The organism is Mesobacillus harenae, from assembly GCF_013343715.1.
GTDB lineage: Bacteria > Bacillota > Bacilli > Bacillales > Cytobacillaceae > Mesobacillus_A > Mesobacillus_A harenae.
Map to the genome: position 1 here is coordinate 1 of NZ_JABUNR010000010.1, position 57,273 is coordinate 57,273.

Consider the following 57,273-nt stretch of genomic DNA (forward strand, 5'->3'; position numbering starts at 1 on the left):
GCAAAGGGAGTTACTTTGTCACAGGGCTTCAACCTTAGGATTTCTCCACCAGCTGCCTGCCAGCTACTGAGCGTCTTGGCACTTACTCAGATTGGACTTCCACCAACTAGCAATTAACGGCTTGCCTGGGCACGCAAAATTAAAAGAACATCGGCTTTGTCCGATGTTCTTTTTTTGTGTCGTGGTGATTCTAAACAATTGCCACTCAAAAACTAAGCTCACATTACCTCATACTAAACAAGCATAAATCTTTCAAAAGAAGAAAAACTATCTGGGAGGTGATTGGCAGATGAAGCACTTTATTTCGTTATTCAGTTTGATTATTTTATTATTCACTGGCACTTCAGGTCATGTGATGGCTGCCCAGCCGAAGCTGTCACAGGATTGCCTGGAAAAAATGGCTCAGGCTTCAAAGGCATTCTCAGAAAAGGTATTCTTAGACGTCACAAAAAGCTACCCTGAGATTAACGATGAAAACGCTGAACACGTATTTTTCACAGCACGAAACTTATGGGATATCCGGCTGCTTGTGGGCAAGGAGGATACCCATATTGACAGCCTCGAAGTGTACTTGAGCGGAGAAAGTCAAGGGGGAAGACGCATTTACTTTAATGGCAATCCAAATTTGGCTTATGTATTATATAAAGAAATTGAAAGCGATCAGAATGTGATGATTATTCTTGAACGTAAGAAGGAAAAATGGGAAGAACAGGATCGCCAGGTGAAAAAAGGAAAACATATTGCCTTTAAAAACCCAAAATGTGTCGATGAATATCTCCTGCAAAAATGGTTCTTTGAATACTTTAAGGATTTCAATTGATGAAAAGTGATGAAAAGGTGACAGGCACCATCCAGAAAACTGGATGGTGCCTGTCACCTTTTTTATGTGCTTTTTTGATGTCTAAGCTTGTAGAATTTCCATGTGTCTTTTATGACGACCTTTAGGACGGAGTATAGAGGGACTGCTATTAGAATACCGATAAATCCATAAAGGGAGCCAGCGACCAACAGTAATAGGATAACGGTGGCCGGATGAATATGAAGTCGTTTTCCGAATACAACTGGTTCAACCAAATTTCCTTCTAGCTGCTGAACGACAATCATAACTAGAATGACTTTCAAGACCATGAAAGGACTGTCCAGCAATCCAACAAAAATTGCTGGAATAATACCTATGATGGGTCCGAGCAACGGAACAATCGTTAACACCATTGCAAATAGGGCAAGGACTAATCCATAATTTAAACCGATGATTAAATACCCAATATACATCAAGACACCTACAGCAACTGCTACTAGAGCTTGTCCTGTTACATAGGTAAAAAGAGTGTTGTCAATATCCCTCAATATTTTATTTCCTTCGCCTTCATGTTCTGGAGGGATAAACTTGAGTATTTGCGGCCTTATTTTATCCTCATCCCTTAGAAGAAAGAAGAGCAGAAACGGTACGACCACTAGAACAGTAGCCACGCTGGTGATGGTCGAGAAAATGCTGTATATGTTTTCGCCTAGGTCTTCAGTTATTGACCGGGAATAAGAAAGTAATTTTTCCTCCACTTCCTGAGGACTCACTAAACCAAAGTTATTTTCTTGAATCACTTCTTTAGACTGGTTTGTTATTTCATCCACTTTTTCCGGAAACTGCTGTGTTAACTGTTGAACCTGTTCTGAAACTTTTGATCCCGCAAAATACACTGCACCCGCGGCTATACCTGCAACAGTTGTAAAAACGATCAGTATAGCGACCATTCTTGGCATATGCTTTGATAGCCAGCGAACGAGTGGGCGAAACAAATAATAAAATATGCCGGCAATAGCCAGTGGAAAGAAAATCGTGGCTATAAAACCTTGAAGCGCTGTATTGATATAATCAATCTTCCCAAATAAATAAATGACTGCTAATGTAAGTAATGCACCGAATGCATATTTAAAAAACGGATGATTTATCCACAAAATAGCGACCTCCAATAATATGATATTATATACCTTTCCTCTTTACTGGCTGTCTAAACAACATCCAACTCCAGCGCCTAGCCCCTTGAGGTCGTTTCGGTCCAGCTGATGAGGTCAAAGAATGACTTCACCTTCTGGTCCTCCAGCGCTTGTCGAGGCTGTTCAAGACGCTTCCGCTTTTGATCATCATTGCAGCCAACATGCCCTAATACTTGTGAAGCTGAAAGTTCAGAAAAAAATGCCTTAATAGAAGTTAATCCTGTACAATAAAGTAAAAAGGATGGGGAGGAAAAGCCATGTACATTTCCAGTAAAAAGGAGACTGTTGCCTCGACCGTAACAATTTACAATGGGGGATTTGGGCTAGTCAAAGAAAGGCGCAAGGTCCAGCTGTCAGATAATGATAACCAGATTCAGTACCTTGATGTCGCTGAACGGATTGAAACTGATTCCATCATAGTTAATGGAATCCAAGTAACAGAGCTAAACTATGATTATGACTTGGTTAGCAAGGAAAAGCTTCTAGCAAAATACATAGACAGACAGGTTTTTCTAAAAGATAAACAAACGGGGGAAAGAGAGGAGTACCGGCTATTAAGCGCGGAAAATGGGCTTGTTCTTGAAAGTAGCGCTACTAAGGAGATTGCTGTTAATCCTGAAGGAGAATTAATCCTACCCGAGCTGCCCGGCGGTTTGATTGTTAAACCAGCATTAGTTTGGAAAGTAAATCCTGAGCCAGCAGAGGAAATCTCTGTTTCATACTTAACCCAGGGTATGAATTGGGAGGCCAACTATGTCATGGAGCTGAAGGAGGAAACTTTTGACCTAGCAGGTTGGGTTAACATTTCCAACCATTCAGGCAGATCCTTTGAAGAGGCAAATGTTAAGGTTATCGCTGGAGAAGTCAACCGGATAGAAGATATCTATGCTGACCATCTTGAAGATCCTCATCCGGTCCTATATGAGCAAAGCGCCTCCGACTTTGTTGAAAAGAGCTTTGCTGATTATCATATTTATACGTTGCAGAGAGCCACCACTTTGAAAAATAACCAATCCAAACAAATCAGCTTTCTAAATATCCTTAATGCACCTGTAAAAAGATATTACGAGACCGGACGCTGGTCTGATGGCCTCAAGATTATGCTCGAGTTTGATAACCGTAAAGAGAACGGGATGGGACTGCCGCTTCCTCAGGGTAAAATAAAGGTCTATCAGGAAGATACCGACGATCAATCACTCGAATTCATTGGGGAAGACCAAATTTCGCATACTCCTAAAAATGAAAAAGTGAAGCTCTGTCTTGGAGAAGCGTTTGATTTAACCACAACATTCAGGCATGTTAATACCGAAAAAGAGGATGATTATGAATACGAGCAATTTCGATATCTAATCTCCAACCATAAAGCTGAACCTGCCCTTATTAAAATCAATCATTATATATCTGACCGGCACTGGGAAATGGTCAGTGAAACGGACAAGCATATAAGAGAAGATTCCCAAAACATCATATTTTGGGTTGAAATTCAGCCTGATGAAATTAAAAAAGTAGAGTTCACCTATAGAGTAGACAAAAATATTACTCTTCGATTGAAAAAATAAAAAATAGACCGGGGCGCTAAAAATAGCGCTCTGGTCTATTTTACAAAGTTCCGAGACTTTTCAGAAACATAATCGGCAATAAATACGAGAACGATGTAACAAATAAGCAGCAGCGTAATATCTGTATAATGGAAAAAGCTCATGCTCATTTTAAACTGCTGGCCTAGCCCGCCTGCTCCAACAAATCCAACAACGATGGTAGTCCGCATAATTACTTCCCATCTATAAAGAATGTACGTAAGGTATTGCGGCATAACGGCGGGCAGTACAGCATACATCAAGATCTGCCATTTACTCGCTCCTGAAGAAGCAAGATTTCGAGCCGGCCGCTTATCAAGATCCTCAATGACCTCTGCACACAGTTTTCCAAGAATACCAAAGTTATGCAAAGCCAGGGCAATAGCACCTGGGAGAATTCCTGGCTTAAAAATAAAGATGATTACCATCGCCCAGACTAGTTCTGGAATAGCCCGGCTAAATACATAAGAAACCCTTATCAAGCCATAAGAAATCCAACTGTACCTTTTTTTCGACAATGTCAGGGAGCCATTGGCAACCGTCCGAGTGGCGGGGATAACCGTTAAAAACATCGTTACAGTCGCAAAACCAATCGCCATAATACTCATCTGCAGCGTATCCAAGGTTAAAGAGAGGGCAGATGACCAGCTGTCTCTGTTAGTAAAAGCAGGATCTTCCACACCAACACCAAACAGTCCTTTAAAGAACTTGGCTGCGTATTCGAGATTCTTACCTGTGAAAAGGGCTGTCAGACTTGCATTTTGGCCAACAATAATATAAAACCAGGATCCTGCAATGATAAGCAAAGATAGAATGACTGAAAAATTAATAAAGTCCAGTTTGGGCTTTCTCATAGGGCAAGCCTCCTTCTCAGCTGGCTGCTCCACAGGTCAATTAACACAACAACACCGATTAAAAAGAATAGGAATGTCCAGACTTCATTGTATTGAAGATCGTCAAGGGAAAGCTGAATTTGGTAGCCTAATCCGCCGAGCCCGACAAAACTCATAATTGCAGAAGAGCGGACTGCACACTCAAAGCGGTACATTACATAGCTAAGAATATTTGCCCGAACATTAGGCAAGTATCCATAAATCAAGCACTGTATTCGGCTTGCACCAGCTGATTCTAAAGCTTGGATCGGCTCCTTTGGAACATCATTGAGCATATCGGCAAAGATCCGGCCTAGTATCCCACCGTAAGGAATAGCAAGCGCAAAAACAGCTGCATAAGGGGAGAGCCCAAACGATGCGACAAAAAGCCAGGCCCAAACAAGCTCATGAATCGCTCTCATAAACCCTAGCACACTACGAAAGGTACCCTTCATAAAATAACGGGACTTTGCCCCAGAGGCAAGAACTCCCGAGGCCCAAATCCCAAGAAAAAAGGCAAGTATAATAGCTAAACTCATTCCCGCAGCAGCATAGGCAAGTGTGATCCAGGAGGATTCCAAGGCAATAATAAGAATGTCAGCTGAAACATCAGGCTGAAACATGGCACCAAATATTTGGCCTGCTGTTGCAAGTCCGCTTCCGTGGATTAACCCTGTACTCCATTGGACAGCAAACAGGCTCCAAATAAAAACTCCTGTCAAAAGCAGGGTTAATAATTTTCGTTTATGAAGCTCATAAGCTAAAGAAAGCTTGTTCATCGAACTAACTCCTTTAACTGGTAAAGCTCTTTTAGCTGCTCATCGGTCACTTTATCGGCTTCAAGGTCAAAAAACAGAACTCCGTCTTTAAGAGCAATCAGTCTGTCGAAATATTTTCTGGCATAATCAATCGAATGAAGGCTAGCGATTAGCGTTTGGTTTTCTTCGGCTGCTAATTTTGTAAGCATAAATAAAACATCCTCGGCGCGGGCGGGGTCAAGGGACGCGACCGGTTCGTCAGCCAGGACAATCTGAGGACTTTGAACAAGGAGCCTCGCAAGCGCAACACGCTGCTGCTCGCCTCCAGATAAGTTTGCTGTTCGTTCATACACCTTATCAGGTAAGCCGACTCGTTCCAGAGAGCGGATCGCTGCCTCTTTTTCCTGTGGAATAAGGAGAGAGAGGATCGATTTTGCAAATCCCCAATCAGCAAGTTTTCCGGCAAGAACATTGTGAATAACTGGCAATTGTCCGACCAGGTCAAACTGCTGGCGGATAATCCCGATTTTTTTAGCGAATTTTTTTCGGTCTGCATATTCCTGCATCGGCTCGCCATCAAGGAATACTTGCCCTTCATCAGGCTCGATGACGGAAGCAAGGATATTCAATAGCGTCGTTTTCCCAGCACCGCTTGGACCGATAAGTGCAACACGTTCTCCTTTTTTCACGCTAAAAGAAAGGGAAGATAAAGCTACCTTCCGCTCAAAATGTTTTGATATTTGATTGATATCCAAAATTTCAGGATTGGACACTTTCTGTCACCTACTTAATAATCTCTAGTTCCTTAGCAACATCTTCAATCGCCTGATAATTTTCATTTTTGGTCTCAATGAATTTATCAGCCTGGAAGAGATCCATAATTTTATTTTGTTCGCCAGTCATAGAAAGAAGGGCTTCTTTCACTTTAGTCTTTGTTTCTTCGTCTACATTATTTATCGTCCAGTTGTAATCATAATAGGATGGAGTTGTATAGAAAGCCTTTACTTTATCCGTATCCACTTTGCCCTCAGCAACAGCTGCTTCCCAAACAGAAACATTTAAAGCACCCGTTTGAAATGCACCTGACTCTACTAGCTTATATGTTTTGTCATGAGACCCAGAATAATTCGGCAGTCCGTCAAGATCTTCATTAGGATTTAAACCAGCTTCCATCATAAAATAACGCGGCATCAAATGCCCAGACGTCGAACTTTCACTTCCAAATGTAAGGCTTTTCCCTTTTAAATCCTCAAGCTTATCAATTTCAAGATCACTTTGCGCGATGAAAACAGAGTGGAAGTTTTCATCTATCGGCCTTTGGGCAATGGCTTCTGCCTCTGGTACAAGGTTTCTTGCCTGAACACCTGTAAGCCCTCCAAACCATGCAAGCTGAATCTCACCGCGTTCAAAGGCAGTAACTAATGCAGCATAGTCTACTGATGGTACATACTCTACGTTTAAATCTGTTTCTTCAGAAAGGTAATCCGCTAATTCATCCATGCTTCGAGCTAAGTCGGCCGCATTTTGGTCTGGAATAGCACCAATTTTGAACGTTTCTTCTGAATTTGGTTCTGAAGAATTATTTTCAGGTTCTGCAGTATCGGAACCCGAGCAGGCTGCTAATGCAAAAATCATAATGGATGCCAAAAGAAGTGTTAGAAATTTTTTCATAATAATCTCCCTTGAGTTAAAATTTAAGTATCTATTAAATGATACAATACTCATCGATTTTTTCAATCATTTTAACCTAAATTATAGATCTAAATCGAAAAACTGCACAAAAGAGAGGGCCTGCAGGAGAAATACTCACTGCAGGCCTAACATTAATTCACTTCAGATGTGTTTCCAGCCCATTCTTCAACATTCCAAACCTTTGTCACCCAATCTTCATAGAATTCGGGTTCGTGGCACACGAGGACCACTGTTCCTTTATAAGCCTTTAACGCTTTTTTCAATTCAGCTTTCGCACTAATATCCAGGTGGTTGGTCGGCTCATCAAACAAAAGCCAGTTACTTTCGTTCATCTGCAGCTTGCACAACCGCACTTTTGCCTGTTCGCCACCACTCAGCTGGTTAATCGGACGGGAAATATGTTCATTTTTCAAGCCACAGCGAGCCAGAGCTGCTCTGACTTGATGCTGATCCATCGATGGGAAGCTGTTCCAAATATCATCAATTGGAGTAATATTGTCAGCCTTAACTTCCTGTTCAAAATAGGATGGGTAAATAAAATCACCGCGCTCTATTTTACCGCTGATCGGGTCGATTTTACCAAGCATCGTCTTTAGTAAAGTCGATTTTCCGACACCATTACAGCCGACAATTGCAATTTTTTCACCGCGCTCGATCGTCACTGACATTTTAGGAAGAAGAGGTTCATTGTAGCCAATTTCAAAATCCATTCCTTCGAACACATAACGGCTGCTACTGCGGGATTCTTTAAATTCAAAGCTTGGTTTAACAGCTGTCTCTGGACGGTCGATCCGCTCGATCCGGTCGAGTTGCTTTTGACGGCTTTTCGCTCGGCCAGTTGTAGAATAACGCGCTTTATTTTTAGCAATAAAGTCCTCTTGCTTTTTGATGAATTCTTTCTGTTTTTCATAAGCATTAATATGCTGGTTTTTATTGATCTCTGCCAGTTCAAGGAACTTTTCATAAGATGCCGTGTAACGTGTCAGCTTGGAAAATTCAAGCTGGAAGATCACATTAGACACAGAGTTCATAAATTCTGTATCATGAGAAATCAACAGAAAGGCATATGGGTAATCTTTTAAGTAGCTGGACAGCCAGCGAATATGCTCCACGTCCAGATAGTTTGTCGGCTCATCCAGAAGAAGAACCTTGGGCTGCTCTAACAGGAGCTTTGCAAGCAACACTTTTGTCCGCTGTCCACCACTTAGTGCGGCAACATCACGGTCAAGGCCAATTGCATCCAAGCCTAGGCCGCGTGCGGCTTCTTCCACTTTTATATCAAGTGAATAGAATCCGCCAGCATCCAGTTCATCTTGAATTTCGCCCATTCGCTCTAATAGAGCTTCGAGCTCTTCGGGACTGGCATCTGCCATTTGGCCTGTAATCTCATTTAATTCTTCTTCTTTTTTAAAAAGAGGCAGAAAGGCTTCTCTTAACACGTCACGCATCGTTTTACCTTTAGTCAAAACAGTATGCTGATCTAAGTATCCATAATGCACACCCGGAGTCCATTCCACTTTTCCGGAATCATGGATTAACTGGTTGGTAATAATATTCATTAAAGTTGATTTTCCAACTCCATTAGCCCCAACTAGCCCGATATGGTCTTCGGCAAGCAGGCGGAAGGAAACATCCTTAAATAATGTACGGTCCCCGAAAGTATGGCTTAAATTCTCTACGGTTAATAAACTCATTAATAGTAGCCTCGCTTTATTTTAAAATTCACTTTCAATTAGAATGTCATTTTTTCTCCATTACTAGATCATACTAAAAATAAGACCGTAAGACTAGTCTTTTTGACTGGGAGATAGAGGGGCCCTGCATGATTCTTCTCGTTTAGGGAAAATAAGAGAGAACAAAAACAAAAACAAAAATAAAGGCCCATGAACGAACTGGCTGCCTAAACTAGATTGATGCTGCAGTGGACACTGTTGAAGTATCATTATCCGCCCAACACAGCAAATGTTAGGAGATCCTATGAATATACATACTATTACTATGCCGGACAGCCGAATAGTGTCTGTTAAAGTTCTTGGAGATACCAGCAAGCAGCCGCTGATTTTCTTTCATGGCCTTGGCAGTTCTTCCGCTGCTATCAGTGTTAATGTCAATCTGCTAAAGGAGGAAGGGGCCTTTATCATTGGGATTGACCGTCCCGGATATGGCCTGTCTGATTTAAAGGGCTCTTATTCTTTAGAACAAGCTATTTCTGATACTAAGTTTATTTTGGATTCCTTCCAAATAAAAAAAGCAGCGCTAATTGGCTGGTCCGGCGGCGGGGTATATGCTCAGGCTTTTGCGGAGACATACCCTGACAGCACGGTGTCGCTTAATCTGATTGGCAGTATGATTCCATTGAACGGAAAAAGCTCGAAAAAATCGCTTACCCCAGGCTGGAAGATATTATATTATTTAAATAACCATACCCAATTCCTATCGAAATTGATATTTAAACTGGCTAGCCAAAAGCTCGCTAAACATCCTGAACAGACTGTTTCCATGGCTGTTAACGTGCTGGCCAGACACGACCGCTTAATAGCCAAGAAGTATCTCGACGTCCTTACGAAAGGAGCTTTGGAAGGATTTCAGCATAAAGGAACTGCAATTTATGCAGATAGCCAGGTCCTTACTCATCCTCATAAAATGCCGGTTAAGGATAGGGCTTTCCCCGTTCATATCTGGCAGGGGGACAATGACAGGCTATGGCCAGTGAAAGCTTCTGTTTACCTAAAGAAGCAATATACTCACTCACAGTTTCATCTTGTACCTGGCAAAGGACACACGATTTACTTTGAAAAATGGGGAGAAATCATCAGAACAGCTGTGGCGTCATTTAAATGAAAAAAATGGGCACTACGAACAAGGACATGGCATTGTCTGTGTTCTTTTTAAAATAAGATAAATTAACTATAGTGAAATTATTAAAACAGGCCCATTGACATAGCTTTTAAAAACAAGAGCAGGCTAAATTAACTGAATTCAACGAATTAACAGAATACATATTGCTATTAAACTCTTTACTCTGATATAGTATTGAAAAATTCAAAGCAATCTATCAGGAGGGTTTATAGTGAAAAAGTCCAGTAAACAATTTTTAATGAGTACAGCCTTAACAGGGGCACTTGTCTTAGGAACCATTCCATTTAATGTTTTGGCTCATGATGAGCTTGGCGGCGTTGATATTGAGAAGGGTGAGAGAGATGGTTACAGCAATGTGAGTGTCCAAGAACTTGAGGGCAGCAAAAATTTAAAATACATATACGAAGCAGCAGCCCCTGAAATGAACGTCGTCAGGGAGGATGGGCAGCAAAATAGCTTTGCAGACGTCTATGCACATAAAGGATATGCATATCTTGGGACTCATACAAAGAATGGCGGGAACGGCGGTGTACGGGTATTTGATTTAAAAGATCCTGCCAACCCGAAAGAGATTTCTGTATTTGCCAATAATGACATTCCAGGCACATGGCAGGAGAAGGTAATTGTCAAAACTGTTGACACACCTGACTTCAAAGGTGACCTTGCTGTTGTTAGTGTTCAGCAGTTGGACCGCCACAATTCTGAATCGCAAGGCGGATTCCTCTTGTATGATGTAACAAACCCGAAAGAACCTAAAAAGCTAGGATTTTGGGAAGTAACCAAGAAAACGAGAGGAACTCATGAACTCTATCTGACCGTTCAGGATGGCCGTGCCTTAGTGCTGACGGCTAATCCTTATGCTGATTATTACAGCCATGGTGAAGAAAAAGACTTCCAAATTGTTGATGTAACCAACCCTGCCGAGCCTAAAACGGTTTGGCAATTTGATCCGAGGACTTTGCCTGAAATCCCGGAAGATTTTAACGGGTACCACTGGAATGCACCTGATGGTAAAACTCGCCCTGTATTTAACCACAGCACTATGGTAAATGGGCAGTATGCATATGTTTCTATGTGGGATCTTGGAACAGTGATTTTTGATATTAGTAATCCGGAAAATCCAGAGTATCTTGGCCGTACGGATTACGCTTCTGACGAGCAGGGAGCAGCACACTCCGCAGCTCTTGCACGTGGAGGAAATATTTTAATAGAAACAAAAGAAGTTTCTACGCCGGTTAAAGAGGGTTATGAACAATCCTATGGCTATACACGTATCTTTGATATTAAAGACAAATCGAATCCAAAGTTATTGAGCGAATTTAAGACCGAGCTTGTTGACGATGTCGAGGATGGCAGCACCTTTGCAAATACGGTCCATGATCCTAAAGTACAAGGAAACACGCTGTATCTTTCCCATTATGCAGGCGGTGTACGGGCAGTTGACATTACCGATCCTACCAACCCAACAGAAATCGGTAAATATGTTCCTGAGCAATCTGACGTGTGGGGAGTTTTTGTCGATCGAAACTATATCCTTGCATCTGATATCGGATCAGGATTAAAGGTGTTGTTAAAGAACAACGGCAACCAGGGCGCTGAATAAAACAAAATGTTCAAGAAGCTGTACGGTAATCGTACAGCTTTCCGTTTTTTCGATTTATAATAAAATGTTAACTTGCAATAAGTTCCAATAAATGTAAAAATAAACGAAAAATTATGAGCTTAAACATAATTTATGCCTCGATCTATATATTTGCTGCTTGGAAGTGGGGGGACTGGAAAAATTGGCAGAGGTACTACCCAACCATTCTCTTTTTGATAATAGGGGATTTGCTGTATCAGTACCTGCTTCATGATTATTCAATGTGGAAGTTTAATCCGGTTGGAGCCGATAAGGAAGCAAACTTAACCCATACACATATTACCCTTATGATAATGGCGATAAAATATCCGGCCACTGTTTTAATTTTCTTTGGACAATTCCCGTCTGGGGGACTTAAGCAGGCTCTTTATATTGGCGGTTGGGCGGCACTTTATACGATCAACGAAATAGCTACATATACTATGGGCGGAATCTCCCACTATAATGGCTGGAACTTTTTTTGGTCTGCTCAATTTAATCTTGCATTGTTTATCATTACAGCAATTCATCATAAAAAGCCTTTAGCCGCATGGGGCTTATCCTTAGCTTATATCTTGGCTCTTTGGTTTTTGCAGGATGTTCCCGGTAAAGTCCTAAAGTGAGCTGAAATTGGTGCTCTTTTAATCCTAGGTGAAGGCGAATTAACTTACAAATAGCCACTGATTTTTTCAAATATAATTGTATGGGATCATAGAAGGCTTACTGCTGGTTTGCAAAGGAGTCTCTGTCTAAACTTCACCCTTAATATCCTAAGGTTCTAATTTCGGCTTCCAAATAGACTAAATCCTATAATTTTGATCCATTAATCTAAAGCTGGCGTTAGTTTGTCGAACAATTTGGGATTTGGCCTGCTTGTTATTTTGCATCCATTTTACTGGTACGTCCTTTATAGTAAGTTTTTGTTGTATCTAATTTGTTTTCCTTTGCTGTCAGGTTTACTGGTGTTAATGCAAACACAAGCGTTTTACTTCCAAGAGATGATCGATACCTTTCAACATGTGCTCCTGATAAAGCCGTATGGTAATAGCCAGGTACGTATTTATCCAGCATCACTTGCATGGCCCCAGTCGCTTCTGAAAGCTCCGTTACAGGGTGGGCCTTTCCAAAGATAATCACACTCATAAAAGCGGTATCTGTCATGGCTGGTATGGGATCTGCCATCGTTCCAAATTCCTCACTGACCGTAAAACAAGCCTGCGGATTTTTACTCAATATATCAATCTTTCTTCCTTCTGCAGCACCATGAAAATAGATGACTCCGTTCCACCAGACATAATTTAACGGAATAACATAGGGAGCGCCATTGTCCGACATCCCCAGGTAACCTGTTTTGCTGCTTGTTAAAAACCGATTGATTTTTTCTTCATCCTTACACTCTAAAGCGTATTGTCTCATAATTTATCTTTCTCCTTTAAATAATTGATGATACTATCATTTTATAAATAGATTGACCCTTTCAAAAGTTACAGTTTTCATTTTTTTTATGGGGTCAGATGAAGAGGGATAAAAATGGAATTGACTTTTTTTATCGATAAAACGCTGCCAGAGCCGATGTACATTCAGCTCTATTCCAGCTTTAAGAGGACGATCGAGACTGGAGATATTCCTTCAGGTTCTAAGCTCCCATCAATTCGCCAGCTTTCGGCCCAGCTTAACATTAGTCGTAACACAGTCGAAGCTGCTTATCAGCAGCTTTTGGCGGAAGGCTATCTGATCAGCAAGCCAAAAAGCGGGTTATTTACAGCGGATATGGCAGATATGGACCTTTTACCTTACCAAAAACCTGTTCATCAAGAACAGGAGCTTAGCCAGACAGGTCCAGAAATCCGTTATGACTTTCAATACGGCGACATTTCCAGCGAGCGTTTTCCTTTTCAAGCCTGGAAAAGGAGTATCAACCATGCATTGCTCGAGAAGGGAGAAGAGCTGCTATTATACGGGGACAAACAGGGGGAAGCGAGATTGCGTTGTCAACTTGCCGACTATTTGTATAGGGCAAGGGGGCTTGAATGCAATGCTGATAACGTAATTCTCACCACAGGCACCCAGCAGTCAATCAGTTTGATCTGTCAGCTGTTTTCCCTGGCCGGTGAAAAGATTGGATTTGAAAATCCGGGTTACGACGGAGTCAGGGCAGTATTTGAAAATCACGGCTGCAAAATTGATCCCATATCTGTTAAAGATGAAGGACTTTGTGTCGATGAATTGGAGAAATCAAATGCAAAAATTGTTTATGTAACGCCATCCCATCAGTTTCCGCTTGGAATGGTAATGTCTATTCAGAACCGTTTAAAGCTTTTGCAGTGGGCCAGCAAAGAGGAGGGCTATGTCATTGAAGATGATTATGATAGCGAATTTAGATACAGCGGCCAGCCGATTCCTTCATTAAAAGGAATGGACCGGCTAGGGCGGGTTATCTATTTAGGCACTTTTTCAAAAGCGTTTTTGCCGGGCATCCGTCTATCATACATAGTTCTTCCAAAAAGCTTGCTCGGATTGTACCGCAGGAAGTTTTCCGCCTATAACCAGCCAGTTTCCCAGCTAATCCAGCATGCCATGTCACAGTTTATTGAAAGCGGGGACTTTGACCGTCATATCAAAAGAATCCGAAAGATCTACCAGGATAAACACAAAACCTTGATCACCTCGATTAGCAGTAGTTTTGGAGAAAACGCGAAGATAATAGGAGAGAAAGCAGGCTTGCACCTACTATTAGACATTCCCAGCCAGGGTCGTGAATCACTGATTGACTCCGCTGTTAAAAAGAGTGTCTTAGTTTATGATCCAGCAAAATATTGGACCGACCCTGAATCCTGCCCATCAAATCTTGTATTGCTTGGATTTGGAGGCCTGTCCAGAAGTGAAATTGAAGCAGGTGTTGAACTGCTCAAACAGGCTTGGTTTCCGGGATCCGATTAATTACTATTTATAAAAAAGGACCTATGCATTCCGCAATGGAAACATAGGTCCTATTTTTAATTTTATAAATCCTTACGAACGATGGGCATGCTCATACAGCGAGGGCCGCCCCTGCCTCTGGACAGCTCCGAGCTTGGAATCTCGATGACTTTAATGCCGTGGTCACGTAATAGTTGATTGGAAACATAATTCCTGTCATAGGTGACCACAACCCCAGGTGCGACGGCAAGCGTATTTGATCCGTCGTTCCATTGTTCGCGGGGAGCTGCAATTTCATGGCCGCCTCCACATGGAATCAGCACAATTTCCGTCAGGTGCAAGACCTCTTTTAAAGTTTCAGTGAGGCTAGTTCGTTTCGAAATCGTTATGTTATCATCCGGGTCCTGCTCTAGGATATGAATATTCATTTCGTCATCTGGCCCTTGTATATCCGGATGGATCGTAAACTTATCGTAATCAACCATAGTAAATACCGTATCCAAATGCATATATGCTCTAGTTTTCGGTATTTCCACTGCAATAACCTTTTTCAGACTATTATTCTGAGAAAGGATCCGCTGCGCCAGGTTTTCAATTGCCTGAGCAGAGGTTCGCAGACTAACACCAATTGCTGCCACTTCTGAACTCAAAACAAGTTCATCTCCGCCTTCAAGCGAAAACGAATCATCTCGGTCATACCAGCGCGGAATGTCCTCGGCTGCAAACCGCGGGTGATGCTTCATAATGTACTCCATAAATAAAGATTCACGCTGCCTTGCACCCTCAAACATTTGGTTAATCGAAATCCCGTTTCCAATTACTGCCGCGGGATCTCTTGTAAAATAAAGGTTAGGCATTGGATCCAGTAAAAAAGGATAGTCACCCTCCAACATATCATTCAAATGATTGCTGTCTATCTGTTTAATTTCTGATTTTAGAACACCCGCCATTACCTTTTTAATCAAATCCTTGGTCGAAAAAGATAACAGATATTCTTTCAAAAGAGAGAACATTTCCGTTGTGTTCAATTTGCTTTCCTGTAAAACCTGCTTAACAAATTCATGTTTAATTTTTTCAGTATGGAGGGCTTCACTAACCAAATCCTCCAAATACAGGACTTCGGTGCCACAGCTTCGCAATGCATCCGCGAAACGATCATGTTCCTTCTGCATGACAGGCAAATAGGGAATGTCATCAAATAAGAGCCGTTCCATTAAATTTGGGGTCAAATTCTCAACCTCCTTGCCAGGGCGGTGCAAGACCACAGTTTTAAGTTCTCCTATTTCAGATGTTATGTTTAGTTGTTTCTTCATCCTTCATCCTCCGGTTTCTCAGTCTACTATTTTACCAGCCAAAGCAATGTTGGCATGTATCTTAAAAAGTCTCTATGCTGGTCAGAATGCCAATTTGCACGAATAATGCTTTCTTTACCCCAATTTAATGATTGAAAAAACATGCCAACCTAATTTTATAGTTTTTACGTAAAATGCTCTTTATCAAAAGGAAAAGTTAAAAGATTCCTATAATTCAACAAACTAATATGAAAAAAATGCTGTCCTTCTAAGATGTACATCATAAAGAAATATGATAAAGTAATAGTGAGATACCCATAGAGGACACTGGTTAACAGAATATAACCTGTCCTCTTGAAACGGACAGTTGTTTCCACAACATTGACAATAACTGAATAACATAATGGAAGGGGATTTTTATGAGCAGCAAAGTATTAGATCATTTTTTACACGAAAACCTTAACGATTTAAAAGGGAAGGGACTTTACAATGTCATTGATCCGCTCGAAAGTGCAAACGGGCCAATGATCAAAATTGACGGCAAAGAGCTGATTAACCTTTCCTCGAACAACTATTTAGGACTTGCAACCGATGAGCGCCTGAAAAAAGCGGCTAAAGATGCCCTTCAGGAATATGGAGTAGGTGCAGGAGCGGTTCGTACAATTAATGGTACCTTGAAGATCCACCTTGAATTGGAAGAAAAGCTGGCGGCCTTCAAAAAGACTGAAGCAGCCATCGCTTATCAATCAGGATTCAATTGCAACATGGCAGCTATTTCAGCCGTCATGGATAAAAATGATGCAATTTTATCAGATGAATTAAACCACGCCTCCATTATTGACGGATGCCGTTTGTCCCGGGCAAAAGTGATTCGTTTTAATCATTCCGACATGGACGATTTGCGAGCAAAAGCTAAGGAAGCAAAAGAATCCGGCCAATACAACAAAGTGATGGTCATTACCGACGGAGTATTTTCAATGGATGGAGATATTGCGAAACTGCCTGAAATCGTTAAAATTGCAGAAGAATTTGATTTGATCACCTATTGTGATGATGCACATGGGTCAGGGGTACTGGGAGACGGAGCAGGTACTGTTAAACATTTTGGGTTATCTGACAAGGTTGATTTCCAAATTGGCACGCTTTCAAAAGCGATCGGCGTTGTCGGGGGATATGTTGCCGGAACACAATCATTAATAGACTGGCTAAAAGTTCGCAGCCGACCATTTTTATTTTCTACAGCATTAACTCCTGCCGATGTTGCAGCTTCTATAAAAGCAGTAGAAATATTATCCGAGAGCACCGAGCTGAACGAACGGCTATGGGATAACGCTAACTATTTAAAAGAAGGCCTTCAAAAACTAGGCTTTAATATTGGCAGCAGCGAAACACCGATTACTCCTTGTATCATCGGTGACGAAGTGCAGACCCAAAGATTCAGCAGCCGCCTGAATGAAGAGGGGGTCTATGCAAAATCAATCGTTTTTCCGACCGTGCCACAAGGAACTGGCCGCGTTAGAAATATGCCTTCTGCGGCTCATACAAAAGACATGCTTGACCGTGCTTTAGCTATTTACGAAAAAGTCGGCAAAGAAATGGCTATTATTTAAGCCTCTCTGTAATGTGAGGCTCCACCAGGGATTTGGAGGAAGACAACCATGAAAAAGATAATGATCACCGGTGCACTAGGGCAAATTGGCTCTGAGCTTACGGTAAAACTTAGAGAGATTTACGGTACAGCGAATGTTATCGCGACAGATATCCGTTCAAATGACAGTGAAGCTGCACAAGCAGGGCCGTTTGAAATACTTGATGTTACGAATGCACCGGCGCTCGCCACAACCGCAAACAAACACGGTGTTGATACAATTATTCATATGGCAGCACTCTTGTCGGCAACAGCAGAGGCCAATCCGGTCTTTGCCTGGAATTTAAATATGGGCGGACTTATGAATGCACTGGAAACCGCCCGTGAGCTGGACTGCCAATTTTTCACGCCTAGCTCGATTGGGGCGTTCGGCCCTTCGACGCCAAAGGTTGCCACCCCGCAGGATACTATACAACGGCCAACTACCATGTACGGTGTCAATAAAGTAGCCGGCGAACTGCTCGCTGATTATTACTTTAACCGGTTTGGGGTTGACACACGAGGTCTTCGCTTCCCAGGACTGATCTCCTATGCGGCACCTCCAGGCGGGGGAACAACTGACTATGCAGTCGAAATTTTTTATGAAGCAATAAAAAATGGCCATTACAGCTCTTATATTGGCAGGGGAACGTATATGGATATGATGTATATGCCTGACGCGCTAACGGCAATCATCCAGCTGATGGAAGCAGATCCGGCCAAACTTAAGCATCGGAATTCCTTCAATGTAACGGCAATGAGCGTAGATCCGGAAGAAATCGCCCAGGAAATCCGCAAGCATCAGCCTGATTTTCAGCTCAGTTATAATGTCGACCCAGTCCGCCAGCGTATCGCCGAGAGCTGGCCGAACTCTATTGATGCTAGTGCAGCTGAAGAGGAATGGGGCTTTAAAGCTCAATATTCACTTAGCAGCATGACTCCAGATATGCTTCAAAAATTGAAACAAAAACTTGCCCAGCCGAACTAAAAGACAGCTATGCTGTCTTTTTTTAATTCTTTGCTGACGCAGAAGGAGTGAGGTAGTCGAGCGAAGAGCGAAAAATTATTATGTAAGGCGACTTGCAGATTAGAATCATTCTCGTCTTGGAATATATTCGTTTTTTTGGGAATATATCAAATTTTTTTGGAATATATTCGTTTTTTTTGGAATATATCTGATTATTTTGGAATAAAACATAGCGTTGCTATAAAAATTCGTTCTAAATAGGACCCAACCCCCAAAAAACCAACCGATTTGGATAAAAACCAGCTATTTGCATATTTTGATCTCTCTCCAAATGGAAAATTGAATTCAAAAAGGTGAATCCGTAATCCATGGATTCACCTTTTTGATTATTTAGGAAACTATTAAAGTTCCAGGTGGTTGATTATCGTATGTGTTGTTCTCATCCAGTTCCAGTGCCCAGCGACTCGTGTACTTCGCTTAACGGGCGCTTGGCTTTTGTTCTTATTTACTTACATATATAAGTTTTTCGCGTTTTTCTGTAACTTTACCGATAATTACTGCTTCTGTGAGTCCGTTTTCATGAAGAGAAGCCACATATTGTTCCGCTTCCTCCTGGCTAAGTGCTACTAGCAGACCGCCAGACGTTATTGCATCACATAATACAAGTTCTTCTTCAACTGAGAGGCCGTCATAAGCTACATCATTCTTAAGCCAATCATGATTGGCTTTAGAGCCGCCAGGAACCACGCCTTGTTTTGCAAGTTCGTATGTACCTTCTAGAACAGGTACTTCGGATAACTTAAATTCTAAGCTTACATCGCTGCCTCTAGCGATTTCGCTGCCATGGCCAAGCAAGCCAAAACCGGTAACATCCGTTACAGCATGGGGTTCAAATGGTTTTAAAGCATGGGCTGCGACATTATTTAGCGTAGCCATTGATTCTGTTACCATTTGTTCCTGTTCAGGTGTAACAGCGTCCCGCTTAATTCCGGTGGTTAAAATGCCCACGCCAATAGGCTTTGTGATAACTAGTACATCACCTGGTTTAGCTCCAACATTTTTCCAAATTTTATCCGGATGGGCAATACCAGTGACAGACAATCCAAACTTAGGCTCCTGGTCGTCGATGGAATGACCTCCGACCGTAACAGCACCAGATTCTTTCACTTTGTCAGCCGCTCCGCGCAAAATTTCTGCGAGAATATCCGGGCCAAGCTGTTTAACTGGATAACCAACGATGTTCATAACCGTTTTGGGTTCACCGCCCATTGCATAGACATCGCTCAATGCATTTGCTGCAGCTATTTGTCCAAACATATATGGGTCATCGACAATAGGTGTGAAATAATCGATCGTCTGAATCAGAGCAATCGAATCAGTTAATTTGTATACACCTGCATCATCAGATGTTTCATGTCCGACAAGCAGTTCAGGAACAGGTTCCTGTTTTGGTAATAGACGCAGTACCTGCGTCAAGTCCTCAGGACTAATTTTGCAGCCTCAACCGGCTTTTGTTGACAAGGATGTCAGGCGAATTTTTTCTTGCTCGCTCATCGTATCCACCTCCAAACCATAGTATACCTTTTCCATTTCAAAAAAACATCTAATTGAAACAGGATATTTGCGGAATAATATAGTTTGCCATACAATGACGGTATTAATCAGCTAATTTCGAAAAAATTGCATTTGGGAGGTATAAAAAAACAATGAAATATCATATAAAAATTGAATTCTGCATGCAATGAAATTACGCTCCTAAAGCCGCGAGTTTCGCGGAAGAAATGTTTACCCACTTTAGATCAGACATTCAGTTAATGGAACTCATGCCAAGTTCTGGCGGGGCATTTGAAGTAATCGTTAATGAAGAAAAGCTCTATTCCAAGCTTGAAACCGGTGTGTTTCCAAAAGCTGCTGAAATTATCAGGCAAATGTAAATAAAATGTCGTAAACCCAGGCCGTTCCTGGGTTTTTTATTTGTCCTTTTTTATGAAATAACTTTATTCTCCATATAAAGACAAGCGTCGTTCATGCTTTTAAACCTTGTCTTTTTCGTAATGATAGATTTACAGATTGATGTTATTTTTTTGTTATTCTTCCAGATTTTTAATAGTGAAAAGAGGTTTAATAGAATGTTAGGGTAAGAGAGGATATTTTATAGGAGGTTTGAACTATGAAACTAACTAGAGCAATATACCCTATCATTTTGTTTGCCATTATCTTAATGTTTGTTTTTGTATCGCCTGCTGCAGCGGCAGGAACTTATACAGTAAAAAGCGGAGATTCTCTTTGGAAAATTGCTATTAAACACAGCGTATCTGTTGAGAAACTTACAGATGTTAACAAAAAGAAGTCTCACTATCTTAAAGTGGGAGAAAAGCTTCAACTCCCAGATCCAGAGTTAACTTCATATGAAAAAGATTTGCTGGCACGACTTGTTGAAGCAGAGGCAAAAGGGGAGCCTTTCGCAGGAAAAGTGGCGGTTGCTGCTGTTGTATTAAACAGAGTCGAAAGCGAGCAATTCCCAGATACTATTCACAATGTCGTACACCAGAAGAGACAGTTTACTCCTGTTGCGACTGGCAGCATTAAACAACCAGCAAGCTCTCAGTCCAAAAAAGCGGTTGAAGACGCACTGGCTGGTAAAGGAAACGGCAAAGGCTCCTTGTTCTTTTTCAACCCTAAAAAGACAAATGATCAATGGATCCGCACTAAAACAGTGACAACAAAAATTGGTGAACATGTCTTTGCAAAATAACCAAATGATAAGGTAAAACGTCCGGCTCAATCCAGCCGGACGTTTTTTTATTTATGTTTTATTCATTCAATGGATACATATTATTTGGACAGGCGAATAAATTTTAAGGTAAAGCTTATCCCATTTCCTTGCCAGTTCTAAGCCACCAGGCTCTTTATTACCTACTTACAAACGCACATGTCCAGACTTGAAATCCGATGGGTGATTATAATGATGAAACGTTTTCTTAGAAAGAATAGCCTCGTACTAGCAGGAGGCACCATACAAGGCTTGGGTATGGGTTTATTTTTATTCCCCCACGCCATACCTTCAGGCGGCGCAGGAGGATTAGCCGTTCTGTTAAACTATTGGCTACACATAAACATGGGGCTGGCTCTTTGGATCGTGAATTTTTCCATGCTTGTTCTGGCCATCAAATTTCTTGGTAATCGTGTAGCGATTTGGACAATGCTTTCAATCACAGTTACATCGTTTTCTGTTTACTTTTTTCAAAACATGATGCAAATCCCCGTTCGAAACGTTTGGATTGATTTGGTGCTTGGCTCGATTTTTCTTGGGATCGGTGTTGGACTGCTCCTTAGAGAAAATGTCTCCAATGGCGGGGTCGGGGTAATTGCCCTGATCATTGCTACCTCGAGAAATACTCTTCCAGGCAGACCCTTATTTTGGATAAATGGATTGATTTTTCTACTGACTGCCTCCATTATCAGCTGGGATATTATTATCCTAGCGCTTATAAGCCAGTGGATCTCAACCAAAATGATTGATATAATATGCAGCCTTAACTATTATCAGGCCTATACCCTCAGTTGGCGTAAAAAGTAAAATTAGACGTAGTTATAGCGGTATGATTCATTGATATGGTCTTTGTCTCCTTTTGGCTTAGCAATATGAATCATCAAAAATGCGAGCAGGCCGACGACAAGTGTCAAGGCAGCAAGGGAAATGAACATACCCGGACGGGACCAGGCCATGAGCCTCGTAAAAACAGGCGGTCCAAGGGCGACACCAAGAAACCGGACAGAGCCATACAGAGAGGTAACGAACCCACGCCGTTCTTTTCCGACTGACCCAGTTATTAACGTGTTAAGACAAGGGAGCACAAGTCCTGTTCCAACACTGCTAAGGACCAGAACCATTAGAAAAGGAACCAGTTTCTCAACAAACACAAGGGACCCGTAGGAGATCGTCATGAACAAAAATCCTAATACAATTAACCTCTTCATTAGGTACATATTTTTCCCGATTTTTGCTCCGGTAAAATAGGCTGTAATCACCATTACCAAGAGAGGGATTGCTAAGATAAACCCTTTTTTAACTCCGTCAATTGTATATTGTTTTTCCAAAATATCTGATAGGTAAAATAATATTCCAAACAAGGTAAACAAACATGTTGCCCCTGCTAAATAGGTTGTAAACAGCCAGCGTCCTTCATGCTTAAAAACACTGAACAGTCCTCTTACATAAGTAGCAAATGGGGGGGGAGCCTGACGGTGACTTTTTTCCTTTACGTATAGCCACGTCAAAAAGATCGATACGATACAAAATACCGGAAAAGCAAAAAATGCTGCATACCAGAACAGAAGACCTAGAAGCGATCCAAGGATTGGTGATATTACCTTGCCAAGACCATTAGAAGCCTCGACAATTCCAAGGACCCGGCTTTGTTCTCCCCCCTTAAACAAGTCCCCAGTGAGCGCCATTGCAATAGGGGCAGTACCTGCTGCACCAATTCCCTGTAAGGTTCGCCCGATTAGTATCCATATATAGGCTGCGGGCCATCCAGCTGAAGCAAGACCAGCCAGCAATCCCCCAACCGCATATAATATCAGGGCTGGAATAATGACAATCTTTCTTGAAAATCTGTCAGAAAGGTAGCCTAGCACGGGTATAAAAATAGCCGCTGCTATTGAGAAAACTGTAATGGTCAAGCTAACCTGCAGCTGCGACAGTTTAAGTGCCGATTTCATTTGCGGTAAAATCGGGATTAACATTGAATTCCCGAGGGTCATGATTAATGGGATTGACCCTATAGCAGCAACTGTCATTCCTTTATTTTTAGAAGCCAACTGTCATTACACTCCTTTAGTTTCATAAAAGGCGGAACTTTCTTTACCTTTTATTTTAGATTTAACGGCGGAGGAGTGAGCCATCCTTTTTCCTTCGTCAGCTTTAAAAGCTTATCCTCATATTCCGCTCTTTGTGTATTAAAATCGTTAAACATTTGGGCAACATCCTCACGAATCGCAATTCCCGTAATATAAGTGCCCATCAGCTTGCCTAGCTTAAGTTCCCTGCCAATTGCAAGTGCTATTTCAGGGTCATTGAATCTTGCTCCTGCCGGAATGTCCTCGATTTGTACCTTTGGGCGGTCAGGCGGAGCTGGCGGAAGACGGATTCCGTTTTCCTTTAAAATGGCTTCTGATTGCTGGCCTTCCTGTGTTATACAATTCTCCGTCAAATCCCCAATAAAGGTCTTTAAATCGTGATCTCCCGTGTGATTTAACATAATCTGCAGCGTTACGAGAAAGCTTTTTGTCTCAAATAAATGTGTCCAGAGATGAAACACCTCACCTGCGTGTAACGGCTCATCCTGTGGATTACCACTTAAAATTCCCATCTGATTACCCTCCTATTGTTTACATCTTTAGTAGTTTTTCTTTTTTCGGAAAAAATATGTCTTTTTTCGTTTTAGGACAGGAAACTAACTCGGCGGTATAACATAGTCTAAAACAGATTGAAATAGTTATACGCCTAAAATCAAACTGCACGAAATAGAACATAAGAAAAGGGGACGTAAACTATGAAAAGTAGAAATTTCCTTTACGCCTTGATTAGCTCGTTTCTGCTTGCTGCTTTATTTCTCTCTGGATGCGGGAATACGAAAATGGCTGATGATAATGGAGAAAATGAAGAAGCCACCTCTGAGCAAGCTGTCGTGCGGATTGGATACCAAAAGAATTGCCCTTTGCTAATTTTAAAATCGCTTGGAACCTTGGAAAAACGGCTTGAAAAAGTGGGCTTTACTGTTGAATGGAAGGAATTTCAGGCTGGACCGGCACTTGTAGAAGCCTTGAATGCAGGAAGTATTGATATAGGACGCACAGGCAATACACCGCCAATATTCTCACAAGCAGCAGGAGCACCATTTGTTTATGTTGCTGCGGGAGCACCGAAATTTGAGGGAAGCGGCATTTTAGTTGCAAAGGATTCAGAGATCACCTCTCTTGAGGACCTGAAAGGAAAGAAAATCGGCTTCGCAAAAGGCTCAAGCTCCCACTACTTAATTGTAAAAGCTCTTGAGAAAGCAGGACTGTCTTATGATGACATCACCCCAGCTTTTCTCCAGCCGGGAGACGCACGAGTGGCCTTTGAACAGGGAAATATTGACGCATGGACTGTGTGGGATCCATTTGCAGCCTCTGCTCAGGTCGGTTCAGATGCAAGGCTGCTGGTTAACGGGGAAGGACTTACAACAGATCGGGACTTCTTTTTAGCTCACGAAGCCTTTGCCAGTCAGCATCAGGATGTATTGGACGTGATTATTGAAGAAGTTGGAGCTTCATCTGTTTGGTCTAACACCCATCATGACGAACTTGTCGACCTGCTGGTTCCTGCTTTGAAATTAGATGAAGAAACGATTCGCATGGCGATAACCAGGCGTACTTACGGAGTCGACCCGATTACTGAGGATATTATAGAAGAGCAGCAGGGAATTGCAGATTTATTTTATAGCCTTGATATCATTCCAACTAAGGTTAATGTCAGGGATGTTATGAAAGAATCCAATCAATAAAAGTGGGAGGAGGAGAAGCTGTTGACACCAACCTTAAAAGGATTTGGAAGACAATTCACCCCTTGGGCCATACCATCACTGATTCTTCTTAGCTGGCAGATCCTATCCTGGCAAGGAGTTATCCCATCTAGAATCCTTCCTGCTCCAACTGCTGTGTTTCAAGCTGGCGTAACCCTCTTATCAACAGGAGAACTTTATGACCATATCTCGATTAGCCTGTGGAGAGCTTTAGCAGGGTTTCTCATTGGCGGATTGATCGGCTTCTTACTTGGGCTATTTAACGGAATATCGAGAATTTCCGAATTGCTTTTTGACACATCCATTCAAATGCTAAGAAATATTCCCCATTTAGCGTTGATTCCACTCGTGATTTTATGGTTTGGAATAGATGAAATGTCAAAAATATTTCTCGTTGCTCTTGGGGTTCTCTTTCCGATCTACATTAATACTTATCATGGAATTAAATCGGTTGATAAAGGACTGATTGAAATGGGGAGGGCTTACGGATTAAGAGGGGCCAAACTTTTTTTCGTGATTATATTCCCAGGTGCACTTTCTTCTATTTTAGTTGGAGTCCGCTTTTCGCTGGGAGTCATGTGGCTCACTTTAATCGTAGCTGAAACCATATCGGCCCATTCTGGAATAGGATATATGGCCATGAATGCCAGGGAATTTATGCAGATGGATGTCATCGTATTAGCAATTGTGCTGTATGCTTTGTTTGGAAAACTTTCAGATGTCATTGCAAGATATTTCGAAAATAAATGGCTTCGCTGGAATAACTAAGCTGAATGGGAGGGGATTAACTTGGAGCAAATTACAATTAAGATTGAAGATCTTCAGAAATCCTACAATCAGCTAACTGTCCTGGATGGCATTAATCTTGATATTCGGGAAGGTGAGTTTGTAGCGATTGTCGGCAAAAGCGGATGCGGCAAAAGTACATTACTCAGGCTCCTGGCTGGTTTAGAGACATATGATCATGGAAACATTACCATCCAAGGCAAGAAGCTAACAAGCTTGAATAGACAGGCAAGAATCATGTTTCAGGATGGACGTCTTTTGCCTTGGAAACGAGTAATCGACAATATCGGGATCGGGCTTTCAGGTAATTGGAGGCCCCGGGCTCTGGAAGCATTAAAAAACGTTGGTCTCGAAGACAGGTGTGATGACTGGCCTTCGAAACTGTCCGGAGGCCAGAAGCAGAGAGTGGCTCTCGCGAGGGCCCTCGTCCATGAACCAGATTTCTTGCTCCTAGATGAACCGCTTGGCGCATTAGATGCATTAACAAGGATTGAAATGCAAAGCTTGATTGAATCACTTTGGAGCAGAAAAGAGATCACCTCTGTACTAGTGACACATGACGTAGAAGAAGCTGTTGCTGTTGCAGACCGGGTGATTTTAATAGAGGAAGGGAAGATCGTCTTAAATAAAGTGATCGCACTTTCCAGGCCCCGTGTAAGAACGCACCAGGCATTCTCCGTTTATGTAGAAGAGATTTTGGACCGGATTATGGGCCGCAGCAATGATAGTGATCTTAGACTGGTTAGTAAACGATAGACCGGCTCTTTGTAGGTTAACTTAGTTGCTTTTAACCCCATAAAGGATAATGCCGACACCAAGAAGAATCCAAAACATTTTTATAAAGGAAATTTTATCAGCCAGTCCCCAAAGTCCGATCGTGGTTGTGATTATCAGGATTACGGGTCCGACAAAGGCAAGAGAGCTGTTTAACATTAATGCTTTTTCAACATCATTTAGCTTTAACATCAAGAAAGCCACAAAGATTTCAATGCTTCCTGAGAGAATTCGCAACAAAGCCATTCCGAGAACTGCCTTTTCTAGAATTGTAAACATAAGATCCTCCTACGAATCACATTTTCTAGAACAGTATATGCAAAGAAATGGAAGGCAAGGACAAGGTTTTTAATTTTTTGCTAAATTTGTATAGACAACATGATTTTATAAGAACATAAAACTTGCTTGGGGTTCCTCCTATAAGGACAAGGAACTTATCTTTATCTGAAAGAAGCATCTCTTCAAATAGAAGAAATGCTTCTTTTAGGTACATAATGCAAGCGGACAATAGGTTTTGATTATCTGCCATAAGGATTTTTTTACGCCTAATCGCTTTCTTTTATAGGTATGTCACGATTTAAGCCAGAGCCTAGCTTTTGCTTTGAAATGTATATCTCCAGTATCGCATCTTTAAAAAAGGCGGTTACATCCTTTTTAACTACAATGAATGGCAGCTCTACTGTTCGGCTTCTTTCTTTGCCAGCTTTTGTTTGCCCAAAAATCTTTACCGAAGACTGTTCAATCGTAATTTTTATGTCAGATGCAGAGGAAGCTGGTAAAAGTGCTTCTAGAATGAAATGTGACTCTGTATCAAAAATGTCAATTCTGAACTGGGTTTGATCAAGATAAGCTGTAAACGGATCACGGAAGAAATACTCAAGCCACTTTTCCATTTCATCAAGGCTGTATGAGGGCTTTTTATTATCATCTCGCATATAACTAACCTCCCTGATTACAATAGTGTATTCCGCGTTTTCCTTAAAGTGAAAAGTGATATAATAAATTTGATCCGAATCATGGAGGGATATGAGTGAAACATTTATTACGGTACCTGCCACCTGTGCACGAGCTTCAGAAAACAGATGAGTTTCACCTTTTAATGGAGGAGAATGAAATCGACTTTGAGCATCTGACGATCGTCCTGCAGCAAACACTTGATGATGCAAGAGAGAGGATCCTGCAAGGTAGCTGGAATGGATCCGAGCCAGGGCAGCTAGCTTTTATTGACGAGCTATTTAAAAAAACAAATACAATGGTGAAACAACAATACAGCTATACATTAAAAAAAGTTATCAACGCAACAGGAACTATTTTGCACACAAACTTAGGACGAGCCAGATTAAGTGACCGAGCTGTCCAGCATGTAGCCGACATAGCCCAAAACTACTCCAACCTAGAATATAAGATTGAGGAAGGAGAGCGCGGGTCACGGCACACCCATATTGAAAACCTTTTAAAAAAGATCACTGGGGCAGAAGCAGCTATGGTTGTAAATAATAACGCTGCCGCTGTGTTTTTAGTGCTAAAAGCCCTTGCCCAAAATAAAGAAGTTATTGTTTCCAGGGGACAGCTCGTAGAAATAGGCGGATCTTTCAGGATATCTTCAATAATGGAAGAGAGCGGCGCTAAGCTGGTGGATATTGGTACGACCAATAAGACTCATTTATATGATTATGAAAAAGCAATTACTGATGAAACCGCGATGATCTTAAAAGTACATACTAGTAATTTTAAAGTGATTGGCTTTACGAAATCAGTTGAGACAGAAGAGCTTTCAGAACTGGCAAGCCGCCATGATAACGTAATTTTCTATGAGGACCTTGGCAGCGGTGTTCTATACGATTACCGAAAGCACGGTATCGGCGATGAACCGGTCGTCGGGGAAGTATTAAAAATGGGGGCCGATGTGGTATCCTTTAGCGGCGACAAGCTTCTTGGCGGGCCTCAGGCCGGGATTATTGCCGGTAAAAAGAAATATATCGATCTTTTAAAAAAACATCAGCTTGCAAGAATCGTCCGGGTAGACAAAATGACGCTAGCAGCCTTAGAAGGAACCTTGCTTGATTATCTCAAAGGGGAAAAGGGTCTTCACAACATTCCCGCTGTCCGCGATTTGTTAACCTCCAAAGCAGAAATAAAAGAGCGGACTGAGCGGTTTATCAATGAACTTGAATCCAGAACACAGGGATTTTCGGTCAGTTTAAAAGAGACATACAGCCAAGTAGGCGGGGGAACAATGCCAGACGTTGAGCTTCCAACATGGGTAGCGGCCGTTAAGCATCATTCGCTGACAGCAGAGCAGCTATCTTCCAAACTGCGAAACAATAGTTCAACAGCGATAATTGCTCGTATTCATAAGGAAGAAATCCATTTTGATCTTAGGACCGTGGGAAAAAATGAGCAGACTACTATTATCAGCGCATTGAAAGCTCTCCAATCCCATTAATCAAATGTTTAGTTAACTTGTAAAACGGCCGCCTTGGGGAAAAGATAAAACTATCTTTATTCCAAAGGGGAGACGGGAATGGCCTACATAGATGTTTTAACTCGGTCAGCTGTTACGTTTTTTTGTTTGTTATTCCTTACAAGGCTTATGGGGAGAAAGCAGGTGTCACAGTTTACATTCTTTAATTATGTGGCAGGTATAACGATCGGATCCCTTGCTGCAACAATTTCTTTAAATACAAAAATGAATGCTCTGCTAGGACTTTCTGCTATTCTTGCTTGGACTATACTCACGATTTTAGTTGATTATATAAACTTTAAATTCAAAACCGCTCGAAAAATTATTGATGGGCAGCCTGAAATTGTCATCAGGGAAGGTAAAGTAATGGAGAAAGCACTCAGCCGGTTGAGGCTTGATATGGATGAGCTCAATCTTATGCTGCGAAACCGGAAAGTTTTTTCCATTAAGGAAGTAAACTATGCCATTATGGAGACAAATGGGAGGCTATCTGTTCTTTGCAAAGAAGAATTTCAGCCAGTAACCAAACAAGATATGCACATTAAAAAACAGGTGAAAAAATTTGTTACGATTCCTACAGAGATTATTTTAAAGGGCCAGGTCATGACCCGGAACCTTCAAAACTTAAGATTGGATAAAAGCTGGCTGGACAATCAATTAAAACAGGTAAATGCTGACCTGGCAGATGTGTACTATGCGGAAATTCAGCCTGATGGCTCTTTATATATCGACAGGCGGACAGATAGGGATCTTACTTAGTGGTGGCGTTCAGAACACACAAGGTAAGCTAATCAAAAAAAGTACCTCGACAATCCAAAAGCTGCCTTTTTATGGGCAGCTTTTTGTTTTACAACTATTTTACAAGTCATGCCCAGCGTTATGCTTTTGGCGGGAGTGATTCCGGTTTTTCACTTTCTTCGACCCACTCAGCGGCGCCGGCTGTCCAGGCATGTCTCCTTTAGGAGCATTTTTACGCATATCTTTGCCGTCATTTTTATTCATTTTTAGATCATCCCTCCTGTTCTATATGATGAGATTTTCTGCTATTTTTATACCGAATATTTTGCCTGTGATTTGAGCAATTTAACGGTACACATCTAGTAAAGGAGGGGAAACAACAATAATGCCTTACCATAAAAATAAACAGCAGGCATTCCAGGCAGCACAACAAGGATATGAAGAAGCCCAAGGCTTTTATTATGATATAGTCCGTGACAGTGCCAGTTATGGGCACCAGCTAAAGCATTTAAAAAATGAAGTCAATGAGGCCTTCGAACAAATTGCCAACGCACTGGAGGTCGCATCCGAACATCAGCGTGTACAGTTGGAAAAGTTTCAGCAGGATTTGCAGACAATCGTTAAAGAAGTGAATGAATAGGACAAGCGGAAGGGAATCCCTTCCGCTTGTTTTTCGGCTGAAAATTATCACAAATTGTTGAATTATGCGGAACCATCACGATAGGTTAATCTCTATTGGTTCTTTTTCCGCTTTTTATTGTTTTGCTTTTGCATTTCAGTCAGCGGCTCATTTGACAATTCTTCATTATAGCCAGCCCCTTTACCTTGGGCCTTCGCTGCATTCATTCCTTCATCCATGAGATGGTTTGCTCTTCTTTTAACCATGTGAACATCACCTCCACCAAAGGTAGTTTTTCCTTTTTGAGGCGCAACATACAAAAAATATTTTTTTGCAATAATATTAACTAAAAAATTGAACATATGATAATTTTCACATACCACTTATTAACACCGTTATTCACTTTAAAACGATACAAAACAAAACTTCCATAAGAATAACTTATCAAGCACAATAACTTTCTTGTTATTTACTTATACACAAGATTATATTAAGATTAGAATTGTGAGAAAAGTTAGGGTGCCTGACATAATTCAAACTTTTCGACAATTACATTTTTATCGTATAAAATGTTTACGAAAGAAGGGGGTAAACATATGTCAAACAATGATGTTTTTAAAGCCCGTTCGTCTTTTGAACTCGACGGGAAACGCTATCATTATTATCGTTTAGCTGCACTAGAGGAAGCAGGTATTGGAAATGTTTCCAAACTGCCTTATTCAATCAAGGTATTGCTTGAATCCGTGCTTCGTCAGCTGGACGGCAGAGTAATTACTAAAGAGCATGTTGAAAACTTAGCAAAATGGGGAACTAGCGAGGTAAGGGAAGTGGATGTTCCATTTAAGCCTTCTCGTGTCATTCTTCAAGATTTCACTGGTGTCCCAGCTGTTGTTGACTTGGCGTCACTAAGAAAAGCCATGGCAGATCTAGGCGGGGACGCTGATAAAATCAATCCTGAAAAGCCGGTTGATCTAGTTATTGACCATTCAGTTCAGGTTGATAAATACGGAACTCCTGACTCACTTGATGCAAACATGGAGCTTGAATTTGAGCGTAATGCAGAGCGTTACCAATTCCTTAGCTGGGCTCAAAAAGCTTTCGACAACTATCGTGCTGTTCCGCCAGCAACCGGAATCGTTCACCAGGTAAACCTTGAGTTTCTTGCAAGCGTTGTCCATGCACTTGAAAATGCTGATGGTGAATTCGAAGCATTCCCAGATACTCTTGTAGGTACTGACTCTCATACAACAATGATCAACGGGATCGGTGTACTTGGCTGGGGAGTTGGTGGTATTGAGGCAGAAGCAGGCATGTTAGGACAGCCTTCCTATTTCCCAGTACCTGAAGTTGTCGGTGTTAAATTAATCGGTGCAATGCCTAATGGCGCTACAGCTACTGACCTTGCGCTAAAAGTAACACAAGTTTTGCGCAGCAAAGGTGTTGTTGGCAAATTCGTTGAATTCTTCGGACCTGGCGTACCAGCGCTTCCATTGGCTGACCGTGCGACAATTGCTAATATGGCTCCGGAATACGGTGCTACTTGCGGATTCTTCCCTGTAGATGATGAATCTCTTGTTTATATGCGATTAACTGGACGTACAGAAGAGCAAATTAAGGTTGTTGAGACGTACAGCAAGGAAAACGGTTTATTCTTCGATCCTGAATTAGAACCTGTTTATACTAATGTTGTTGAAATTAACCTTTCTGATATTGAAGCAAATCTTTCAGGTCCTAAGCGTCCTCAAGATTTAATTCCTTTATCAGCTATGAAAAAGTCATTTAACGAAGCGTTAACTGCTCCTGCAGGTAACCAAGGTTTCGGACTTGATGAGAAGGAAATTGCTAAAGAAGCCACAGTTGAATTCGCAAATGGTGACAAAGCAGTTATGAAAACTGGTTCAGTTGCGATTGCAGCGATTACAAGCTGTACAAACACTTCAAATCCATACGTGCTTGTTGGAGCAGGTCTGGTTGCCAAGAAGGCAGTTGAACTTGGTCTGGAAGTTCCTAAGTTCGTTAAGACATCATTAGCTCCTGGTTCAAAGGTTGTTACTGGATATCTTCGTGATTCCGGCTTGCTTCCTTACCTGGAAAAAATGGGCTTCAACCTTGTTGGTTACGGCTGTACAACATGTATCGGAAACTCAGGACCGCTTCGCCCTGAAATTGAGCAAACGGTTGCTGACAGCGATCTTCTAGTTACGTCCGTACTTTCCGGAAACCGTAACTTCGAAGGACGGATCCACCCGCTTGTAAAAGCAAACTACCTTGCATCTCCTCCATTAGTCGTGGCTTATGCACTGGCAGGAACAGTTGATATCGACTTTGCTAAAGAGCCGCTTACACAAGATAAAGACGGAAACGATATCTACTTTAAGGACATCTGGCCAACTACTGCAGAAGTCAATGAAGTGGTTGAAAGAACAGTAACACCTGAACTGTTCCGCAGAGAATACCAGCATGTTTTCGATGATAACGAGAAATGGAATGAAATTCAAACTGGCAATGAGCCATTGTATTCTTTTGATTCCGACTCTACTTACATCCAAAACCCGCCATTCTTTGAAGGACTTACACCTGAACCAGGTATAGTTGAACCATTAAATGGCTTGCGCATTGTCGGTAAATTCGGGGATTCAGTTACAACTGACCATATCTCTCCCGCAGGTGCAATCGGTAGAAATACACCAGCTGGAAAATACTTGCGCGAAAAAGGCGTTGAGCCACGCGACTTTAACTCTTATGGTTCCCGCCGCGGAAACCATGAGGTTATGATGCGCGGAACATTTGCTAACATTCGCATCAAGAACCAAATTGCTCCTGAAACAGAAGGCGGTTTCACTACTTACTGGCCATCAGAAGAAGTAATGTCTATCTTTGATGCTTGCATGAAGTATAAAGAAGATGGCACTGGTCTTATGGTTATTGCAGGTAAGGACTATGGAATGGGATCTTCACGTGACTGGGCAGCTAAAGGTACAAACCTTTTAGGAATTAAAACGGTTATCGCTGAAAGCTTTGAGCGTATCCACCGTTCTAACCTAGTATTAATGGGTGTCCTTCCGCTTCAGTTTAAGGAAGGCGAAAGTGCAGAGACTCTTGGCTTATCTGGCAGAGAAGCTTTCGATGTACAAATTGACGAAACTGTTAAACCACGTGATTTTGTCAAAGTTACAGCTACCGACGAGCAAGGAAACAAAGTGACTTTTGAAGCACTTGTCCGCTTTGACTCTGAAGTAGAAATCGATTACTACCGTCACGGCGGAATCCTGCAAATGGTTCTTCGTGATAAGCTAAAAGCTTAATAACTTTCCAAGGCACCATGCGTAATTTGAGCATGGTGTCTTTTTTATGTCTTGATAATATTTGGTGAAATTCTCCAACAATTTTTTAGGTAGAAAAATCCCACGAAAATAATTGGACTGAGAACCTTAAAAATTGCAACAAACTGCAGCTGTTAGTATGATGTTATTGCATTAAAATATAAGTTCATCTCCTGTGAGATCGTACTAAAGGAGCTTAAATTCTGTGGAAGCCTTCCAAATCGGTGCGCTAACAATTAAATATGTTTGGTTATTTTATTTAATGTCCGGTGTAATCGCTTTTTACGTTATTAAAAATAAGACCAAAAATTATCCGGTATTTCAGAGTAGGTTTCTGGACTCTGGAACAAATGCCTTATTGATCGGGTTTATTGTCTATAAACTGAGCATTGGACTGTTCCGGCCTGATTTGTTAATGAACAATCCTGCTGCCATTTTCTTTCTTCCTGGGGGTTTGAAGGAGTTTGTAACTGGGCTGCTCACAGCTGGACTTTACATGGGATATTCTTGGCAAAAGCACCACTGGCCTGCCAAATTAGCGGCCTCCTCAATAGTTTACGGAATCGTCACATTTATCCTCGCTTTCTGGGCGATACGAACTATATTTCATCTCTTCGTATAATGTAAAATAAAAAACAATAGTAGGTTCCCAATTCGATTCATTAAACTTTGGTAAATAATTAGCCTATATAATGGGTAACACTACTCCTAAAAACAGTAACGAATTGAAAGAAGGAGGAGCAGCATGTTCAGAAAAATGATTGCACCCGTTTTCCTGCTGTTGTTATTTTCTGTGGCCATCGTCCAGGCTATGGAGGAAAGTGATCAAAATGCCGTAATAGCCAGCAAGCCTATTTCTGCAGCTGTCGGTGAAGAGGCCCCTGATTTTACCCTGAAAGATCTGAAAGGAAAAGAAGTAACGTTATCAGAATTCAAAGGGAAAAAGGTAATGATTAACTTTTGGGCAACCTGGTGCCCGCCATGTAAAGCAGAAATGCCAGCGATGCAAGAGCTATATAGTAAGACAGGCGGTGAACTTGAAATTATTGCGGTCAACCTTGACTCCAAAAACAATGTAGCAGGTTTTGCCGATGAAAATGAGTTAACCTTCCCGATTTTATTGGATGAACAGGATTCGGTGAACCAAGTGTATTCCGTTATCTCCATTCCAACGAGCTACTTTTTGAACGAACAAGGTATAATTATTGCAAAACATATCGGCTCAATGACTTATGAACAACTTGAGGAGTATGTGAATAAAATTAAGTAAGCATTAGTTATCTAATGCTTTTTTATATGTAATAAATTTTAATAATCATTTAAAACATGGCCCTTTTCTGAATTATTTTACAAATATTACAAGTTAAACAGGATTTATTTGCCCTTAAATGGGTAAACAGTAGAAAAGGTATTTAATTTTCAAAAAGTTGTAATAATTGCAACCGTTTGCGGGCATAATAACTGCTAGAATGATAATTAAAGGAAGGTGAGTCACATGAGAAAACCTCGGAAACGTTCTTTTTCAGAACTAGTTTTAGAAAATAAACGCCAATTACTAAGTGATCGTGATGCTCTTGAGAAATTGGAAATGAAACTTGAGCAAAAGCGTTTGGACAAAGCGGAATAATACTATCCTTTCCCAGTCATGAACTCTTCTGTTCAGGGAACACTTTAACAGAGGAGGGATAAACAATGGGCAACCCAAAGAAAAACAGCAAGAATTTCAGGCCAGATCACATTGGCACCCAGCCTCGAGGATATGGAGGCAATAAGGGAAAGAAAATGCAAGACACATCAGGACATCACGCGCAGGTTATTCAGACAAAAGGCGAATAATGTCCTGAAAATACTTAAATCCATCCCGCTAAGGCGGGATTTTTATTTCTGTTCTCGTCAATCCCTTTCGCCACTGTTTCCCTCCTATAATTTTAACGCACCGTAACACACTAAACTTGTACTTTAATTAAAGGAGGATTTTTTAGATGGATAAGCCTAACCCTGATAACCGAAGTGACAATATAGAAAAGCTGCAATCCATGGTTCAGCATACAATTGAAAATATGGAGGAAGCCGAGGCAGCAATGGCATTTTCTAATGAAGATGAACAGGCTCGTATTAAAGAAAAAAATGAACGACGCAGAGACAGCATTGAATCGTTTCGTAATGAAATAAGAGATGAGTACCAGGAACAACACTCAAACAGCAACAAAAAATAAAATTTGATTCGCCTCCAAGGCGGGTCTTTTTAGATTCAGCAGGAAAATATGATAAGATAGTTTTTAGACTAAAGAGTGATGTGATAAAAATGGATCAACTAAGACGATTGCCTGCCGTTCCAGATAAGTTGAAAGAATGGGAGCAGGAGATAGAAGAGCAGGGTTACATAAAAGATGAGAGCAGCCTGTTAACCTACATCAGGACATTATCAGAGCAAGATGACGCCAGTGAGCTTTCAAGGCTGCTAACTCTGGCCGCTTTATCACGTTCAGGCAAGTATGGACAGGACTCAGTTGTGCTTGGCTGGATGGAAAAAGCGGTTAGTCTTCATCCGAAAAACCGTGAGGCTCAGTATTATCTGGCTGAAAACGATTGGAAAACGAAACAGGATTTATTTGGAGATCTAACATTTCCACCTATTCGAGAAACAGATAATCGGGCAGCAAAAAAGAAAACTGCTGAACAGTACATTGATATAACCAGGCAGTTTCTCAACCAAGCTGAAGAGAGACTGGACTTAGTTAAGAACCGGATAGAAACCCTTAGCTCTGTTACAGGCTCCTCTCACAACCTGAGTTATAAACGACTGGAAGCCATTCTTTCCGAAGCAATTAAACAGGCGGCAGAGCTTTTAAAAGCCTCGAATGATTATAAGGAATCAATTTCAGGAGTCTTTTACACTTCAACGCATTATGAGGATATGAAGCAGGCAATAACGGAGCTTGGTGTTTTAAAAGAACAATGGGATTTGCTTTTTCAGCAAGATGAAAAGGCTGAACCAACAGAGTTGGATCCGCTAGAAGAATTGGCGAAAATGATTGGGTTAGATACAGTCAAACAAAGAGTAAATAAATTTTATCATTTTCTTAAATATCAAAAAGAGCGAAAAAGATTAGGCTATCAAATTAAGGATGAGCTCAGCCTGAATATGATCTTTACCGGAAATCCTGGTACTGGGAAAACAACGCTCGCAAGGCTTCTGGCAAAAATTTACCACAGTCTTGGCGTCTTGCCGAGAGAAGAGGTTATAGAAGCAGACCGATCACAGCTTGTTGGCGCATATGTCGGACAAACGGAAGAAAATGTCCGTAAAGCAGTTGAAAGGGCTGTAGGTGGTGTTTTGTTCATCGACGAAGCCTACAGCTTAAAACGGGAAGGACAAACAGGCAATGATTACGGACAAACCGCAATTGACACGCTAATTTCTTTAATGACTGGCAGTGAATATGGCGGAAAATTCGCAGTTATTTTAGCAGGTTATCCTGAAGAAATGAGAACCTTCCTTGAAGCGAATCCGGGATTGAGAAGCCGATTTCCTCAGTCAAACCTTATCCACCTTCCTGACTACTCCAGTGCAGAGCTTTTGCAAATTGCTGAACAAACAGCATTGGATAATGATTATTTATTAACAGAGGAGGCTAGGCAGGAGTTAGATAAGCGGATTGACCGTGAACGGGTCGATGAAACCTTCGGCAACGCAAGGACAGTCAGAAACCTCGTGTTAGAGGCCATTTTTACAAAGGGATCCAAAGAATCATCAGAAAATGATATTGTGAAATTTACGCTGCTTGAAAAAGAGGATGTTGAGCTAAAATTCCAAGAGTCAAATGAACATCCCAGTGAACTTCTTCACCAGCTAATTGGGCTCCAGACTGTAAAAGATGATGTACAAACTCTACTTTCATTTGTTCAGGTTCAACAGATCCGCCATCAGCAAGGATTGCCTGCCGTACCTATTCAACTGCACGCCGTCTTTACAGGGAACCCTGGGACCGGAAAAACGACCGTGGCCAAAATCTATGCTGAGCTTTTAAAGGATTATGGCATTTTAAAAAGAGGACATCTCATTGTAGCGAGCCGGGCCGACTTTGTGGCTGGTTATGTTGGACAAACAGCTATCAAAACAAAGAAAAAAATACGTGAAGCTCTTGGCGGCGTATTGTTTATCGATGAAGCTTATTCACTCCTTGGACAAACACCCGGGGATTTTGGCAGGGAAGTCATTGATACCTTCGTCGACGAAATGACTAGACATAATGAAAACCTTGTCGTCATCCTCGCTGGATATCCAGCGCAAATGGAGATGCTGCTGAACAGCAATCCGGGGTTAAAATCGCGATTTAAAAAATTCTTTGCTTTTCCTGACTATACAGTAGCAGAAATGCTGGAAATCATAACTAATTATGCTGATCGCTATCAGTATAAACTGACAGATGAGGCTGTTCAGTTCCTTCACGCTGAGCTAGAAAAAAGGCTGCCTCGCGGAAATGGCCGATTTGCAGCCAACCTTATTGATGAGGCTGTCCAGCTTCAAGCATTTCGGCTCGTTTCCGAAACCAATTTGCCTGAAGCTTTGGATCAAGCTGCATTTCTAAGAAAAGAAGATATAGAAAAGGCATATATAAAAGTGACAAAAGGGGAGTAATTATAATGATTTCATCGAAGAATATTGAAGTCCGCTATGCGGAAACGGATCAAATGGGGGTAGTGTATCACGCTAATTATTTTGTATGGATGGAACTCGGACGCACTCAGCTAATTGAGGATCTTGGTTTTAACTATGCTGATATGGAGAAAGAAGGAATTATTTCTCCAGTTATCGATATCCAGGCTTCATATAAAAGATCGGTTCGCTATGGGGAAAAGGCATTCATTAAGACATGGATTGCACAATATGACGGGCTTAGAGTCACTTATGAGTATGAAATTTATAACGGCAGCGGGGAACTCGCAGTAACAGGTATTTCTAAACATGTATGTGTTAAAAAAGAAAGTTTCAGGCCGATCTCCATCAAAAGAGTTTACCCTGATTGGCATGAGGCATATCTTAACGCAATGCAGCCATCAAGCGAATCCTAAGGTTTGGAGGTAGTTTAGTATGGCATTTGGTATAACAAAACAGGAATTGCTGGATTGGAAGAAAAAAATAGATAGAGGTGAGCTCGCCTTTCTTACTCATTATTGGCTGGACGATCGCTTTCCTGGCTGCAAAACAGTAACAAAGGTAGGGTGCAATGATTTGGATCGCTTGAAAGCATGGGGTAAGAACTATGGGTTAAGACCTGAATGGATTCACAAAAGGAAAGATGGCTATACCCATTTTGATTTAATTGGCGAGCGCCAGAGGCAGATCTTAAAACAAGAGGGACTTTTCCATCACATCTGGTAAAAAGATGACTTTTCAAAAACAGAACTATAAAAAGCCGCTTTAACGCGGCTTTTTAATTGATTATTTACTATAATCAAATTCAGGTTCTTCTCTTTGGGCATTAAAATTTACAGCAAGATCATGGCCATCAAAAAACCATAAATCTTTTTCTTCAATGTAAAAGGTTATCCCATTTTGTTCCGTTTCAGCCCCAAGATCTTCTGGGATATCTGTTGAAATCCCAAGTGAGAATCCCTTTTGAATGGCACTGTGGCCCCCATAACGGACAAAAAACCGTACAAAGCTGCCATCCTGCAAGTTTAATTCTTCCTTATACCAGGCAGCTGCTTCCTTACTAACGTTTATTTGCATGTTGTCGAGCCCCTTCCATGTAAAGCAATGGGTTCATTATAAGGAAAGAAAAAGAGTCTGTCGAATTATCTGCCATAAGCCCGTCTATATAAGCTTTAGCAATCCTGCTTTTCTCCATACAAGCCATAGTCTGGAATAATTAATTAAGGGAGAGCAGATGATTGTGCATACCACATGTTTTATCCGGAAACAGACGGAGAACAGGTAATAACCTGTTAATACTTTAAAGAAATAATACTCCAACAGGAATGTTGTGTTGGGCTAAAATTGGACAAGAGGAAGAAAAGTCCGCTTCCTGTCAGCGTGAAATAATAAACAACCTGAAATGTATGTTTCAAACCTGACATTCAGAGGGATAGTCATCTGGAACGGCAGGGAGGCATGTATGTTTTAACAGCTGACCTACGGTAGCCATAACCCATTGATGAAGGTCTTATAGAGTGGAAGGACTATCAACCAGGTAAAAGATTCCTAACAGGCAGTCTCTAATATTCTTTTTTAGATAAGGTTTTTCAGACAGTGAACCAGTTGAATATGAGCTTACACACAACAGGACCCTAATAAATTACTGAAAACAGCGATTATCAATAACTGTTACATAAGGAGAGCTAATAATGACAGATAGAAAAGTTTTGAACTTGATTGGTGCCTTTATATTTGGTGGCATAGGGCTAGTTATCCTCCTGCAAATACACCAAGCAAGCTACCGGATTGAAGCAGGATTATTCTTTTTATTAATCGGGATTGCCTATTATGCGCTTATATGGATTTACCGCAAGAAACACGGTGCGTTTATTCCTTTATTGGCGTTTATCGGCCTAATAGCGATTGCACTAGTCTTTCTCCAAGGAGTTCTTTTTGGAGGAGCCCACTAGGGAGAAACTTTCAGCACTTTTCTGTAACACCAGCCTAAATTAAAGGCACTGAAATCAGACCGCTTGCAATCAAACAAGAATCAACCAACATATGTAGAACGATAGGGACTAATAGATTTTTCGTTTTCATGACCAGCAGCCCATAGAAGATTCCAACGATAGCAAAGCCAAGACAGGCGCTGGCCGAAAAACCGAGCATCAGGAAGGAAGCTCCGTACCCGGCTGCAGAGAAAAAGACAGCTAGGTGCGGACCGCCTATTTCAGTCATGCGGGTCAGCCAGGCTCCCCTCCACAGCAGTTCTTCGGAAACTGAGTTAACAATTATATAGACAATTAAAAGCAAAGCTGCTTCTAAGTTAGAGGCGGCCATACTGTATATTGCCATTAATATAAACAGGCTGATCATTAACAGAGAAGCAAAACTGGTTTTTTTGTTTTGCATACACTCTGGCTTTCCAAAGGAGACGATGGTCCTTTTACTAAACCTCCGCCCAACATAAATCATAAACAAAACAGGCACCAAAAATAACAGTCTGTTTAAAATAAGGGCAGTACCAGGAGAAGCGATAAAATTCACGATTCTGTCGGCATACAATATTAAAAAAAGACCAAAAAAATAAGCGAGCATTGACCATAAAAACAACCGGCTAACTTCCTTGAAAAACGGAATCAGCAGCAACGGAACTAAAACTAGCATAAATAAGAACGTAAAAGCTCCTGCTTGAAACATCAGCAACGCTGCCATAAATAAACTTAAAAGCCACATATACCCACCACCACATTCCTGTAAATCCAAAACAATTCCTTCTCTGCGATTTTACCATTCGATTTCCTTTGACTCTACATTCCAGGAGAAAAAACAGCAGGATACCTATGCATCCTGCTGGCTAAATCGATTATTTTATAAATTGAAATACGTGAGAGACCGTCTCTGTGTATTTAGCCTCAGCATTTTCCAGACCATGTTTCCCAGCTTCCAGTAATGGCACCACCCGGTAGTTTCTCTGCCCCTTACTTGCTACAAAGGTCGGATAGAATTGCGGATTATCTAATTGGATCGTGGTTTCACCATTTGCAGAGTGCTTTGTAATATCAATGGAGGCCATTCCACCGATGTCTTTATAATCCCACATTTGCCCGGAAAGAAAATTGCCCAGTGAGTAGATAATAAATGTTTTCCTGCCATCGCTATTTGTAATCCAGTCCATTGGCTGCAAAACATGAGGGTGATGTCCAAAGATAACATCAACACCTTCCTCCGCCATAAAAGCCGCAAGATCCTGCTGCTGGTTGTCCGGAAAGCGCTGATATTCATTTCCCCAATGAATGCTCATTACAACTACATCCGCTACTTGTCGTGCTCTGTGGACCTCCTCTTTTATTTTCTCTTTATCAATCAGGTTGACGAGATAGTCTTTCCCTACGGGGACCGGTATTCCATTCGTACCATAGGTGTAGGACAAAAATGCCAGCTTTATTCCATCTTGATTGAGAATTCTTAATCTCTGCTGGTCAGCTGTATCTTTAAAGCTGCCAACATAAGGAAGGCCAACTTTATTCCAATAATCAATTGAAGCAAGGGCACCTCTTTCGCCTCTATCTAGAGTATGATTATTGGCGGTTGAAACGATATCAACCCCTGCGTCTATGATCGCATCTCCAACTTCCTGTGGACTATTGAAAGACGGATAACTTGAAAGACCAATTTCTGTTCCAGCGAGTATCGTTTCTTGATTAGCAAGCAATATTTCCGGCTGTAAAAGTTCCGGTTTTACCGCTTTAAGCATTGGTTTAAAATCGTATCCATCTGCGATTTCTGCATCTTCGTAAACTCTGTCATGAATAAGGATATCTCCAATCGCAGCAAGTGTCATTTTAGCCTCAAACTCTTTACCATTCACGGCTGTGCTTCTGTTCAGATGGTTCTCAATCTGCTGTGCGTTTACATCACCATCAGCATTAGAAAGATACATTTTCAGCAGCAAATTACCCGATACTAAAAATAATGTTCCAATAACGATTATTCCTATTGTTAACGACCTGTTCTTACCAACCGTACTTTTTCTCCTCATTAAAATCACCCTTATGTTGTTTTATTGAAACAGCCTTTTTTATTTTCACCAACCTGCAGCTGTTTATTTAAACCCATGTTGACAGCCAGTTTTGAAGGACGTTTTATACGTCAAAGTAGAACAACCCTCTTAGAAACCTTTTAAATGAGACCTAAGACATACTATAATATAGTTGATGAAACTTTTGGGGATAAATTTGAAAACGTTATCTTAAATTTGTTCTCTGATTAAATCTTATCCTGGAATTAGGGTATTAAAAAAAAGAGAGGTGATTCCATGTTTGCATTAACCGGCAGTGCCACCGAACAACTTGTTGAGGCCGTAAAAAAAGAGCAGAAGGCAGGCCCTGAAAAACTGTATGTCAGGTTATCAATGGGGATTGGCTGAGGAGGTCCGCAGCTAAAGCTGTCTCTGGAAGAGCAGCCGCTTACAGATGATAAAGTGTATCAATTCGAAGATGTTTCAGTCGTCATTCATGAACAAGATTATGTTTATTTTGATCATACCAAACTGGATTATGTGAAAGACGTTCTTGGACAAGGACGTTTTCAGCTTATTAAAACTTGAAGAACTGATAGTTTTACAATGAATTTACATGATATAAAGCAACCAAATGGCACTAATTAAAAATAAAAAAACCGTTGATTTCTTATAGAAATCTCGGTTCTTTTTTTGTCTAACTACTGATCTGAACATACTACAATTGAACTATTAGTTACTAATATTATTTATTGTTTTCTGCCCTCGGACCAAACCCCGTTAGGCTAAGTCCTCCGTTTTATTATTTTAGGCCCTGTTAAACTTAAGCTGTTGATTTTCGTTCCAGGCGATCACTTTCACTAATTAACACTGCTAAAAATTAACAGTGTTCTTTAACAGAGCCTTATTTTGAAGAAAACTTATATTTCCTCAAGAAAATTCAATAATTCATTAAAGTTTTTCGTGATTTTTTCTGTTTCCTCATTAACACCCTGATTGTCATAACACAAAGTAAACTTAACAATGAACTCATCATCTGCTAAAGTTGAAGAACCACTAGAGACCTCGGTTATAAAAAGATATTCCTTTGCAGCCGCTTCTTTAACAGGGGCTTTTTGCATAAACAACATCCTCCTTTAAATCATTTTACCAATTAATAGAAGAGAAGTTAGCTGTTGAGTTTGACAATCCATTGAATAATAACAGCTGAGAGCAGGTGGCGGTGCTACAAATCACGAACTTGCTCAAAGGGAAGTTCAATTGTAAAAACAGTGCCTAAGTCAGGATTACTTACAGCTGAAATCTCGCCCCCATGTTCAGTTACAATTTTTTTACACACGAACAGCCCGATCCCGCTCCCCGGTGCTTTCGTCGTAAAATAGGGGGCAAATAATTGTCCGGCTATATTTTTGTCAAAACCACTTCCATTATCAGCAATTTTGATAACCGCACAGGCCCCGTTAATCTCCGTATCTATATGAACTTTACCATAATACACATTGTCTCCCACAGCTTCACATGCATTCCTTATAATATTGAGCAGCACTTGTTTGAGCTGGTTATAATCGCCCAGGACAATTATGTCGTGAATCGGTAGAGTGTAAGTCAAAATGATCTTTTGCAAAAGGGCTTCACTTTCATAAAACTTTACCGTATCCCTTATTAGCTTACTGATCGAAACAGGCTTCCTCTCAAGCTCAAGTTTAGAGCCATCAAGAACTTCCTGAATTAAATCGTTTACTCTATTAATCTCATCCAGCACCACCTCTGCATATTGTTCTTTTCCAATTTCATTCAAATGCGGCTGAAGAAGCTGAATAAAACCCTTTATAGCAGTTAGGGGATTGCGAATTTCATGTGCGAGATTTGCGGCCATATTCATTTGTGCTCTCTTTTGAATGTTAGATTCAGGCTGTGAAGAGGAATTTAGATCAAAACGATTTTCTTCTAAGAATGTCAAATAAATCAGTCTCCTTTCAGCTGAATATGCAGCGAAGCAAATGTAAGTTCTTCTGTTCAGCTCTAATTTTAATAAGTTTGGTCTCCCTTAAAAACTTGCCGACAAAAGATCGGAGTCAGATTAAACCATTGGGCTTCATAACTACATTGATTTACCAGTCTAGTAAGATGCTAAGTTTAAGCTTTGCTGCTAGGTGGTAAACCTAACTTGAGATCGTCTCTCAAACATTTTATGAAGTATTTGAAGAAATATGATGGAAAAGCAAATAATCTATCGAAATAGCAAATAGTGTTAAAGAAAATTAGATTCATATTATTAATCATACAAAACATTTGTTTTGTTATCAATAAAGAACAAAAATGACTTTTTCAAGAACGTTATTGGAACTCGTTAAACAAAGAAACAGGAAATGGGGATAACCGAATGGTTGAAGCAGAACGACTGAAAGAGTATTTCTTGGAAAATGCAGATAGAATCGCCCATCAATGGTTGGATGTTATAGAAAATGATATAAGATCCCTTACTGGAAGAATTAGCAGCTCATTTTTTAAGGAGTTGAGCAAGGATACAAAACAAACAATCGACATTATTTCTAAATGCATTGATCCAAAATGTGATGAGCAGATCGAGAATTGGGCAGAAAGATTTGGAGAAAACAGAATTAGCATGGATATACCCATTTATCAGGTAATGGAACACTTCAGAGCGCTACGGACCATTACATCCGATTGGCAAGGAGCATTTTTAAAGCACGATCCAAGCGTTACAGGAATTACTGCCCATCAACTAGGCAGCGAGATAAATCAGACGATAGATGAAATGATTGCTATCTTTATCAAAAAGTATACAAAGTTAACCCGGCAACGTCTTCATGATCAGCAGCAAGTAATTGATGAACTTAGCACCCCGATTATATCTATTACCGATGGAGTGGCTGTACTTCCGATTGTTGGTGATATTGATACCCACAGAGCAAAGGTGTTAATGGAGAAAGCTCTTCAAGAGAGTTCAAACAAGAATGTTAATTGTCTGATAATTGATTTGTCCGGTGTTTTAATTGTAGACACTATGGTTGCCCAAGAATTATTTAAAATCATCTCCAGCCTTGAATTAACGGGGGTCAAGGTGTCATTGACAGGCATGAGGCCAGAGCTTGCCCAATCTGTTACTTCACTTGGGATCCGATTTGATGATATCAATATGTTTAATAGCTTAAGCCAGGCACTGAAACTATATGGAATAAGACAAAGGTAACAAAAAAAGAAAATCACCGATAGCACCCAGTCAACTGGAGGTTCAGTCGAAGAAACGATTTGTTGTTGAAGTTTCCGACTTTCGGGGACTCACTGCTGGATAAGGAAATGCGAAAGCCGAAAGCCCATTGTGCAGTCCCGACCACATAAGATGAGTTTTGCCTCGAGTAAGAGAGCAGCTTATGACTTTGTGGGGTGTAGGCGCTGTTGCCGGACAAGGAATAAAAAACCCGGAAAAGCTTTCTTTCCGGGTTTTCTAATAAACTATTTTTTGTTTTTGAATGAAAGCCAGGTAATTTTTGGTTCTGTTTTATTACGGATCCGCTCAATATTCGCTCTATGCCTATAGATTACAAAAAAGGCGAGCATTGCAACAACAGCTATTAAAATATAGTCGCCGGTAAAAAGGGAATAAATCAGCATAGCTAGAGCGGTGAAAATAGAAGAAAGGGACACATACTTTGTCGTGTACAAGCTAATAAAAAAGACAACGACACCAAACAAGAACATATAAGGAGCTGCAGCCAGCAAAATGCCGCCAGAGGTTGCCACTGCTTTTCCGCCTCTAAAGCCTGCAAAGATAGGGTACATATGTCCGATAACAGCAAAAACTCCCGCTAGTAAAACATGCATGTCCGAACCGAGAAAAATCGGCAATAACGCAGCAAGCGTTCCCTTTAAAATATCAGCAATAGAAACAGCTAAGCCCGCTTTAACTCCAAGCGTACGGAAAGTGTTCGTGCCGCCAAGATTCCCGCTGCCATGCTCGCGGATATCTGTTTTATAAAACACTTTACCGATAATTAAGCCAGAGGGAATTGAGCCAATTAAATATGCCATTATTATAATAATTGCAATAACCATGAAAATTTCTCCTTCATCTAAACTGGATTATTTTATTGTACCATGTTCTTTTAAAAACTCCATGTTGATTTATAAAGTATACCAAGTCTGCTATAAAAATAGTTTAAAAAAATCAAAAACCCTTCTACTTTCATTCTATTAAGGATTACTCCATTTATTAATAAATGCGTTGGTTGTCTTTGAGGGGGAAGATTACTTTGCCGAGGTGCTATCCAAGCGGATTTTTGCAGACCCGAACTGCTTCAGCTATCCGAATGTTGTTCCGCCTATCCAGGATCCGCCAACAAGGACCCCCTATAATCAGACTTCGAAAAGAGGTTTAGGACTTTTGTATCACGGGTAATAAATACTATTCTATCTATGGGGTGAATCGAATGCGGGAGAGCGAAATGAGTGAAGTCAGCGTCCAAGTTAAAGCGAAGCGGGATAGACAGGTTTTATTTAACACTAAATGTTTCGCTGTTAACTATCAGGAAGATAAAGTTCGTCTCCTGTCACACTTAAATTTAGGTGAATCACAGGAACTAATCCTTGAAATAGATAAAAGAGATTCTGAAGGCAGTTCTTTAAAGACTACAGGTAAGATCCTAGAAAAATCAAAGGATCCTCAATTTGGTTATATTTATCTTGTCGAAGTACTCTCTTTTGACCCCAAGAAGGTTTACTAGTCGGCTTTCTGGTGTACTTATAATGTAAAAAGTTTAGGAGAGTGTCTCTTGGCGTTACGAGGTTATCTATTGCAAAGAAAAAGAATGTTTATCACCATTATGCTCGTCCTGTTGGTGCTCTTGCTAAGTACGGTTATTTATATTCATACCCATAAACCGCTGCCGGAAGGTTTGTCCTTTGCGGGTGAAACTCATTACACAGATGATGTTCGTTTTTTGTATGATTTAACATACAAGGACCACAATGGGGATACCGTCATTGAGCAGCAGATTTTCGAAAGAATTTTTTCTGCGGTTGACGAAGCAGAGGAATTTATTGTCTTAGACATGTTTTTGTTCAACCCGTACTATAACGAAGATCTTGGCTTTCCAAGACTAACAGAAACGTTAACCTCAAAATTAATTAAGAAGAAACAGCAGAATGAAAAAATTCAAATAGCTTTTATAACAGATGAAATTAATATAGCATACGGTTCCCACTCGTTGGACCAGTTGGATCGGTTAGAAGAAGCCGGGATAGAGGTTATATTCTCAGAATTAAATCAGCTTAGAGACTCTAATCCGCTTTACTCCAGTGTATGGAGGACCTTTTTTCAATGGTTCGGCCAGTCCGGAACAGGGTGGCTTCCAAACCCAATGGCAGATAATGCTCCAAAGGTAACAATGCGTTCATATTTGCAGACGCTGAATATTAAGGCCAATCATCGGAAAGTGTTCATTACGGATAAAACGTCAATTGTGACTTCAGCGAATCCTCACGATGCCAGCGGTTTCCATTCTAATATCGCTTTTGAAGTCAGCAGCAGCGGGCTAAAGTCTGATTTGCTCAAATCAGAGCAGGCAGTGGCCGACTATTCGCGAGGCGGCAAGCTTCCTGAATATATGAATAACGAAGACAGAAAAGGAGACATTGCCGTTCAGGTATTAACTGAGGGGAAGATTTATAAGGAACTCCTTCATGAACTAAGAGCCACTGAAAAAGGGAATCACATTTGGTTAGGCATGTTTTATCTCGCAGATAGAAAAGTTATGGATGAACTGAAAAATGCCGCCCGAAGAGATGTGAAAATCAACATCATTCTTGATCCAAACCAAAATGCATTTGGATCGCAGAAAATGGGCCTTCCCAACATCCCAATAGCTGCTGAGTTGATGAAGATCGGCAGCGATAATATTGAAATTCGCTGGTATAACACTGGTGAGGAGCAATACCATTCTAAATTTATGTATGTGGATCATGGCAGAACAGGGACAATTATTGGCGGTTCAGCTAACTTTACGCAACGGAACCTCGATGACCTTAATCTTGAAACTAATTTAAAGTTAAAAGCACGGACGGATACTGAGTTCATTCAGGATGTAAGAGGCTATTTTAATAGACTTTGGCATAATGAAGATGGAGAATTCACAGTGGAATACGAACAAAACAAAGAACCGTTAACTATTGTAAAATATATCGGTTACTCTTTGCAAAAACTGTTCCGTTTTACAACCTATTAAACACCACATCAAAGCCCGGCATCTAGCCAGGCTTTTTTTAAATTAGATATGTCTCCCTGCTCAAATGCCCTTCATAGCCAGCTGGCCCCGCTCTTTTGCCGTTGAAACTGCTTGTACAGCACTGGTGCAGGACGAAAATAGACAGGTCACTAAAAGACAGCCAAGCCACCTATCTTATTTAGGCCTTGCTGGATGATTGAAGTTTTTCCACATAGCACGAAAAGATGGTTGCTGATGCAATCATTTTTTTGTGCTTTAAGTCCAGTATCTTTAAAATCGATTATGGAGCAATTGAATGGGGAACGATAAACTGAGTATTTTAGGCTGCCTAAGTTTCCTAGTACTTTTCCAACACATTTTATTTTCCATGTTTATCCAGAAGCTGGAACGGGTAAATAATTAAGTAGTTTTGTAAGGGTCTCAGCAAGGTTGCGAAAAAACAGAGAGTAAGCAGGTGAACAAATGATTCGATTTGAAAAAGTTAATAAGACCTACGACGATGGCTTTGAGGCTGTCAAATCGCTCAGCTTTGAAATTTCAAAGGGAGAATTGGTTACATTCATCGGCCCAAGTGGCTGCGGGAAAACAACAACAATGAAGATGATCAATAAATTGATTGATCCTACATCAGGCACCATCTATGTAGATGGGGAAAATATCACTCAGGCAAATGGGGTCGAACTGAGGAGAAACATTGGCTATGTGATTCAGCAAATTGGCCTGTTACCGCATATGACGATTGCGGAAAACATTGCCCTGATTCCCAAACTGAAAGGCTGGCATAAAGACCGCTATGAGAAAAGAGTGGATGAGCTATTAGATATGGTCGGACTGGAACCTTCTCAATTCCGTTCTAAATACCCATTGGAATTAAGCGGCGGCCAGCAGCAAAGAGTCGGCGTCATTCGCGCTCTTGCAGCCGAACCTCCAATTATCTTAATGGATGAACCTTTTAGTGCCCTTGACCCAATCAGCAGGGAACAACTCCAGGATGAGTTAAAGGAAATACAGCACCGCATCCAGAAAACAATTGTATTTGTCACTCATGATATTGACGAAGCCCTAAAGCTTGCTGATAGAATCGCAGTCATGAAAGACGGACGCATCGTTCAGTTTGATACTCCTGAGGCGCTTGTAACCAGCCCTGCTAATGAATTTATCCGTGACTTTATTGGTGAAAGCCGCCTAAAGGAAGTAACATCAACTATCATAGCTGACCTTTTGGAGGCAGACACGGCGATCATTGATACAGGCGGGAACCATAGCGGTCATCAGATGTCACCTGATTCACTCCTATTTGCCAGCAGTTCAGATGATACATATGCAGGAGCGTTTTTTGAAGGACGAAGCATACATAATTATCCTAGCATCCTTGTCGATGCTGATTTAAAAACAGCAGCAACACTTTTTCTGGATCAAAAGATAGAGGTTCTGCCGGTCCTTAATGAAGATCAGCTTGTCGGTCTTCTTACCCGGGACAGACTCTTACAGCATTTTGCAGGGCTAGGCAAGGAGGGAGCACGATCATGATTGAACCGCTTCATTTGTTTTTTATTAATACCGTGATGACAAGATCAGATGATATTTGGGAAGGCATGGTGGAACACCTATTTCTTTCGTTTACAGCTATTTTTATTGCTATTATCATTGCTCTTCCGCTTGGCATCTTTGTATCAAGACAGCGCAAACTAGCCGATTTATTTATCGGTATTACTTCTGTGTTCCAAACCATTCCCAGCCTTGCTTTCTTTGGATTTTTAATTCCGATATTTGGGACAGGGACTGTCACTGCCATAACGGCCTTGACCGTTTATTCACTGCTTCCGATTCTCAGAAACACCTATACAGGAATCATAACAGTTGATCAAGCTGTCATAGAAGCCGGCCGAGGGATGGGGATGACAGAAAACCAAATATTAACGAAGATTGAATTGCCTCTTTCACTTCCATTCATAATGGCAGGAATTCGTACAGCCACTGTATTAACAGTCGGAGTAGCAACACTAGCAACTTTTGTAGGGGCAGGCGGACTCGGTGAATTAATTTACAGAGGCTTATCAACATGGAATAACCAATTGGTGCTTGCCGGTGCCATCCCAGCAGCATTTCTGGCGTTATTTTTTGATTTTATTTTAAAACGCATCGAACTAAGAGCAACACCAAAGGGACTTAAAAGACAATAGGAGGACTTATTTATGAAAAAATTAATGATTATGCTATTGATGACATTCCTATTCATCTCTGGCTGTTCAAACGGTGATGATGAAAAGATCGTGATATCCGGAAAAATGTGGACAGAGCAATACATTCTTCCGCATATCCTCGCTGAATATATTAAAGCCCATACTGATTATGAAGTTGAAGTGCAAGACGGACTAGGCGAGGTTTCCATCTTAACACCTGCTATGGAAAAAGGTGACATTGATATGTACGTCGAATATACTGGTACTGGGCTTGAGGCAGTACTTAAAGAGAAAGCCGAGCCTGGAGAATCGGCAGATGAGATTTTTGAACGAGTGAAAGAAGGGTATAAAGAAGAGTATGATATAGTGTGGCTCGAGCCATTGGGATTTGAAAACACATACACGCTCTCTTTTAGCAAGGACAAAGATTTGAAAGCAGAGACATTTTCAGATCTTGTACCATATTCACAGAATATGACCTTCGGAGCACCCCACCAGTTTTACGAGCGTGAGGATGGATATGATGCTATGGTAGAAGCTTATGGTTTTAAGTTTGAGAACTCAGAGAGCTTTGATCCCAATATCATGTACGAGGCAGTGAAAGATGGGAATGTCGACGTTATCCCTGCCTTCACTACTGACGGCAGGATTGCCCGTTACAATTTAACAGCGTTAAAAGATGATAAAGGCTTTTTCCCGCCTTATTACGCAGCTCCAATTGTAAGGCAGGAGGTATTAGATCAATTTCCTGAACTTAAAGACGTTGTTAATGAGCTTGCCGGAAATATTAGTGAAGAAGAGATGTCTGAAATGAATGCCAAAGTGGATATTGATAAGCAAGAGCCTAAAGAAGTGGCAAGGGAGTTTTTAGAGAGCAAAGGACTTATTGATAAATAAGCGAAATTATGTTCCAATTGCTGGCTTTAAGGTAAACTGGAATGAAGTGTTACATCTAAAAAGGAGTGTTCAATAATGGCTATTGAAAATCCAAGCCGGGAACAAATCGGCAAAATCCTTAAAAAGGCCAAACGGATTGCAGTGGTAGGTTTGAGCGATGACCCGTACAGAACGTCATATATGGTGTCAGAAGCTATGCAAAGAGCAGGGTATGAGATTATCCCCGTTAATCCAACCATCAAGGAAGCACTTGGTGTGAAGGCAGTCGGATCCCTGCAGGAGGTAGAAGGACATATCGATATCGTCAATATTTTCAGGCGTTCCGAATACTTGCCTGATCTTGCAAAAGCTTTTGACCGGATAGATGCAGATGTGTTCTGGGCTCAACAAGGTGTTTATAGCGATGAGGCCTATAACTTTTTAAAACAACAAGGCCATACCGTCATTATGGATCGCTGCATCAAAGTTGAGCATGCGATTACGAGATAATGATAGCATGAATTAAAAAGGGATTAACTATTAGTAACGAACGCGTGAAGGAAGCTTCACGCGTTTTTTTGTATTATTATAGAAAAGTGAAATTAACCGAGAAAATCGGATAAGGCGGGGAGCATAAATGCATTATTTAACAAAACAGCTAGCCCAGGAGATCGTTGTACGAACGATGGCGATTATCGGCCGGAATATTAACGTAATGAATGAACAGGGGATCATCATTGGTTCAGGAGATAACAGCCGGCTAGATGATATCCATCAGGGAGCAGTAAGGGTTATCGAGCAACAGGCTGAGCTGGAAGTTACAGAGAAGGATGCAGGCCTCCTGCACGGGGTAAAACCTGGAATAAATCTGCCGATCACCTATCAAGGTGAAATCATTGGGGTAATCGGAATTACAGGACCCCCAAATGAAATAAAAAGCTTTGCCGAGCTCGTTAAGATGGCAGCTGAAATGATTGTTCAGCAATCCGTATTCATTCAGCAAATGCAATGGGATGACAGGCTAAAAGAGGAACTCGTCAGCCAGCTGGTCCATAGCGAAGGAAAACTGGACCGGTTATTTTATGAGCGTGCTGAACGAATTGGCATTAACCACAGCATTAAAAGAGTGGCGGTTGCCCTTAGAACAGACAATCGTCCACAAGTGTTAAACTATTTGAAAAATAAGCTTGGTAAGAACGACTTATACCTTATGCAGCCAGATCATATTATTCTATTAATAGCAAATCAAGGGCAGTCTCCCCATCTGAAAGATATTATTAAAACGGCTGAAAGCTGGGTTCAGCTTTTGAAGGGAGATACTAACCATGGCTGCCAAATTGGAATTGGCGGTTCTCTAGAGCCGGACAGCATCCGGGAATCTTATATACAGGCAAAAGCTGCCCTAGAGGCCGGAAGAAAGCTGCACCCAGACAAATCGATTTATCATTACGAAGACTATTTACTTCCGGTTATCCTCCATGAAACTGGAAAATCAAATTCCTGGGACAGACTAAAAAATTATAGCCTTCAGCTTAACAACGATGATAAAGGAGAATTGCTAGAGACATTAAAAGTGTATCTTGATGAAAACGGAGATATGAATAAAGTAGCACAAAGGCTGTTTATTCATCGGAATACATTAAGGTACCGACTTGAAAAAATCCGAGAAATAACTGGATTAGATCCTAGGAAAATAAAAGATTTAACAACGCTGTATTTGTCTCTTCTGGCTACCAAATTAACCTAACTGTGCAAACGCACAACTGATAAAGTCCGCTGTTTTTATCTCAAAAACATCTAGTGCATTTGCACAAAAATAGGGTTTTTGCAACAACATCTTTTGTCGAATTGCCTAATGTAAATACCTTGGACAGCGCTTACAATAATTCTAACAACTAGAATTAAGGAGGATCATTCATGGATATTCAAGTAAGCGCTTTCGGAGCGATTGTCGCCCTAGTTATTGCCATTATTCTTATTTTAAAGAAAGTTTCCCCTGCATACGGTATGATAACAGGCGCTCTTATCGGCGGTCTGGTGGGAGGAGTAGATATTACAAATACTGTCGCCCTGATGATGGAAGGCGCTCAGGGTATTATACCAGCTGTTCTCAGAATCTTAGCAGCCGGTATTCTAGCAGGGGTGTTGATAGAATCAGGTGCCGCTGGAGTTATAGCTGAAACGATTGTAAAAAAAGTCGGTGAAACGAGAGCGCTGCTGGCTCTGGCCATTGCCACGATGATCTTGACAACCGTCGGAGTGTTTGTTGATGTAGCCGTCATTACCGTCTCACCAATTGCCTTAGCAATTGCAAGCCGTGCCGGAATTTCTAAAACGGCCATTTTGCTGGCAATGATCGGCGGCGGAAAGGCAGGAAATATTATGTCACCAAACCCGAATGCAATTGCTGCATCCGATGCATTTGGCATTCCATTGACAACGGTTATGGCAGCAGGCGTTATTCCGGCCTTGTTTGGTCTGGCAGTGACTTACATCATTGCGAAAAAACTGACAGACAAAGGAACAAAAGTAAGCTTACACGATCATGAAACGATTGCTCCCGGCAACCTTCCTGTATTCTGGGCAGCGATCATTGCACCACTTGTTACAATCATTCTATTAGCTCTTCGTCCATTATTTAATATAAATATTGATCCAATGATTGCTCTACCTGCAGGTGGAATTGCCGGTGCACTTTTGATGGGTAAAGGACACCAGCTGAACGAGTTTGCGGCTTCAGGCTTGAACAAAATGACAGGTGTCGCAATTATGCTCTTGGGAACAGGCACCCTGGCTGGAATTATTGCCAATTCAGGTTTGAAAGATGTTGTTATTAACAGCCTAGATATGATGGGTCTGCCAGCTTTCGTACTTGCACCTGCCTCTGGTATCTTTATGTCAGCAGCCACAGCGTCTACAACAGCAGGTACAGCTGTTGCAAGCCAGGTGTTCAGTGCAACGATATTGGAAATGGGTGTATCCGCTTTAGCCGGAGCAGCGATGGTCCATGCAGGCGCTACAGTGCTTGACCATTTACCGCATGGAAGCTTCTTCCACGCAACTGGAGGAAGTGTTCACATGGAAATCAAAGAACGTTTAAAGGTTATTCCTTATGAGACAGCTGTCGGTTTAACATTAGCCATCATTTCAACATTAATATTTGGTGTCTTTAAATTATTTGGATAAAGGGAGGATTTGCACATGAAAATTGTAATTGCACCGGATTCGTTCAAGGAAAGCCTTACAGCACTTGAAGCTGCTGAATCAATTGAAATTGGGTTCAAATCCGTTTTCCCTGATGCAGAAATTCTAAAGGTGCCGATGGCTGATGGCGGTGAAGGGACGGTCCAGTCTCTCGTTGATGCTACGAATGGAAAAATACTTAAACAAATCGTAACTGGTCCGCTGGGCGAGCCTGTTGAAGGGTTTTTTGGAATATTGGGAGACGGTAAAACTGCAGTTATTGAGATGGCCGCTGCCTCTGGGCTGGAGCTAGTACCTGCCGAAAAACGAAATCCCCTAACAACTACTACAAGAGGTACAGGAGAATTAATTTCTGCTGCAATCGATTATGGCGCCGTTCACATCATTATCGGTATTGGCGGCAGCGCTACAAATGATGGCGGGTCTGGCATGGCCAAAGCACTAGGTGTTAAATTGCTAAATTTTGCGGGGGGTGAGATTGGGGATGGCGGGGGAGCATTAGCTGATTTAGCAAGAATCGATGCGTCCGGTCTGGACCCTCGCCTAGAAGCAGTAAAAATTGAAGTTGCCTGCGATGTTGACAATCCACTTACAGGGCCTACTGGAGCATCCGCTATATTTGGCCCCCAGAAAGGCGCCTCACCAGAACAAGTTGAACTTCTTGATTCGTATTTAGAGCGTTATGCTTCGATTATTGAGCGGGATCTAGGCCGAAAAGTAAAAGACCTTCCCGGAGCTGGCGCCGCAGGAGGTCTCGGGGCCGGCCTGCTGGCCTTTCTTCCTGCTGAGTTAAAGAAGGGGGTAGACATCATCATAGCAGCCACAGGTCTTGCAGAAAAGGTTAAAGATGCTGATGTTGTTATCACTGGCGAGGGGAAAATTGACGGCCAAACCATTTTCGGAAAAACTCCGATTGGAGTCGCTAAAACAGCGAAGCTCTATGGTATCCCAGTTATCGCCATTGCCGGACATGTGGCGAACGATAGTGCAGCAGTCCACGATTTTGGTATTGATGTTTTATTTAGCATTGTACCGGGGGCAATTCCATTAAGAGATGCATTAGAAAACGCGTCAATCAACGTGGAGCGCCTTTCAAAGAATATTGCCGCCTTGTTAAAATTTCAAATAGGGAACAAGTGATGCTAAGCCGCGGATTCGTGGCTTTTTTTATTAAGCTCGAATAGACTTGGCAGGTGATTTCCGCTACAGCCGCTCCTTCCCACAAGCGAGTCCGGGAGACTCCTCGCGACAAAGCGCCTGCAGGGTCTCCCGTGACTCGATCTCCGTCAGGACATGGTCTAACACCTTCGAGTAACTCCACGCACGAAGGAAATGCCCAAGCATTTTCGAGGAGTCGCCAACCTTTCATTACACCCCACACAGCAGCAAATAGCAGCAAATATCAACACTGTTCTTTAACACAAACAATAATTGAAAACGCCTCGAACCGACGAACATTCGAAACAATATCTCAGTTGATGTTTAATTTCCATAATAAAGTAATGGTATAATTATAGTGAAGAAATACTCTTTTATACCATTTTAGAAAGGGAGGTGTGACAAATGGGAGACTCCTTTTTTTACGAACATAACACCTTCACAAAGCTGAAAAGAAAAATATTTACTAATCTGCTTCCAATCTTCATCCTTTCATTCCTTATAATTTTGCTTCTTCTCATTAAAGACGATGCTATGGACACTATTAACATCATCACTTTCTTCATACTCTTAATCGGTTTGACCTTCTGTTTCCTTCTTCTTTTTCTTAATAAGGAGCTTTTTCGCTACATCGAAATCATCATTTGCTTTATAGCTAGTTTCATTTATATCTTCCGTGTTTTTAACACAATCCTAATAGATCTTGGAGTTGCAGGGAATGTACAGCTTGGAAGTGTAGCCTATTGGTCTCCAATCGTTTATATCCTCTTATTTTTTACATTTAGAGGCTCTAAAGCTTACCAAATTTCATGGCTAATCTACGCAATAACGCTAATACCCGGGATTTACCATATATTCTTAAGCGATAGCCGTTCCATACCAACACTCGATGCACTTATCCAATTTTACATTGCCAATTTAGGAGTAATCATCTCTTTATTTTATCTTCAAAGGGTATTGGAAACATACCTGCAGGCAGAAGCTTCCCAGCAGCTTGCCTATACTGATTACCTGACCAGCCTGCCAAACCGGCGAAAGATGGATGCATTACTTCACCAAGAGATTAAACGGGCTAGAAAAGAAGTAACTGCTGTTTCAGCTATCTTGTTTGATGTCGATTATTTTAAAAAGGTAAACGATAGGTACGGCCATGACGTTGGAGATAGTGTTTTGAGAGAGTTAACCTATCTAATTAATGGAAGTCTAGAAGAAGCGGATCATTTCGGCCGCTGGGGCGGAGAAGAGTTTTTAATCATTGCTGTGAATAAAAATCTCAACAATGGTGCAGCTTTAGCAGAGCGTTTAAGAACTGTCGTAGAAAATCATAAGTTTGACACCGTTGGCTTTTTGACCTGCAGTTTCGGTGTTTCAGAACTCAATGACCACGACCTTGCAAAAGACCTTTTAAAACGAGCCGATATAGCGATGTATCAGGCAAAGGAAACTGGAAGAAATCGAATTGTTACTCAATAGCAAAAAACCGGACATTTCAGTC

58 protein-coding genes and 1 pseudogene are annotated in these 57,273 nt (G+C 41.2%); 38 read left to right on the forward strand and 21 right to left on the reverse strand.

The features are described from left to right. Window positions 1-289 precede the first annotated feature (289 nt). On the forward strand, window positions 290-820 hold the full coding sequence (locus HRJ06_RS13050) for a hypothetical protein (RefSeq protein WP_174733382.1): 531 nt from the start codon (window positions 290-292) through the stop codon (window positions 818-820). Window positions 821-882: 62 nt separating this feature from the next. On the opposite strand, the gene HRJ06_RS13055 is transcribed toward HRJ06_RS13050, so the two are convergent. Continuing rightward, complete coding sequence (locus tag HRJ06_RS13055) at window positions 883-1,953, reverse strand: AI-2E family transporter (protein ID WP_174733383.1); 1,071 nt, start codon at window positions 1,951-1,953, stop codon at window positions 883-885. Between the two features lie 296 nt (window positions 1,954-2,249). Here HRJ06_RS13055 and HRJ06_RS13060 point away from each other — a divergent pair, with 296 nt between their 5' ends. Beyond that, complete coding sequence (locus tag HRJ06_RS13060) at window positions 2,250-3,551, forward strand: DUF4139 domain-containing protein (protein WP_174733384.1); 1,302 nt, start codon at window positions 2,250-2,252, stop codon at window positions 3,549-3,551. Between the two features lie 35 nt (window positions 3,552-3,586). On the opposite strand, the gene HRJ06_RS23280 is transcribed toward HRJ06_RS13060, so the two are convergent. From HRJ06_RS23280 to HRJ06_RS13085, 5 genes are all read right to left on the reverse strand, one after another. Then, window positions 3,587-4,423 (reverse strand): PhnE/PtxC family ABC transporter permease, encoded by an 837-nt coding sequence (locus tag HRJ06_RS23280; protein WP_174733385.1) that lies wholly within the window; start codon window positions 4,421-4,423, stop codon window positions 3,587-3,589. Next, on the reverse strand, window positions 4,420-5,220 hold the full coding sequence (locus tag HRJ06_RS23285; protein ID WP_174733386.1) for a PhnE/PtxC family ABC transporter permease: 801 nt from the start codon (window positions 5,218-5,220) through the stop codon (window positions 4,420-4,422). The genes HRJ06_RS23280 and HRJ06_RS23285 overlap by 4 nt, the downstream gene beginning before the upstream one ends. Next, a complete protein-coding gene (locus HRJ06_RS13075; RefSeq protein WP_174733387.1) occupies window positions 5,217-5,972 on the reverse strand; it encodes an ATP-binding cassette domain-containing protein in 756 nt (251 codons plus the stop codon). Before HRJ06_RS13075 ends, HRJ06_RS23285 begins: the two co-directional genes overlap by 4 nt. A gap of 10 nt (window positions 5,973-5,982) precedes the next feature. Then, the gene (locus tag HRJ06_RS13080) at window positions 5,983-6,870 is read right to left on the reverse strand and encodes a putative selenate ABC transporter substrate-binding protein (RefSeq protein ID WP_174733388.1); all 888 of its coding nucleotides are present in this window, start codon (window positions 6,868-6,870) and stop codon (window positions 5,983-5,985) included. 152 nt (window positions 6,871-7,022) lie between these two features. Next, window positions 7,023-8,585, reverse strand: a complete 1,563-nt coding sequence (locus HRJ06_RS13085; RefSeq protein WP_174733389.1) for an ABC-F family ATP-binding cassette domain-containing protein — start codon at window positions 8,583-8,585, stop codon at window positions 7,023-7,025. A gap of 283 nt (window positions 8,586-8,868) precedes the next feature. On the opposite strand from HRJ06_RS13085, the gene HRJ06_RS13090 reads away from it, so the two are divergent. The 3 genes from HRJ06_RS13090 to HRJ06_RS13100 all read left to right on the forward strand — a co-directional run bounded on the left by HRJ06_RS13090 (window position 8,869) and on the right by HRJ06_RS13100 (window position 11,994). Further along, on the forward strand, window positions 8,869-9,732 hold the full coding sequence (locus HRJ06_RS13090; protein WP_174733390.1) for an alpha/beta fold hydrolase: 864 nt from the start codon (window positions 8,869-8,871) through the stop codon (window positions 9,730-9,732). Window positions 9,733-9,988: 256 nt separating this feature from the next. Further along, the gene (locus HRJ06_RS13095) at window positions 9,989-11,353 is read left to right on the forward strand and encodes an LVIVD repeat-containing protein (RefSeq protein ID WP_174733540.1); all 1,365 of its coding nucleotides are present in this window, start codon (window positions 9,989-9,991) and stop codon (window positions 11,351-11,353) included. A gap of 113 nt (window positions 11,354-11,466) precedes the next feature. Further along, window positions 11,467-11,994: a CBO0543 family protein gene (locus HRJ06_RS13100; RefSeq protein ID WP_174733391.1), complete on the forward strand. Its 528-nt coding sequence runs from the start codon at window positions 11,467-11,469 to the stop codon at window positions 11,992-11,994. Window positions 11,995-12,247: 253 nt separating this feature from the next. On the opposite strand, the gene HRJ06_RS13105 is transcribed toward HRJ06_RS13100, so the two are convergent. Continuing rightward, on the reverse strand, window positions 12,248-12,787 hold the full coding sequence (locus HRJ06_RS13105) for a pyridoxamine 5'-phosphate oxidase family protein (RefSeq protein WP_174733392.1): 540 nt from the start codon (window positions 12,785-12,787) through the stop codon (window positions 12,248-12,250). 114 nt (window positions 12,788-12,901) lie between these two features. Here HRJ06_RS13105 and pdxR point away from each other — a divergent pair, with 114 nt between their 5' ends. After that, window positions 12,902-14,311, forward strand: a complete 1,410-nt coding sequence (pdxR, locus tag HRJ06_RS13110; protein ID WP_242035241.1) for a MocR-like pyridoxine biosynthesis transcription factor PdxR — start codon at window positions 12,902-12,904, stop codon at window positions 14,309-14,311. 62 nt (window positions 14,312-14,373) lie between these two features. On the opposite strand, the gene arcA is transcribed toward pdxR, so the two are convergent. Then, on the reverse strand, window positions 14,374-15,603 hold the full coding sequence (arcA, locus tag HRJ06_RS13115; protein ID WP_174733393.1) for an arginine deiminase: 1,230 nt from the start codon (window positions 15,601-15,603) through the stop codon (window positions 14,374-14,376). A 398-nt stretch (window positions 15,604-16,001) separates the two neighbouring features. Between arcA and HRJ06_RS13120 the strand changes: the two genes are divergently transcribed. Further along, a complete protein-coding gene (locus HRJ06_RS13120; RefSeq protein WP_174733394.1) occupies window positions 16,002-17,192 on the forward strand; it encodes a glycine C-acetyltransferase in 1,191 nt (396 codons plus the stop codon). A 48-nt stretch (window positions 17,193-17,240) separates the two neighbouring features. Beyond that, window positions 17,241-18,197 (forward strand): L-threonine 3-dehydrogenase, encoded by a 957-nt coding sequence (locus HRJ06_RS13125; RefSeq protein WP_174733395.1) that lies wholly within the window; start codon window positions 17,241-17,243, stop codon window positions 18,195-18,197. A gap of 480 nt (window positions 18,198-18,677) precedes the next feature. On the opposite strand, the gene selD is transcribed toward HRJ06_RS13125, so the two are convergent. Next, the gene (gene selD, locus HRJ06_RS13130) at window positions 18,678-19,730 is read right to left on the reverse strand and encodes a selenide, water dikinase SelD (RefSeq protein ID WP_174733396.1); all 1,053 of its coding nucleotides are present in this window, start codon (window positions 19,728-19,730) and stop codon (window positions 18,678-18,680) included. Between the two features lie 203 nt (window positions 19,731-19,933). Here selD and HRJ06_RS13135 point away from each other — a divergent pair. From HRJ06_RS13135 to HRJ06_RS13145, 3 genes and pseudogenes are all read left to right on the forward strand, one after another. Next, a pseudogene (locus tag HRJ06_RS13135) lies at window positions 19,934-20,110 on the forward strand (Rdx family protein); the annotation flags it as partial. A 236-nt stretch (window positions 20,111-20,346) separates the two neighbouring features. Continuing rightward, the gene (locus HRJ06_RS13140) at window positions 20,347-20,931 is read left to right on the forward strand and encodes a cell wall hydrolase (RefSeq protein WP_174733398.1); all 585 of its coding nucleotides are present in this window, start codon (window positions 20,347-20,349) and stop codon (window positions 20,929-20,931) included. Window positions 20,932-21,141: 210 nt separating this feature from the next. After that, entirely contained in the window at window positions 21,142-21,756 is a 615-nt protein-coding gene (locus tag HRJ06_RS13145) for a YitT family protein (protein WP_242035242.1), read from the forward strand. 2 nt (window positions 21,757-21,758) lie between these two features. Here the strand turns inward: HRJ06_RS13145 and HRJ06_RS13150 are convergent, their stop codons facing one another. Together HRJ06_RS13150 and HRJ06_RS13155 are read right to left on the reverse strand one after the other, a co-directional pair. Beyond that, window positions 21,759-22,979 (reverse strand): MFS transporter, encoded by a 1,221-nt coding sequence (locus tag HRJ06_RS13150; RefSeq protein WP_174733543.1) that lies wholly within the window; start codon window positions 22,977-22,979, stop codon window positions 21,759-21,761. Between the two features lie 71 nt (window positions 22,980-23,050). Then, window positions 23,051-23,551 carry a DUF3231 family protein gene (locus HRJ06_RS13155; protein ID WP_174733399.1) on the reverse strand — a complete coding sequence of 167 codons (501 nt, stop codon included), beginning with the start codon at window positions 23,549-23,551 and terminating at the stop codon, window positions 23,051-23,053. A 183-nt stretch (window positions 23,552-23,734) separates the two neighbouring features. Between HRJ06_RS13155 and HRJ06_RS13160 the strand changes: the two genes are divergently transcribed. The 3 genes from HRJ06_RS13160 to HRJ06_RS13170 are packed head-to-tail and all read left to right on the forward strand — an operon-like array spanning window position 23,735 to window position 26,287. Further along, window positions 23,735-24,727, forward strand: coding sequence for a sulfonate ABC transporter substrate-binding protein (locus tag HRJ06_RS13160; protein ID WP_174733400.1), 993 nt, complete (start codon window positions 23,735-23,737; stop codon window positions 24,725-24,727). A gap of 21 nt (window positions 24,728-24,748) precedes the next feature. Beyond that, window positions 24,749-25,513, forward strand: a complete 765-nt coding sequence (ssuC, locus tag HRJ06_RS13165; protein ID WP_174733401.1) for an aliphatic sulfonate ABC transporter permease SsuC — start codon at window positions 24,749-24,751, stop codon at window positions 25,511-25,513. 15 nt (window positions 25,514-25,528) lie between these two features. Beyond that, the gene (locus HRJ06_RS13170) at window positions 25,529-26,287 is read left to right on the forward strand and encodes an ATP-binding cassette domain-containing protein (protein ID WP_174733544.1); all 759 of its coding nucleotides are present in this window, start codon (window positions 25,529-25,531) and stop codon (window positions 26,285-26,287) included. A 21-nt stretch (window positions 26,288-26,308) separates the two neighbouring features. Here HRJ06_RS13170 and HRJ06_RS13175 read toward each other — a convergent pair whose 3' ends face one another. Then, window positions 26,309-26,584: a YqhV family protein gene (locus HRJ06_RS13175; RefSeq protein WP_174733402.1), complete on the reverse strand. Its 276-nt coding sequence runs from the start codon at window positions 26,582-26,584 to the stop codon at window positions 26,309-26,311. A 266-nt stretch (window positions 26,585-26,850) separates the two neighbouring features. Then, window positions 26,851-27,240, reverse strand: a complete 390-nt coding sequence (locus HRJ06_RS13180) for an Hsp20/alpha crystallin family protein (protein WP_174733403.1) — start codon at window positions 27,238-27,240, stop codon at window positions 26,851-26,853. A 95-nt stretch (window positions 27,241-27,335) separates the two neighbouring features. On the opposite strand from HRJ06_RS13180, the gene selA reads away from it, so the two are divergent. Both selA and HRJ06_RS13190 read left to right on the forward strand, forming a co-directional pair. Beyond that, window positions 27,336-28,751: an L-seryl-tRNA(Sec) selenium transferase gene (gene selA, locus HRJ06_RS13185; RefSeq protein ID WP_174733404.1), complete on the forward strand. Its 1,416-nt coding sequence runs from the start codon at window positions 27,336-27,338 to the stop codon at window positions 28,749-28,751. Window positions 28,752-28,829: 78 nt separating this feature from the next. After that, entirely contained in the window at window positions 28,830-29,528 is a 699-nt protein-coding gene (locus tag HRJ06_RS13190; RefSeq protein ID WP_174733405.1) for a DUF421 domain-containing protein, read from the forward strand. 99 nt (window positions 29,529-29,627) lie between these two features. Here HRJ06_RS13190 and HRJ06_RS13195 read toward each other — a convergent pair whose 3' ends face one another. Continuing rightward, window positions 29,628-29,771, reverse strand: coding sequence for a small acid-soluble spore protein P (locus HRJ06_RS13195; RefSeq protein WP_174733406.1), 144 nt, complete (start codon window positions 29,769-29,771; stop codon window positions 29,628-29,630). 121 nt (window positions 29,772-29,892) lie between these two features. On the opposite strand from HRJ06_RS13195, the gene HRJ06_RS13200 reads away from it, so the two are divergent. Then, window positions 29,893-30,147 carry a hypothetical protein gene (locus HRJ06_RS13200; protein WP_174733407.1) on the forward strand — a complete coding sequence of 85 codons (255 nt, stop codon included), beginning with the start codon at window positions 29,893-29,895 and terminating at the stop codon, window positions 30,145-30,147. Between the two features lie 92 nt (window positions 30,148-30,239). Here HRJ06_RS13200 and sspO read toward each other — a convergent pair whose 3' ends face one another. Further along, a complete protein-coding gene (sspO, locus tag HRJ06_RS13205) occupies window positions 30,240-30,392 on the reverse strand; it encodes a small acid-soluble spore protein O (RefSeq protein ID WP_174733408.1) in 153 nt (50 codons plus the stop codon). 330 nt (window positions 30,393-30,722) lie between these two features. Here sspO and acnA point away from each other — a divergent pair, with 330 nt between their 5' ends. The 9 genes from acnA to HRJ06_RS13250 all read left to right on the forward strand — a co-directional run bounded on the left by acnA (window position 30,723) and on the right by HRJ06_RS13250 (window position 38,835). Continuing rightward, the gene (gene acnA / locus HRJ06_RS13210) at window positions 30,723-33,431 is read left to right on the forward strand and encodes an aconitate hydratase AcnA (RefSeq protein WP_174733409.1); all 2,709 of its coding nucleotides are present in this window, start codon (window positions 30,723-30,725) and stop codon (window positions 33,429-33,431) included. 223 nt (window positions 33,432-33,654) lie between these two features. Beyond that, window positions 33,655-34,071 carry a hypothetical protein gene (locus HRJ06_RS13215; RefSeq protein WP_174733410.1) on the forward strand — a complete coding sequence of 139 codons (417 nt, stop codon included), beginning with the start codon at window positions 33,655-33,657 and terminating at the stop codon, window positions 34,069-34,071. A 123-nt stretch (window positions 34,072-34,194) separates the two neighbouring features. Further along, window positions 34,195-34,719, forward strand: coding sequence for a redoxin domain-containing protein (locus tag HRJ06_RS13220; RefSeq protein WP_174733411.1), 525 nt, complete (start codon window positions 34,195-34,197; stop codon window positions 34,717-34,719). Window positions 34,720-34,944: 225 nt separating this feature from the next. Further along, window positions 34,945-35,076: an FbpB family small basic protein gene (locus HRJ06_RS13225; RefSeq protein WP_174733412.1), complete on the forward strand. Its 132-nt coding sequence runs from the start codon at window positions 34,945-34,947 to the stop codon at window positions 35,074-35,076. A 65-nt stretch (window positions 35,077-35,141) separates the two neighbouring features. Continuing rightward, window positions 35,142-35,285: an acid-soluble spore protein N gene (locus tag HRJ06_RS13230; RefSeq protein ID WP_174733413.1), complete on the forward strand. Its 144-nt coding sequence runs from the start codon at window positions 35,142-35,144 to the stop codon at window positions 35,283-35,285. Between the two features lie 146 nt (window positions 35,286-35,431). Then, the gene (gene tlp / locus HRJ06_RS13235; protein WP_174733414.1) at window positions 35,432-35,665 is read left to right on the forward strand and encodes a small acid-soluble spore protein Tlp; all 234 of its coding nucleotides are present in this window, start codon (window positions 35,432-35,434) and stop codon (window positions 35,663-35,665) included. Window positions 35,666-35,754: 89 nt separating this feature from the next. After that, window positions 35,755-38,091, forward strand: a complete 2,337-nt coding sequence (locus HRJ06_RS13240) for an AAA family ATPase (protein ID WP_174733415.1) — start codon at window positions 35,755-35,757, stop codon at window positions 38,089-38,091. Between the two features lie 5 nt (window positions 38,092-38,096). Next, a complete protein-coding gene (locus tag HRJ06_RS13245) occupies window positions 38,097-38,525 on the forward strand; it encodes an acyl-CoA thioesterase (RefSeq protein ID WP_197969957.1) in 429 nt (142 codons plus the stop codon). A gap of 19 nt (window positions 38,526-38,544) precedes the next feature. Beyond that, on the forward strand, window positions 38,545-38,835 hold the full coding sequence (locus HRJ06_RS13250) for a hypothetical protein (protein ID WP_174733416.1): 291 nt from the start codon (window positions 38,545-38,547) through the stop codon (window positions 38,833-38,835). Between the two features lie 60 nt (window positions 38,836-38,895). On the opposite strand, the gene HRJ06_RS13255 is transcribed toward HRJ06_RS13250, so the two are convergent. Beyond that, window positions 38,896-39,186: a HesB/YadR/YfhF family protein gene (locus tag HRJ06_RS13255; RefSeq protein ID WP_174733417.1), complete on the reverse strand. Its 291-nt coding sequence runs from the start codon at window positions 39,184-39,186 to the stop codon at window positions 38,896-38,898. Window positions 39,187-39,800: 614 nt separating this feature from the next. Between HRJ06_RS13255 and HRJ06_RS13260 the strand changes: the two genes are divergently transcribed. After that, window positions 39,801-40,061: a hypothetical protein gene (locus HRJ06_RS13260; protein WP_174733418.1), complete on the forward strand. Its 261-nt coding sequence runs from the start codon at window positions 39,801-39,803 to the stop codon at window positions 40,059-40,061. Between the two features lie 34 nt (window positions 40,062-40,095). Here HRJ06_RS13260 and HRJ06_RS13265 read toward each other — a convergent pair whose 3' ends face one another. The 4 genes from HRJ06_RS13265 to HRJ06_RS13280 form a co-directional block, all read right to left on the reverse strand. Next, window positions 40,096-40,857 carry a CPBP family intramembrane glutamic endopeptidase gene (locus tag HRJ06_RS13265; protein ID WP_174733419.1) on the reverse strand — a complete coding sequence of 254 codons (762 nt, stop codon included), beginning with the start codon at window positions 40,855-40,857 and terminating at the stop codon, window positions 40,096-40,098. A gap of 100 nt (window positions 40,858-40,957) precedes the next feature. After that, the gene (locus HRJ06_RS13270) at window positions 40,958-42,133 is read right to left on the reverse strand and encodes a CapA family protein (RefSeq protein ID WP_242035243.1); all 1,176 of its coding nucleotides are present in this window, start codon (window positions 42,131-42,133) and stop codon (window positions 40,958-40,960) included. Between the two features lie 899 nt (window positions 42,134-43,032). Then, window positions 43,033-43,233: a hypothetical protein gene (locus HRJ06_RS13275; protein ID WP_174733420.1), complete on the reverse strand. Its 201-nt coding sequence runs from the start codon at window positions 43,231-43,233 to the stop codon at window positions 43,033-43,035. A 104-nt stretch (window positions 43,234-43,337) separates the two neighbouring features. Then, window positions 43,338-44,072, reverse strand: a complete 735-nt coding sequence (locus HRJ06_RS13280) for a two-component system sensor histidine kinase NtrB (RefSeq protein ID WP_174733421.1) — start codon at window positions 44,070-44,072, stop codon at window positions 43,338-43,340. A 423-nt stretch (window positions 44,073-44,495) separates the two neighbouring features. Between HRJ06_RS13280 and HRJ06_RS13285 the strand changes: the two genes are divergently transcribed. Then, on the forward strand, window positions 44,496-45,326 hold the full coding sequence (locus HRJ06_RS13285; RefSeq protein ID WP_174733422.1) for an STAS domain-containing protein: 831 nt from the start codon (window positions 44,496-44,498) through the stop codon (window positions 45,324-45,326). 263 nt (window positions 45,327-45,589) lie between these two features. Here the strand turns inward: HRJ06_RS13285 and plsY are convergent, their stop codons facing one another. After that, window positions 45,590-46,189, reverse strand: a complete 600-nt coding sequence (plsY, locus tag HRJ06_RS13290; RefSeq protein WP_174733423.1) for a glycerol-3-phosphate 1-O-acyltransferase PlsY — start codon at window positions 46,187-46,189, stop codon at window positions 45,590-45,592. A gap of 389 nt (window positions 46,190-46,578) precedes the next feature. On the opposite strand from plsY, the gene HRJ06_RS13295 reads away from it, so the two are divergent. The 10 genes from HRJ06_RS13295 (at window position 46,579) to HRJ06_RS13340 (ending at window position 57,251) form a co-directional block, all read left to right on the forward strand. Beyond that, complete coding sequence (locus tag HRJ06_RS13295; RefSeq protein WP_174733424.1) at window positions 46,579-46,857, forward strand: hypothetical protein; 279 nt, start codon at window positions 46,579-46,581, stop codon at window positions 46,855-46,857. Window positions 46,858-46,905: 48 nt separating this feature from the next. Beyond that, entirely contained in the window at window positions 46,906-48,357 is a 1,452-nt protein-coding gene (locus tag HRJ06_RS13300; protein WP_242035244.1) for a phospholipase D family protein, read from the forward strand. Between the two features lie 462 nt (window positions 48,358-48,819). Beyond that, window positions 48,820-49,887, forward strand: a complete 1,068-nt coding sequence (locus tag HRJ06_RS13305; protein WP_174733425.1) for an ABC transporter ATP-binding protein — start codon at window positions 48,820-48,822, stop codon at window positions 49,885-49,887. Then, a complete protein-coding gene (locus HRJ06_RS13310) occupies window positions 49,884-50,540 on the forward strand; it encodes an ABC transporter permease (RefSeq protein ID WP_174733426.1) in 657 nt (218 codons plus the stop codon). The genes HRJ06_RS13305 and HRJ06_RS13310 overlap by 4 nt, the downstream gene beginning before the upstream one ends. A 12-nt stretch (window positions 50,541-50,552) precedes the next feature. Next, window positions 50,553-51,437, forward strand: a complete 885-nt coding sequence (locus HRJ06_RS13315; protein WP_174733427.1) for an ABC transporter substrate-binding protein — start codon at window positions 50,553-50,555, stop codon at window positions 51,435-51,437. 75 nt (window positions 51,438-51,512) lie between these two features. After that, on the forward strand, window positions 51,513-51,926 hold the full coding sequence (locus HRJ06_RS13320; RefSeq protein WP_174733428.1) for a CoA-binding protein: 414 nt from the start codon (window positions 51,513-51,515) through the stop codon (window positions 51,924-51,926). 127 nt (window positions 51,927-52,053) lie between these two features. Next, window positions 52,054-53,163: a CdaR family transcriptional regulator gene (locus tag HRJ06_RS13325; RefSeq protein WP_174733429.1), complete on the forward strand. Its 1,110-nt coding sequence runs from the start codon at window positions 52,054-52,056 to the stop codon at window positions 53,161-53,163. A 170-nt stretch (window positions 53,164-53,333) separates the two neighbouring features. Then, window positions 53,334-54,602: a GntP family permease gene (locus HRJ06_RS13330; protein WP_174733430.1), complete on the forward strand. Its 1,269-nt coding sequence runs from the start codon at window positions 53,334-53,336 to the stop codon at window positions 54,600-54,602. 15 nt (window positions 54,603-54,617) lie between these two features. Next, window positions 54,618-55,760, forward strand: a complete 1,143-nt coding sequence (locus HRJ06_RS13335) for a glycerate kinase (protein ID WP_174733431.1) — start codon at window positions 54,618-54,620, stop codon at window positions 55,758-55,760. Between the two features lie 423 nt (window positions 55,761-56,183). Further along, on the forward strand, window positions 56,184-57,251 hold the full coding sequence (locus tag HRJ06_RS13340) for a GGDEF domain-containing protein (protein ID WP_174733432.1): 1,068 nt from the start codon (window positions 56,184-56,186) through the stop codon (window positions 57,249-57,251). The last annotated feature ends 22 nt before the right edge of the window (window positions 57,252-57,273 follow it).

Coding starts and splice junctions, on each gene's coding strand:
- HRJ06_RS13340 (WP_174733432.1), top strand. CDS start 56,184: ATGGGAGACTCCTTTTTTTACGAACATAACACCTTCACAAAGCTGAAA.
- HRJ06_RS13320 (WP_174733428.1), top strand. CDS start 51,513: ATGGCTATTGAAAATCCAAGCCGGGAACAAATCGGCAAAATCCTTAAA.
- HRJ06_RS13190 (WP_174733405.1), top strand. CDS start 28,830: ATGGCCTACATAGATGTTTTAACTCGGTCAGCTGTTACGTTTTTTTGT.
- HRJ06_RS23280 (WP_174733385.1), bottom strand. CDS start 4,423: ATGAGAAAGCCCAAACTGGACTTTATTAATTTTTCAGTCATTCTATCT.
- HRJ06_RS13220 (WP_174733411.1), top strand. CDS start 34,195: ATGTTCAGAAAAATGATTGCACCCGTTTTCCTGCTGTTGTTATTTTCT.
- HRJ06_RS13120 (WP_174733394.1), top strand. CDS start 16,002: ATGAGCAGCAAAGTATTAGATCATTTTTTACACGAAAACCTTAACGAT.
- HRJ06_RS13155 (WP_174733399.1), bottom strand. CDS start 23,551: ATGGGAATTTTAAGTGGTAATCCACAGGATGAGCCGTTACACGCAGGT.
- HRJ06_RS13230 (WP_174733413.1), top strand. CDS start 35,142: ATGGGCAACCCAAAGAAAAACAGCAAGAATTTCAGGCCAGATCACATT.
- HRJ06_RS13250 (WP_174733416.1), top strand. CDS start 38,545: ATGGCATTTGGTATAACAAAACAGGAATTGCTGGATTGGAAGAAAAAA.
- HRJ06_RS23285 (WP_174733386.1), bottom strand. CDS start 5,220: ATGAACAAGCTTTCTTTAGCTTATGAGCTTCATAAACGAAAATTATTA.
- HRJ06_RS13090 (WP_174733390.1), top strand. CDS start 8,869: ATGAATATACATACTATTACTATGCCGGACAGCCGAATAGTGTCTGTT.
- HRJ06_RS13180 (WP_174733403.1), bottom strand. CDS start 27,240: ATGCGAGATGATAATAAAAAGCCCTCATACAGCCTTGATGAAATGGAA.
- HRJ06_RS13240 (WP_174733415.1), top strand. CDS start 35,755: ATGGATCAACTAAGACGATTGCCTGCCGTTCCAGATAAGTTGAAAGAA.
- tlp (WP_174733414.1), top strand. CDS start 35,432: ATGGATAAGCCTAACCCTGATAACCGAAGTGACAATATAGAAAAGCTG.
- plsY (WP_174733423.1), bottom strand. CDS start 46,189: ATGGTTATTGCAATTATTATAATAATGGCATATTTAATTGGCTCAATT.
- HRJ06_RS13200 (WP_174733407.1), top strand. CDS start 29,893: ATGCCTTACCATAAAAATAAACAGCAGGCATTCCAGGCAGCACAACAA.
- HRJ06_RS13195 (WP_174733406.1), bottom strand. CDS start 29,771: ATGAATAAAAATGACGGCAAAGATATGCGTAAAAATGCTCCTAAAGGA.
- HRJ06_RS13175 (WP_174733402.1), bottom strand. CDS start 26,584: ATGTTTACAATTCTAGAAAAGGCAGTTCTCGGAATGGCTTTGTTGCGA.
- HRJ06_RS13305 (WP_174733425.1), top strand. CDS start 48,820: ATGATTCGATTTGAAAAAGTTAATAAGACCTACGACGATGGCTTTGAG.
- HRJ06_RS13330 (WP_174733430.1), top strand. CDS start 53,334: ATGGATATTCAAGTAAGCGCTTTCGGAGCGATTGTCGCCCTAGTTATT.
- HRJ06_RS13145 (WP_242035242.1), top strand. CDS start 21,142: ATGATGAAACGTTTTCTTAGAAAGAATAGCCTCGTACTAGCAGGAGGC.
- HRJ06_RS13260 (WP_174733418.1), top strand. CDS start 39,801: ATGACAGATAGAAAAGTTTTGAACTTGATTGGTGCCTTTATATTTGGT.
- HRJ06_RS13085 (WP_174733389.1), bottom strand. CDS start 8,585: ATGAGTTTATTAACCGTAGAGAATTTAAGCCATACTTTCGGGGACCGT.
- HRJ06_RS13100 (WP_174733391.1), top strand. CDS start 11,467: ATGAGCTTAAACATAATTTATGCCTCGATCTATATATTTGCTGCTTGG.
- HRJ06_RS13050 (WP_174733382.1), top strand. CDS start 290: ATGAAGCACTTTATTTCGTTATTCAGTTTGATTATTTTATTATTCACT.
- HRJ06_RS13285 (WP_174733422.1), top strand. CDS start 44,496: ATGGTTGAAGCAGAACGACTGAAAGAGTATTTCTTGGAAAATGCAGAT.
- pdxR (WP_242035241.1), top strand. CDS start 12,902: ATGGAATTGACTTTTTTTATCGATAAAACGCTGCCAGAGCCGATGTAC.
- HRJ06_RS13310 (WP_174733426.1), top strand. CDS start 49,884: ATGATTGAACCGCTTCATTTGTTTTTTATTAATACCGTGATGACAAGA.
- HRJ06_RS13225 (WP_174733412.1), top strand. CDS start 34,945: ATGAGAAAACCTCGGAAACGTTCTTTTTCAGAACTAGTTTTAGAAAAT.
- acnA (WP_174733409.1), top strand. CDS start 30,723: ATGTCAAACAATGATGTTTTTAAAGCCCGTTCGTCTTTTGAACTCGAC.
- HRJ06_RS13255 (WP_174733417.1), bottom strand. CDS start 39,186: ATGCAAATAAACGTTAGTAAGGAAGCAGCTGCCTGGTATAAGGAAGAA.
- sspO (WP_174733408.1), bottom strand. CDS start 30,392: ATGGTTAAAAGAAGAGCAAACCATCTCATGGATGAAGGAATGAATGCA.
- HRJ06_RS13295 (WP_174733424.1), top strand. CDS start 46,579: ATGAGTGAAGTCAGCGTCCAAGTTAAAGCGAAGCGGGATAGACAGGTT.
- HRJ06_RS13160 (WP_174733400.1), top strand. CDS start 23,735: ATGAAAAGTAGAAATTTCCTTTACGCCTTGATTAGCTCGTTTCTGCTT.
- HRJ06_RS13315 (WP_174733427.1), top strand. CDS start 50,553: ATGAAAAAATTAATGATTATGCTATTGATGACATTCCTATTCATCTCT.
- HRJ06_RS13245 (WP_197969957.1), top strand. CDS start 38,097: ATGATTTCATCGAAGAATATTGAAGTCCGCTATGCGGAAACGGATCAA.
- HRJ06_RS13150 (WP_174733543.1), bottom strand. CDS start 22,979: ATGACAGTTGCTGCTATAGGGTCAATCCCATTAATCATGACCCTCGGG.
- HRJ06_RS13095 (WP_174733540.1), top strand. CDS start 9,989: ATGAGTACAGCCTTAACAGGGGCACTTGTCTTAGGAACCATTCCATTT.
- HRJ06_RS13140 (WP_174733398.1), top strand. CDS start 20,347: ATGAAACTAACTAGAGCAATATACCCTATCATTTTGTTTGCCATTATC.
- HRJ06_RS13125 (WP_174733395.1), top strand. CDS start 17,241: ATGAAAAAGATAATGATCACCGGTGCACTAGGGCAAATTGGCTCTGAG.
- HRJ06_RS13270 (WP_242035243.1), bottom strand. CDS start 42,133: ATGAGGAGAAAAAGTACGGTTGGTAAGAACAGGTCGTTAACAATAGGA.
- HRJ06_RS13105 (WP_174733392.1), bottom strand. CDS start 12,787: ATGAGACAATACGCTTTAGAGTGTAAGGATGAAGAAAAAATCAATCGG.
- HRJ06_RS13060 (WP_174733384.1), top strand. CDS start 2,250: ATGTACATTTCCAGTAAAAAGGAGACTGTTGCCTCGACCGTAACAATT.
- HRJ06_RS13335 (WP_174733431.1), top strand. CDS start 54,618: ATGAAAATTGTAATTGCACCGGATTCGTTCAAGGAAAGCCTTACAGCA.
- HRJ06_RS13080 (WP_174733388.1), bottom strand. CDS start 6,870: ATGAAAAAATTTCTAACACTTCTTTTGGCATCCATTATGATTTTTGCA.
- HRJ06_RS13325 (WP_174733429.1), top strand. CDS start 52,054: ATGCATTATTTAACAAAACAGCTAGCCCAGGAGATCGTTGTACGAACG.
- arcA (WP_174733393.1), bottom strand. CDS start 15,603: ATGAAGAAACAACTAAACATAACATCTGAAATAGGAGAACTTAAAACT.
- HRJ06_RS13275 (WP_174733420.1), bottom strand. CDS start 43,233: ATGCAAAAAGCCCCTGTTAAAGAAGCGGCTGCAAAGGAATATCTTTTT.